The 57,671-nt window shown below is 74.2% G+C and carries 49 protein-coding genes and 1 pseudogene (1 of these 50 running past the window's edge); 34 read left to right on the top strand and 16 right to left on the bottom strand.

Annotation, left to right across the window (positions count from 1 at the left end; genetic code table 11):
• Positions 1 to 815 precede the first annotated feature (815 nt).
• The 4 genes from LG634_RS26775 (at position 816) to LG634_RS26790 (ending at position 6,926) form a co-directional block, all read left to right on the top strand.
• Entirely contained in the window at positions 816 to 2,342 is a 1,527-nt protein-coding gene (locus tag LG634_RS26775; RefSeq protein ID WP_226737162.1) for a xanthine dehydrogenase small subunit, read from the top strand.
• A complete protein-coding gene (xdhB, locus tag LG634_RS26780) occupies positions 2,339 to 4,717 on the top strand; it encodes a xanthine dehydrogenase molybdopterin binding subunit (protein WP_226737164.1) in 2,379 nt (792 codons plus the stop codon). The genes LG634_RS26775 and xdhB overlap by 4 nt, the downstream gene beginning before the upstream one ends.
• A 1-nt stretch (position 4,718) precedes the next feature.
• On the top strand, positions 4,719 to 5,528 hold the full coding sequence (gene xdhC, locus LG634_RS26785) for a xanthine dehydrogenase accessory protein XdhC (protein ID WP_226737248.1): 810 nt from the start codon (positions 4,719 to 4,721) through the stop codon (positions 5,526 to 5,528).
• A 171-nt stretch (positions 5,529 to 5,699) separates the two neighbouring features.
• The gene (locus LG634_RS26790) at positions 5,700 to 6,926 is read left to right on the top strand and encodes an FAD-dependent monooxygenase (RefSeq protein ID WP_226737166.1); all 1,227 of its coding nucleotides are present in this window, start codon (positions 5,700 to 5,702) and stop codon (positions 6,924 to 6,926) included.
• A 66-nt stretch (positions 6,927 to 6,992) separates the two neighbouring features.
• Here LG634_RS26790 and LG634_RS26795 read toward each other — a convergent pair whose 3' ends face one another.
• A complete protein-coding gene (locus LG634_RS26795; RefSeq protein ID WP_226737168.1) occupies positions 6,993 to 8,141 on the bottom strand; it encodes a CinY protein in 1,149 nt (382 codons plus the stop codon).
• A gap of 69 nt (positions 8,142 to 8,210) precedes the next feature.
• Complete coding sequence (locus LG634_RS26800; protein WP_226737170.1) at positions 8,211 to 8,690, bottom strand: GNAT family N-acetyltransferase; 480 nt, start codon at positions 8,688 to 8,690, stop codon at positions 8,211 to 8,213.
• A gap of 308 nt (positions 8,691 to 8,998) precedes the next feature.
• Between LG634_RS26800 and LG634_RS26805 the strand changes: the two genes are divergently transcribed.
• From LG634_RS26805 to LG634_RS26840, 8 genes and pseudogenes are all read left to right on the top strand, one after another.
• Entirely contained in the window at positions 8,999 to 9,787 is a 789-nt protein-coding gene (locus LG634_RS26805; RefSeq protein ID WP_226737172.1) for an alpha/beta fold hydrolase, read from the top strand.
• A 53-nt stretch (positions 9,788 to 9,840) separates the two neighbouring features.
• Positions 9,841 to 11,130 (top strand): outer membrane protein assembly factor BamB family protein, encoded by a 1,290-nt coding sequence (locus LG634_RS26810; protein WP_226737174.1) that lies wholly within the window; start codon positions 9,841 to 9,843, stop codon positions 11,128 to 11,130.
• A gap of 113 nt (positions 11,131 to 11,243) precedes the next feature.
• A complete protein-coding gene (locus LG634_RS26815; RefSeq protein WP_226737176.1) occupies positions 11,244 to 11,759 on the top strand; it encodes a hypothetical protein in 516 nt (171 codons plus the stop codon).
• A gap of 149 nt (positions 11,760 to 11,908) precedes the next feature.
• Complete coding sequence (locus LG634_RS26820) at positions 11,909 to 13,573, top strand: hypothetical protein (RefSeq protein WP_226737178.1); 1,665 nt, start codon at positions 11,909 to 11,911, stop codon at positions 13,571 to 13,573.
• A gap of 553 nt (positions 13,574 to 14,126) precedes the next feature.
• Entirely contained in the window at positions 14,127 to 15,065 is a 939-nt protein-coding gene (hemC, locus tag LG634_RS26825; protein ID WP_226737180.1) for a hydroxymethylbilane synthase, read from the top strand.
• A 302-nt stretch (positions 15,066 to 15,367) separates the two neighbouring features.
• Positions 15,368 to 15,645 (top strand): annotated as a pseudogene (locus tag LG634_RS26830) (VOC family protein); the annotation flags it as partial.
• A 106-nt stretch (positions 15,646 to 15,751) separates the two neighbouring features.
• A complete protein-coding gene (locus LG634_RS26835; RefSeq protein WP_226737182.1) occupies positions 15,752 to 16,114 on the top strand; it encodes a 5-carboxymethyl-2-hydroxymuconate Delta-isomerase in 363 nt (120 codons plus the stop codon).
• A gap of 101 nt (positions 16,115 to 16,215) precedes the next feature.
• The gene (locus tag LG634_RS26840) at positions 16,216 to 16,548 is read left to right on the top strand and encodes an SCO0607 family lipoprotein (protein ID WP_226737184.1); all 333 of its coding nucleotides are present in this window, start codon (positions 16,216 to 16,218) and stop codon (positions 16,546 to 16,548) included.
• 8 nt (positions 16,549 to 16,556) lie between these two features.
• Here the strand turns inward: LG634_RS26840 and LG634_RS26845 are convergent, their stop codons facing one another.
• The 7 genes from LG634_RS26845 to LG634_RS26875 form a co-directional block, all read right to left on the bottom strand.
• Positions 16,557 to 16,991, bottom strand: coding sequence for an OsmC family protein (locus LG634_RS26845; protein WP_226737186.1), 435 nt, complete (start codon positions 16,989 to 16,991; stop codon positions 16,557 to 16,559).
• A 47-nt stretch (positions 16,992 to 17,038) separates the two neighbouring features.
• Positions 17,039 to 17,311, bottom strand: a complete 273-nt coding sequence (locus LG634_RS26850) for an SH3 domain-containing protein (protein WP_226737188.1) — start codon at positions 17,309 to 17,311, stop codon at positions 17,039 to 17,041.
• Between the two features lie 335 nt (positions 17,312 to 17,646).
• The gene (locus tag LG634_RS26855) at positions 17,647 to 18,624 is read right to left on the bottom strand and encodes a tellurite resistance/C4-dicarboxylate transporter family protein (protein ID WP_226737190.1); all 978 of its coding nucleotides are present in this window, start codon (positions 18,622 to 18,624) and stop codon (positions 17,647 to 17,649) included.
• Positions 18,624 to 20,537 carry a galactose oxidase early set domain-containing protein gene (locus tag LG634_RS26860; protein WP_226737192.1) on the bottom strand — a complete coding sequence of 638 codons (1,914 nt, stop codon included), beginning with the start codon at positions 20,535 to 20,537 and terminating at the stop codon, positions 18,624 to 18,626. Before LG634_RS26860 ends, LG634_RS26855 begins: the two co-directional genes overlap by 1 nt.
• Positions 20,538 to 20,594: 57 nt before the next feature.
• Entirely contained in the window at positions 20,595 to 21,854 is a 1,260-nt protein-coding gene (locus LG634_RS26865) for an MFS transporter (protein WP_226737194.1), read from the bottom strand.
• Positions 21,855 to 22,066: 212 nt separating this feature from the next.
• Positions 22,067 to 22,561 (bottom strand): anthrone oxygenase family protein, encoded by a 495-nt coding sequence (locus LG634_RS26870; RefSeq protein ID WP_226737196.1) that lies wholly within the window; start codon positions 22,559 to 22,561, stop codon positions 22,067 to 22,069.
• A 39-nt stretch (positions 22,562 to 22,600) separates the two neighbouring features.
• On the bottom strand, positions 22,601 to 23,893 hold the full coding sequence (locus LG634_RS26875) for an MFS transporter (protein ID WP_226737198.1): 1,293 nt from the start codon (positions 23,891 to 23,893) through the stop codon (positions 22,601 to 22,603).
• A 149-nt stretch (positions 23,894 to 24,042) separates the two neighbouring features.
• On the opposite strand from LG634_RS26875, the gene LG634_RS26880 reads away from it, so the two are divergent.
• The 7 genes from LG634_RS26880 to LG634_RS38320 all read left to right on the top strand — a co-directional run bounded on the left by LG634_RS26880 (position 24,043) and on the right by LG634_RS38320 (position 31,288).
• Positions 24,043 to 24,927 carry an ArsR/SmtB family transcription factor gene (locus tag LG634_RS26880; protein ID WP_226737200.1) on the top strand — a complete coding sequence of 295 codons (885 nt, stop codon included), beginning with the start codon at positions 24,043 to 24,045 and terminating at the stop codon, positions 24,925 to 24,927.
• A gap of 78 nt (positions 24,928 to 25,005) precedes the next feature.
• On the top strand, positions 25,006 to 25,689 hold the full coding sequence (locus LG634_RS26885) for an alpha/beta fold hydrolase (protein WP_226737202.1): 684 nt from the start codon (positions 25,006 to 25,008) through the stop codon (positions 25,687 to 25,689).
• A 60-nt stretch (positions 25,690 to 25,749) separates the two neighbouring features.
• Positions 25,750 to 26,157, top strand: a complete 408-nt coding sequence (locus LG634_RS26890) for a GPI anchored serine-threonine rich family protein (RefSeq protein WP_226737204.1) — start codon at positions 25,750 to 25,752, stop codon at positions 26,155 to 26,157.
• Positions 26,158 to 26,225: 68 nt separating this feature from the next.
• On the top strand, positions 26,226 to 26,879 hold the full coding sequence (locus tag LG634_RS26895) for a lipoprotein (RefSeq protein ID WP_308072674.1): 654 nt from the start codon (positions 26,226 to 26,228) through the stop codon (positions 26,877 to 26,879).
• Positions 26,880 to 26,955: 76 nt separating this feature from the next.
• A complete protein-coding gene (locus LG634_RS26900) occupies positions 26,956 to 27,771 on the top strand; it encodes a DUF1206 domain-containing protein (RefSeq protein WP_226737206.1) in 816 nt (271 codons plus the stop codon).
• A gap of 111 nt (positions 27,772 to 27,882) precedes the next feature.
• Complete coding sequence (locus LG634_RS26905; RefSeq protein ID WP_226737208.1) at positions 27,883 to 28,935, top strand: mechanosensitive ion channel family protein; 1,053 nt, start codon at positions 27,883 to 27,885, stop codon at positions 28,933 to 28,935.
• Positions 28,936 to 29,197: 262 nt separating this feature from the next.
• Positions 29,198 to 31,288: a thioester reductase domain-containing protein gene (locus LG634_RS38320; protein WP_308072676.1), complete on the top strand. Its 2,091-nt coding sequence runs from the start codon at positions 29,198 to 29,200 to the stop codon at positions 31,286 to 31,288.
• A 19-nt stretch (positions 31,289 to 31,307) separates the two neighbouring features.
• Here LG634_RS38320 and LG634_RS26920 read toward each other — a convergent pair whose 3' ends face one another.
• Entirely contained in the window at positions 31,308 to 31,922 is a 615-nt protein-coding gene (locus LG634_RS26920) for a TetR/AcrR family transcriptional regulator (RefSeq protein WP_226737210.1), read from the bottom strand.
• 194 nt (positions 31,923 to 32,116) lie between these two features.
• Here LG634_RS26920 and LG634_RS26925 point away from each other — a divergent pair, with 194 nt between their 5' ends.
• The 3 genes from LG634_RS26925 (at position 32,117) to LG634_RS26935 (ending at position 36,318) form a co-directional block, all read left to right on the top strand.
• The gene (locus LG634_RS26925; RefSeq protein ID WP_226737253.1) at positions 32,117 to 33,112 is read left to right on the top strand and encodes a saccharopine dehydrogenase NADP-binding domain-containing protein; all 996 of its coding nucleotides are present in this window, start codon (positions 32,117 to 32,119) and stop codon (positions 33,110 to 33,112) included.
• 113 nt (positions 33,113 to 33,225) lie between these two features.
• Positions 33,226 to 35,901 carry a SpoIIE family protein phosphatase gene (locus LG634_RS26930; protein WP_226737212.1) on the top strand — a complete coding sequence of 892 codons (2,676 nt, stop codon included), beginning with the start codon at positions 33,226 to 33,228 and terminating at the stop codon, positions 35,899 to 35,901.
• Positions 35,902 to 35,952: 51 nt separating this feature from the next.
• Positions 35,953 to 36,318: a hypothetical protein gene (locus LG634_RS26935; RefSeq protein ID WP_226737214.1), complete on the top strand. Its 366-nt coding sequence runs from the start codon at positions 35,953 to 35,955 to the stop codon at positions 36,316 to 36,318.
• A gap of 16 nt (positions 36,319 to 36,334) precedes the next feature.
• Here the strand turns inward: LG634_RS26935 and LG634_RS26940 are convergent, their stop codons facing one another.
• Entirely contained in the window at positions 36,335 to 36,760 is a 426-nt protein-coding gene (locus LG634_RS26940) for a hypothetical protein (protein WP_226737216.1), read from the bottom strand.
• 250 nt (positions 36,761 to 37,010) lie between these two features.
• Positions 37,011 to 38,324, bottom strand: a complete 1,314-nt coding sequence (locus LG634_RS26945; protein ID WP_308072679.1) for a diacylglycerol/lipid kinase family protein — start codon at positions 38,322 to 38,324, stop codon at positions 37,011 to 37,013.
• 175 nt (positions 38,325 to 38,499) lie between these two features.
• Between LG634_RS26945 and LG634_RS26950 the strand changes: the two genes are divergently transcribed.
• The 8 genes from LG634_RS26950 (at position 38,500) to LG634_RS26985 (ending at position 48,884) form a co-directional block, all read left to right on the top strand.
• The gene (locus LG634_RS26950) at positions 38,500 to 38,871 is read left to right on the top strand and encodes a hypothetical protein (protein WP_226737218.1); all 372 of its coding nucleotides are present in this window, start codon (positions 38,500 to 38,502) and stop codon (positions 38,869 to 38,871) included.
• A gap of 88 nt (positions 38,872 to 38,959) precedes the next feature.
• The gene (locus LG634_RS26955) at positions 38,960 to 39,340 is read left to right on the top strand and encodes a hypothetical protein (RefSeq protein ID WP_226737220.1); all 381 of its coding nucleotides are present in this window, start codon (positions 38,960 to 38,962) and stop codon (positions 39,338 to 39,340) included.
• Positions 39,340 to 40,284, top strand: a complete 945-nt coding sequence (locus tag LG634_RS26960; RefSeq protein WP_226737222.1) for a hypothetical protein — start codon at positions 39,340 to 39,342, stop codon at positions 40,282 to 40,284. Before LG634_RS26955 ends, LG634_RS26960 begins: the two co-directional genes overlap by 1 nt.
• A gap of 36 nt (positions 40,285 to 40,320) precedes the next feature.
• Entirely contained in the window at positions 40,321 to 44,217 is a 3,897-nt protein-coding gene (locus LG634_RS38325; RefSeq protein ID WP_226737224.1) for a CHAT domain-containing protein, read from the top strand.
• Positions 44,218 to 44,380: 163 nt separating this feature from the next.
• Positions 44,381 to 47,005: a rifamycin-inactivating phosphotransferase gene (gene rph / locus LG634_RS26970; protein ID WP_226737226.1), complete on the top strand. Its 2,625-nt coding sequence runs from the start codon at positions 44,381 to 44,383 to the stop codon at positions 47,003 to 47,005.
• A gap of 124 nt (positions 47,006 to 47,129) precedes the next feature.
• Positions 47,130 to 47,363, top strand: coding sequence for a hypothetical protein (locus LG634_RS26975; RefSeq protein ID WP_226737228.1), 234 nt, complete (start codon positions 47,130 to 47,132; stop codon positions 47,361 to 47,363).
• Between the two features lie 194 nt (positions 47,364 to 47,557).
• The gene (locus LG634_RS26980; protein WP_226737230.1) at positions 47,558 to 48,484 is read left to right on the top strand and encodes a virginiamycin B lyase family protein; all 927 of its coding nucleotides are present in this window, start codon (positions 47,558 to 47,560) and stop codon (positions 48,482 to 48,484) included.
• A gap of 79 nt (positions 48,485 to 48,563) precedes the next feature.
• The gene (locus tag LG634_RS26985) at positions 48,564 to 48,884 is read left to right on the top strand and encodes a hypothetical protein (protein ID WP_226737231.1); all 321 of its coding nucleotides are present in this window, start codon (positions 48,564 to 48,566) and stop codon (positions 48,882 to 48,884) included.
• Positions 48,885 to 48,899: 15 nt separating this feature from the next.
• Here LG634_RS26985 and LG634_RS26990 read toward each other — a convergent pair whose 3' ends face one another.
• A complete protein-coding gene (locus LG634_RS26990; protein WP_226737233.1) occupies positions 48,900 to 49,847 on the bottom strand; it encodes a DMT family transporter in 948 nt (315 codons plus the stop codon).
• A gap of 94 nt (positions 49,848 to 49,941) precedes the next feature.
• On the opposite strand from LG634_RS26990, the gene LG634_RS26995 reads away from it, so the two are divergent.
• Complete coding sequence (locus LG634_RS26995; protein ID WP_226737235.1) at positions 49,942 to 50,841, top strand: LysR family transcriptional regulator; 900 nt, start codon at positions 49,942 to 49,944, stop codon at positions 50,839 to 50,841.
• A gap of 57 nt (positions 50,842 to 50,898) precedes the next feature.
• Here the strand turns inward: LG634_RS26995 and LG634_RS27000 are convergent, their stop codons facing one another.
• The 3 genes from LG634_RS27000 to LG634_RS27010 all read right to left on the bottom strand — a co-directional run bounded on the left by LG634_RS27000 (position 50,899) and on the right by LG634_RS27010 (position 53,635).
• The gene (locus LG634_RS27000) at positions 50,899 to 51,639 is read right to left on the bottom strand and encodes a class I SAM-dependent methyltransferase (protein ID WP_226737237.1); all 741 of its coding nucleotides are present in this window, start codon (positions 51,637 to 51,639) and stop codon (positions 50,899 to 50,901) included.
• A 180-nt stretch (positions 51,640 to 51,819) separates the two neighbouring features.
• Positions 51,820 to 52,269, bottom strand: coding sequence for a hypothetical protein (locus LG634_RS27005; protein WP_226737238.1), 450 nt, complete (start codon positions 52,267 to 52,269; stop codon positions 51,820 to 51,822).
• An 82-nt stretch (positions 52,270 to 52,351) separates the two neighbouring features.
• Positions 52,352 to 53,635 carry a phage baseplate protein gene (locus tag LG634_RS27010; protein WP_226737240.1) on the bottom strand — a complete coding sequence of 428 codons (1,284 nt, stop codon included), beginning with the start codon at positions 53,633 to 53,635 and terminating at the stop codon, positions 52,352 to 52,354.
• A gap of 243 nt (positions 53,636 to 53,878) precedes the next feature.
• On the opposite strand from LG634_RS27010, the gene LG634_RS27015 reads away from it, so the two are divergent.
• The 3 genes from LG634_RS27015 to LG634_RS27025 all read left to right on the top strand — a co-directional run.
• Positions 53,879 to 55,363: a tetratricopeptide repeat protein gene (locus LG634_RS27015; protein WP_226737241.1), complete on the top strand. Its 1,485-nt coding sequence runs from the start codon at positions 53,879 to 53,881 to the stop codon at positions 55,361 to 55,363.
• Positions 55,364 to 55,480: 117 nt separating this feature from the next.
• Entirely contained in the window at positions 55,481 to 55,636 is a 156-nt protein-coding gene (locus LG634_RS27020) for a DUF6131 family protein (protein ID WP_226737244.1), read from the top strand.
• Positions 55,637 to 55,795: 159 nt separating this feature from the next.
• On the top strand, positions 55,796 to 57,671 hold the 5' portion of the coding sequence (locus LG634_RS27025) for a Pls/PosA family non-ribosomal peptide synthetase (protein ID WP_226737246.1). It continues 2,159 nt past the right edge of the window; 1,876 of the gene's 4,035 nt are visible here — the first part of the coding sequence; its start codon is at positions 55,796 to 55,798; the stop codon falls past the right edge of the window.

Raw genomic sequence — 57,671 nt, forward strand, 5'->3', positions numbered from 1 at the left:
GCGCAGCCGCCCCAAGCGGGGTGGAGGTGCCCCGCCCGGCGCGCAGCCGCCCCAAGCGGGGTGGAGGTGCCCCGCCCGGCGCGCAGCCGCCCCAAGCGGGGTGGAGGTGCCCCGCCCGGCGCGCAGCCGCCCCAAGCGGGGTGGAGGTGCCGCGCCCGGCGGGCAGCCGCCCCAAGCGGGGTGGAGGTGCCTCGCCCGGCGGGCAACCGCCCCAAGCAGGGTGGAGGTGCCGTGCCCGGCGGGCGGCTGAACAAGCGGGGCGATTTGGCCCCGCCCCGGTGGCCGGCTGCGCCAGGCAGGGGAGGTGCCGCGCCCGGCCGGCGGGCGACAGGAGCGAGGGGATGCCGCGCCCAGGGGCAGTCGGCGCGGTGGCCGGCCCGCCCTGGCTGACGGTCAGAACCGGCGCGGGCGAATTCCAGCCCCGCCGGCGATTGAGGCGCGGGTCCGGGTGGCGCCCGGGTTGCCTCCTCGGGGCGGAGCACGGGACGCGGCGGCGCCCGGGGCGGGCCGGTGCTTGACCGATCAGGCCGGCGCCCCATAACGTCGGCCGGACCGACTCGCACGGCAAGAGAAGGAGGCGAGACCGGATGTCCACGCACTCCGCTTCGTCCCGCCTCGCCCACCAGCTCGCCTGGGCCCCGGGCCGCGTCGCGCACGGCTGCTGACCAGCCGAGCCCCCCTTCACCGGCGTGCCCCGCAACATGCGCACCGCCGCCGGCCCCTCTCCCTTTCAGCATCGCCCGCGGCACCCCGCCATCCCGGCCGGCGTCCCGCGGCAACCGCGACCCCGCGGCACCGAAACGGAAAGCTCTCCCATGGCGACGACGTCACCCGGCTCCACCCGCCCCACCACACCTGCACGCATCACCGTCAACGGCACGGAAACCCCCCTCGCCCCGACGGCCCCCCACACCACCGTCCTCGACTTCCTGCGCGCCCGCGGCCTCACCGGCACCAAGGAAGGCTGCGCCGAAGGCGAGTGCGGTGCGTGTTCCGTCCTCGTGGCCCGCCCCGGCGTCGACAAGCCCACCGACTGGGTGGCCGTGAACGCCTGCCTCGTCCCGGTCGCCGCACTCGACGGCCAGGAGGTCGTCACCTCCGAGGGCCTCGCCACCGCCGGCGCCCCCGGCACGCCGCCCGCCCTGCACCCCGTACAGCAGGAGATGGCGGTCCGCGGCGGTTCCCAATGCGGCTACTGCACACCGGGGTTCGTGTGCAGCATGGCCGCCGAGTACTACCGCCCCGACCGCTGCGCCCCCACCGCGCCGGCCGGCCCCGAGAGCGACCCGGGACACGACCCCGAGCACGGCCCCAACGGCTTCGACCTGCACGCCCTGAGCGGCAACCTCTGCCGCTGCACCGGCTACCGCCCCATCCGCGACGCCGCGTTCGCCGTCGGCGCGCCCGCCGGGGACGACGTACTGGCGCAGCGCCGCGAGCTGGCGCCGCCCGAGCCGGCCGCCACCGCCTACACGCAGGACGGCAGCTCGTTCCACCGCCCGGAGGACCTCGCCGGCGCACTGCGCCTGCTGGACGAACGGCCCGACGCGGTCGTCGTCGCCGGCAGCACCGACTGGGGCGTGGAAGTGAACATCCGCTCCCGCCGAGCCCCCTGCGTGATCGCCGTCGACCGGCTCCCCGAACTCCGCGCTCTGCGCGCCGAGCCGGATTCCGAAGACAGCCCCATCGAGATCGGCGCCGCCCTCACCCTCACCGAGATCGAGCGCCGCCTCGACGGCCAAGTACCGCTGCTGGCACAGTTGTTCCCGCAGTTCGCGTCCCGACTGATCCGCAACGGCGCGACCCTCGGCGGCAATCTCGGCACCGGCTCGCCCATCGGCGACAGCCCGCCGGTCCTGCTCGCACTGGAGGCGTCGGTCCTGCTCGCCGCCCCCGACGGCGAGCGCGAGGTCCCGCTGGCCGACTACTTCACCGGCTACCGGCAGAGCGTGCGCCGCTCCGGCGAGCTGATCCGCGCGATCCGCATCCCGCGCCCGCTGGCCCCGGTCACCGCCTTCCACAAGATCGCGAAACGCCGTTTCGACGACATCTCCAGCGTCGCCGTCGCCTACGCCCTCGACATCCGCGGCGGCACCGTCCGCAAGGCCCGCATCGGACTGGGCGGCGTGGCCGCCACCCCGATCCGCGCCCTCGCCGCCGAGGCCGCCCTCGAAGGCCGCCCCTGGTCACCGGAGACCGCCGAGAACGCCGCCCGGGTGCTGCGCACCGAGGGCACCCCGATGACCGACCACCGCGCCAGCGCCGAGTACCGCTCCGCGATGCTCGGCCAGAGCCTGCTGAAGCTGTACGCACAGACCACCTCCGAGGCGATGCCGTCATGAGCCACCTGTCCCAGCGCCCCGAGCAGCCCGCCGTCGGCCTCCCGATCCCGCACGAGAGCGCCCGCCAGCACGTCACCGGCACCGCGCTCTACACCGGCGACCTCGTCCACCGCACCAAGGACGCCCTGCACGCCCACCCGGTGCAGGTCATGAAGGCCCGCGGCCGGATCACCGCCCTGCGCACCGCACCCGCCCTCGCCGTCCCCGGAGTCGTCCGCGTCCTGACCGCCGCCGACGTGCCCGGCGTCAACGACGCCGGCATGAAGCACGACGAACCGCTCTTCCCCGACGAGGTCATGTTCCACGGCCACGCGGTGGCCTGGGTGCTCGGAGAAACACTGGAAGCCGCCCGGCTCGGAGCTGCCGCCGTCGAGGTCGAACTCGACGAACTGCCCTCCGTCGTCACCCTCCGGGAGGCCATCGCCGCCGGCAGCTTCCACGGCGCCAGGCCCGAGATGGTCACCGGCGACGTCGAGGCAGGTTTCGCCGACTCCGCCCACGTGTTCACCGGCGAGTTCCAGTTCTCCGACCAGGAGCACTTCTACCTCGAAACGCACGCCGCGCTCGCCCACATCGACGAGGCCGAGCAGGTCTTCGTCCAGAGCAGCACCCAACACCCCAGCGAAACACAGGAGATCGTCGCCCACGTCCTCGGCCTGCACAGCCACGAGGTGACCGTGCAATGCCTGCGCATGGGCGGCGGATTCGGCGGCAAGGAGATGCAGCCGCACGGCTTCGCCGCCGTCGCCGCCCTCGGAGCCAAGCTCACCGGCCGCCCCGTACGGCTCCGGCTCACCCGCACCCAGGACCTGACGATGTCCGGCAAGCGCCACGGCTTCCACGCCGACTGGCGGATCGGCTTCGACGACCAGGGCCGCATCCAGGCTCTGGAAGCCACCCTGACCGCGGACGGCGGCTGGAGCCTGGACCTGTCCGAACCGGTCGTCGCCCGCGCCCTGTGCCACATCGACAACACCTACTGGATCCCCAACGCCCGTGTCACCGGACGCATCGCCAAGACCAACAAGGTCTCCAACACCGCCTTCCGCGGCTTCGGCGGCCCCCAGGGCATGCTGGTGATCGAGGACATCATGGGCCGCTGCGCCCCGCTCCTCGGCCTGGACCCGATGGAGCTGCGCGAGCGCAACTTCTACCGCCCGGGCCAGGCCACGCCGTACGGGCAGCCCGTCCGGCATCCCGAACGGATCTCCACCGTCTGGGAGCAGGTGAAGGCCGACGCCGCCCTCGCCGACCGCACGCGCGAGATCGCCGCGTTCAACTCCGCGCACCCGCACACCAAAAGGGCCCTCGCGGTCACCGGCATCAAGTTCGGCATCTCGTTCAACCTCACCGCCTTCAACCAGGGCGGCGCGCTGGTCCTGATCTACAAGGACGGCTCGGTGCTCATCAACCACGGCGGCACCGAGATGGGCCAGGGCCTGCACACCAAGATGCTCCAGGTGGCCGCGACCACCCTCGGCATCCCCCTGCCCAAGGTGCGGCTCGCCCCGACGCGCACCGACAAGGTCCCCAACACCTCGGCCACCGCCGCCAGCGCCGGCGCCGACCTCAACGGCGCCGCCGTCAAGAACGCCTGCGAGCAGCTGCGCGAACGCCTGCTCCAGGTCGCCGCCACCCGACTGGGCGCCGCCGCCGCGGACGTACGCATCACCGACGGCACCGCCCGCGTCCTGGGCAGCGACGCCGAACTGCCCTGGGACGACCTGGTACGCACCGCCTACCTCCAGCGCGTCCAGCTGTCGGCCGCCGGCTTCTACCGGACCGAGGGCCTGCACTGGGACGCGAAGGGTTTCCGGGGCTCCCCGTTCAAGTACTTCTCGTACGGGGCCGCCGCGGCCGAGGTCGAGGTGGACGGATTCACCGGCGCCTACCGCATCCGGCGCGTCGACATCGTCCACGACGTCGGAGACAGCCTCTCCCCGCTGATCGACATCGGCCAGGTCGAGGGCGGTTTCGTGCAAGGCGCCGGCTGGCTGACCCTGGAGGACATGCGCTGGGACGCCGGCGACGGCCCGCACCGCGGCCGGCTGCTGACCCAGGCGGCGAGCACGTACAAACTGCCCAGCTTCTCCGAGATGCCGGAGGAGTTCCACGTCCGGCTGCTGCAGAACGCCACCGAGGAAGGCGCCGTGTACGGCTCCAAGGCGGTCGGCGAGCCCCCGCTGATGCTGGCGTTCTCCGTACGGGAAGCCCTGCGGCAGGCGGCGGCGGCCTTCGGACCGGCCGGAGTGAGCATCCACCTCGCCTCCCCGGCGACCCCGGAGGCCGTGTACTGGGCCGTCGAGGCGGCACGCAACGGGGGAGCGGCGACACCGGCCGAAGGCTCGCACCCTGCCGTGCCGAGCCGTGTCTGACATGAGCTGGGTCGCCGCCGTCGCACGGTTGCGGGCCCGCCGGGAAGCCGGCGTGCTCGCGACCGTCGCGACCGTCCGCGGCCACGCGCCCCGCAAGGCCGGTGCCAAACTCGTCGTCGGCCGCACCGGGACCTGGGGCTCGATCGGCGGCGGCAACATCGAGGCCGTCGCGATCGACCGGGCCCGCGAGCTCATCGAAACCCCCGCAGCCGAACCCGAGTTGATGGACTTCGCGCTCAACGACAAGGTCGCCGGACGGCACGGCGTGCAGTGCTGTGGCGGAGCCGTCGGCGTCCTGCTCGAACCACTGCCCGTGGTCCCGGCCGTCGCCGTCTTCGGCGTCGGACACGTCGGCCTGGAACTGGCCCGCATCCTGGCCCGCCAGGACCTCGACCTCCACCTCGTCGACACCCGTCCCGACCAGCTCACCCCCGAACGGCTCGCCGTGCTCGCCGACGCCGTCGCACAGGTCCACGTCCACCACACCCCGCTGCTCCCCGAGGAGGTCCTCGCCGGCCTGGCCCCCGGCACCCACGTCCTGATCATGACCCACGACCACGCCGAGGACGCGGCCCTGTGCGACGCCGCCCTGCGCACCCCCGGCCTCGGCACGATCGGCCTGATCGGCTCGGCGGCCAAATGGGCCCGGTTCCGCCACCGTCTCACCACCGAAGGCGGCCACGACCCCGCCACCGTCGACCGCATCACCACCCCCATCGGCCTGACCGGACTCACCGGCAAGGAACCCGCCACCATCGCCGTCGGCGTCGCCGCCGACCTCCTGCGGACCTTCGAACGGCAACGGGGGTGAATTCCGCCCGGTCCGTGTGTTGTTGACCCGGCTCGGGACGGGTCCGGCAGGATGGCGGCGGGACCGTACGGCGGAACGTACGGCGGAGCGCACGGCGGGTACGCAGGGCCCCGGGCAGGGCAGGGCAGGGCGGGGCCCTGGCCCGGCGGCGGCAGGGCAGAGGGAGCGCGGATGCGGAGCGGCGGTTCGGTTGCGGTGGTCGGCGGGAGCATCGCCGGCTGTGCGTTCGCCACGGTGGCGGCACGGGCGGGGGCGGACCGCGTCGTGGTCCTCGAACGCACCGCCGGCCGCCTCGCGGACCGGGGCTTCGGCCTGTGCATCCACAACGACCGGGCCGCCGAACTCGCGGCCGCCGCCACCCTGCCCCCGGGCATCGCCGCCCACCGGCTCACCCGCCGCCAGTGGGTCGTGCGCGACGGCGCCTCCGCCACCGGGACGCTGTTCTGGGAGCAGCCGTTCCCCTTCCACTCCTACCACTGGGGCCTGCTCTGGCAGGGCCTGCGCGACGCGACGCCGGACACCGTCGAATACCGGCAGGGCGCGGCCGTCACCGGCGTCACCGGCTCGGCGGACCCCGCCGAGCGCCCCGAGGTACGGCTCGCCGACGGCACCGCCGAGCGCCCCGACCTCGTCATCGGCTCCGACGGCTACCGCTCCGTCGTCCGCGAAGCCGTCAGCACCGGCTCCCGCCCCCAGTACGCGGGATACGTCTGCTGGCGCGGCCACTTCGACGCCCGGCTCCTCGACGCCCTCGGCGCTGGCCCCTGGCCCGCCGACGCGGTCACCACCGTCTGCTTCCCCGGCGGCAGTTGCGTCGTCTACCGCATCCCCGGCCCGGCCGGCACCCGCGTCAACTGGGTCCTGTACGCGCCACCCCCGGCGGACGGCACGCTGCGCCTGGACGATCCCACCAGCTTCCCGCCCGGCCGCCTCACCCCGGCCCTCGCCACCGGCCTCGCCGGACTCCTCGACCGCGAGTTCCCGCCGTACTGGGGCCGCCTGCTCGCCCTCACCGCCCCCGAGGACACCGTCGTCCAGCCCATCTACGACCTGCAGACCCCCCGGACGGCCGCCGGCCGCGTCCTCCTCGCGGGCGACGCCGCCACCGTCGTGCGCCCCCACAACACGAGCGGCGTCGCCAAGGCGCTCCAGGACGCCACCGCCTTCGGCGCGGCCTGGCGCACCGCCCCCACCTGGGACGGCCTGACCACGGCCTACCACACCACCCGGACGCCCGCCGGCCATGCCCTGGTCTCGCTGGCCCGCCGCCTGGGCCGAGCCCAGGTGGAGCGGACCCCCGACTGGTCCACGCTCACCCCCGCCCGCGCCGAATCCTGGTGGCGCGACGTCCTGGCCGGGGTCCCGGACATCGGCGGCCAGACCCTGCCGGCGCCGTAGCCGGCAGGGTGCGGAGCAGGGGGCGGCGGAGACCGCCGCCCCCGGCCCGGTGCGGCACCTCAGGGACTACCGGCAGGCGACGGCCGGGTTGTCGTGGGTCATGGCGCAGGCCATGCGCTGGCCGCGGGTGGTGCCGTAGCGGGTGATCAGGGAGGTGCGGAAGCCGGCCCACTGGGCGCGGGTGTCCGCGATGGCAGCCTGGACGGCGGCGCTGAAGTTGGCCTCGATCTGGCCGCGGGGCGTGGTCGGGGCGGTGGCCTCACCGGTGAGCGGGTCGATGATCCCGTTGTCCTTGTTCAGGACGCTGTGGGTGATCCGCTTGCCGCAGCCCCACGGGTTGAGGCTGAAGCAGCCCGTCGAGAGGTCGGCCGGGATGTCGGCGGCCGCCGGTGCGGGGGCGGCCAGCCGGAGGAACGGCGCCGCTCCGGTACGGGCCAGGCCCGGCGGGTTGGCGATGCCGATGGCGGACCGGCTGTCCGCCCGGTCGGCCCAGTTGCTGTGCGAGTAGAAGTCCTCGGTGCCGTGCAGCGCCCGGCCGAAGCCCTCGATGGCGTTGCACTTGCCGCGGCCCGTCACGCCGAGCACGAACGTGCAGTCGGAGGACAGGTCGGTGGCGGCGGTGCTGACCGCGCCCGCGGCGTCCACCAGCGCGTCGGCCCGCTCCACACCACGGTTGAACTCGCCCTTGAGGTGCGCAATGCACGCCAGCAGTACGGAAGTGGCCTGCGCGCGGGTACGGGGGTAGCCGGCCGCGTTCAGGTAGTCGGCCCCGTCGCAGTGCGCGGCCTCGGTGAGGACCTGGTCCACGTCCGGTGCGCCGATGGCACCCATCGTGCCCTTGGCGCCCGCCAGTTGGCGGATGGAGCCGGGCTCGAAGCAGGTGCCTTCCGCACCCGGCGTGACACCGGGCGCACAGGCCAGCGCCGCACGCGTGATCCGCTCGTGCTCGGCGTTCTGCCCGAAGGTGTTGATGGTGCCGAAGTACTGCACGGGCGGGATGTCACGCCCGGGCTTCTTCGCCTTGGCCACGGACCCGGCGAACCTGGACGTGCCCTTGGCCGCCGTCCCCGTCTTCGAGGCGGCCGTCACCCCCGCCCGGGCCGGATCCGGCAGCGGCGCAGCCGCCGCCGACGTGGCGAGCCCCAGAAGCAGCGCGGTCGCCGCCACTCCCGCCGAGAACGTCGAGAGCACTGGCCTGCCCCGACGAAATGTCATCGTCATCCTGAATTTCCCCTGGTAGAGACCCAGGTACCCCCCTCGGGCACCGGGCCGGTCAAAATATAACTACCCTTCGGTAGCAAGTTGGGGTGGGGCAAGCTCCAGCACGTAGAAGCAGCTGTCCCCGGTCGTGCGCACGCGTGCGAAACCGTTCTTCTCCAGGACGCGTCGCGAGCCGGTGTTGTCCAGGTCGGTCTCGGCGTCGATCGCGGTGACGCCGCCGTGCGCACGGCAGATCTCCACGAGTCCGGCCACCGCCTGCGCTCCGTACCCCCGCCCCCACTCGGCGCGGACCATTCCGTACCCGATGGTCACGCGGCCGGAGGCGTCCGGCGGCCGGTGGAAGCCGATCGTGCCGACGGTCAGCCCGTGGGAGCGCGGCACGATCCGGTACACGCCGAAGGGGGCCGGCGCCGCCGCAGCCGCGGTCAGCCGGTCGCCGGCCGGCGCGGAGTCGTCCTCGCGGGGGAAACCCGCGGCCCAGCGGTCCTGTGGCCCCGGCCGGTCGCACGCGACCCTCGACGCCTCGTCACCATCCATGGGCATCAACACGATGGCCCCGTCACCGCCCGGGCGCTCTCCGTTCGCAAGTGTCACGTGGCCGGATTCAAGCACCCGCCCGGACGGGCCGACAAACGGGATTCCCCGGCTCCGCCACTGCGCGGCCCGCTCCTCACGGCCCGTCGTGGACGAACGGGACCCAGACGATCGGGTCGGTGAGGTGCTCGTCGCGGAGTTCGGCGACGGCGTGGTGGAGGGTACGTGACCCTGCAAGCCCGGTCACCGGCGAATTCCGGCCGCGCTCCGTGCTGCCAGCGGCGGCGGAGGCTGTGGAGCGGGGCTAGCCTGAAGGCATGGCAACGGTGGACGTCGGTGGTGTGGAGGTGGCGTACACGCGGGCGGGCCGGGGGCCGGTGCTGGTCCTCGTGCACGGCGCCGGTGTCGACGGCCGGATGTGGCAGCCGCAACTCGCCGACCTGGCCAACGAGTTCACCGTCGTGGCCTGGGACGAGCCGGGCGCCGGACGGTCCGGCGACGTGCCGCCCGACTTCCGGCTCGCGGACTTCGCGGACTGCCTCGCGGCCGTGATCGAGGACATCGGGCCGGGCCCCGCCCACGTGGCCGGGCTCTCCTGGGGCGGGACGGTCGTACTGGAGCTGTACCGGCGCCGCCCCGACCTGGTCAGGACGCTGCTGCTGGTCGACACGTACGCCGGCTGGAAGGGGTCGCTGCCGCCGGAGGAGGTCGCCGCCCGCGTGGCGGGGGTCGAGCGGATGCTCGCCGCGCCCCCCGAGGAATTCGACCCGACAATGCCCGGCCTGTTCGCAGGCGAGCCGCCCCCTCGGTACGTGCCCCTGCTCGACGCCATGGCCCACGACGTCCGGCCGGACACCCTGCGGGTGCAGCTCGCCCTGATGGCCGAGACGGACCAGCGCGACCTGCTGCCCCGGATCGGGGTCCCGACCCTGCTGCTGTGGGGCGAGCAGGACGCCCGCTCGCCGCTGTACGTCGCCCGCGCGTTCCAGGACGCCATCCCGGAATCCGAGCTGGTGCTGATCCCGGGCGCGGGGCACGTCTCCAACCTGGAGGCACCCGAAGCCTTCCGGCGCGCGGTACGCGCCTTCTGCGGAGCCCACGCCTGAGTGGTTCGCGTACCGTCCACTCCCCCGTCAACTCCCCTGGAAACACTGGGCGGATGCGACGGATGCGATGGTGGGTGGCCGGAGCGGCCGTGATGGCGGCGGCCCTGGTGGCGGTTCTGCTCGTCACGCTCGGCGGCGAAGACGGAGGCGGCGCCGAGGCGCCCCGCGTGACCGGCCCGTTCACCGCGCATCGCCCACCCCTGCACTTCCAGCCGGAAGGGGAGCTGGCGGATGCCGTCGGGGTGAGGTCGGCCGCCCTCGACGGTGCGCGGGCGTACGTGCACGCGTACGGCCGGCTGAAGGCGGTCGACCTGGCCACCCGGCGCACGCTGTGGTCGGTGCGGCAGTCCGGGCCGCTGCCGAGGGTCAACCCCGGAGATCCGCCGCCCCACGGCACCCCCGTCCGGGTCCGGTACGGCGGTCGCGATCTCGTCTTGGTCGCGTTCGCCAATACCGGCGTACGGGCGGAACTGGTCGCCGTGGACACCGCCACCGGGACCGAGGCCTGGCGGGCCCCCTGGCGCACCATGGAAGGGCGCTCTGCGGTGCGGTGCGCCGTGTCCGCCACAACAACGCTCAGGGGCGGGGGAGTTGCCGCCGTCGCCTGCGAGGAGTCCAACAGGTACGTCACGTACGGCATCGCATTCGACGGTGCCCGCCGGCTCCTCTGGCAACGTCCCGACGTCGAGGCCCGCTTCCCGCTGGCCGGAGCCCGGGTCGCGGCCATGGCCTGGCAGGACACCGACCGCGACGGCCGGATCGACTCCGCGCCGATGGACACCGGCCGCGCCGCCGCCCTGGACGTGCGCACCGGCCGCACCCTGTGGACCGGCGGCCGCCACCTGTCCCTGGGGCCGGGCAGGGAACTGCTGCCCTTCTCCCCGCACTTCGTCCTCGCCGGCGCGGACCTCCTCGACGTCCGGACGGGCCGCCGTGAGGTGCCGGCCGGCTTCGCGGCGGGACACGAGCCCGTCGTCTCCTGCTCGTACGACCAACGGGCCCACACCTACTGCTCGTTCTACGGCGGCGAGCTGGCCGCCTACGAAGCGGCCGGGGCCCGCCTGATCTGGCGGCGGGGCGGCGACCACGAGGCGGCGGTCTCCCCTTCCCCCTCCCTGCCCCGGTCGGTCACCGCCGCCTGGTACGGCCTGGTGTACGGCCTCACGCAGGACGGCGAGGGCGTGGTGATGGACGGCCTGACCGGAAGGATCCTGGAGGACGATTCGGGTGCTGCTCCCGATCTGGTCAACGAGTTCGCCGCCCTGGAGGCCGCGGCCGACCGGGCGTGGAACTCCCCGGTCGCAGTCCACCGCACGGTTCCCCGCCCGGCACCCGCCCGTTGACCCCGTTCCGCCGAGTCGGACGTCCCCGATACGGCGGTGCCCAGGTCCGGTGTCGCGCGGTAGGGTCCGCGTATTCGAACAAGGGGCCAGGTCAGGAGTACGGGGAGGGCGTCGTGGGTGGTACGGGGCCGGCGGACGGCGGCTGGGAGCCGAGCGACGAGGAGGGCGGCGCGCTCTCGGGCCGGTGGTGGCGGTGGGCCGATTCCGCGCCCGCGGACCGCTGCCCGGTCCGCGACAAGACCGGTGAGCACGCCGGCTGGAACCAGCCGGCCGACGTCTGGTTCCTGGCCGGCACCTACGGCGGCCATGTCGTGCGGCGCTGCACGGTCCCCTCGGACCGCCCGGTCTTCTTCCCCGTGCTCAACCTCCAGCACAACCGCTTCCACGCACGGACCCCGCAGCGGATGGCCGTCGTGGAGGCGATGGCCGCGCTCAACGGCGTGCCGCTGCCGCTGCGCGAGTTCGCGGCGTCGTTCCGCACCAAGTGGCTGACCCGCCGGTTCACCTGGGGCGTGTGGACGGGCCTCGCGCCTCTGGTGCCGGGCGAGTACGTGCTGGAGATCAAGGCGCTCGCCGACGACGGCTTCTGGGTCGACACCACGTACCATCTGGCGGCGGCGACCGTCTGACCTGCGCTTTCGCAGGGCTCCGGGCCGAGACGGCGCCACCGGACGGGTGGCGTCCGGGAGCGGCCGAAATCATGGCTTGGCGTGTGCATGCCATTCGGGCAGGGTCGATCCCCGTCCGCACACCGGCAACCCCTCACGCCTGGAGTGTCATGAGATCCGCATTCCTCCCGCGACGGAGACACCTCGTCACCGGCTGCCTCGCCGCCGCCCTCGCCGTCTGCGCCACGGCCGGCCCCGGCGCGGCGGCCCCCCGGCCCGCGCAGGCCGAAGCCCCCGCCGCGGCCGAGTCCACGACGGCGCAGTCGGCCATCGACCTCCCGAACTGGATGGCCCAGCGCCGCACCCAGCTCCACGACCGCCCGCTCAACGCCATCGCCATGCCCGGCAGCCACGACGCCGCCAGCTGGAGCATCCGCCCCGGCAGCGGCCTGTGCACCTCCGGCGACGCCTACGACGTGGCCCGGGTCTACCCGGCCGTCGCCGCCAGCATGGCCCGCACCCAGAGCGGTAGCCTCACCGCCCAGCTCGACGGCGGCGCCCGCGTCCTCGACCTGCGGCTCTGCAAGCAGGACGGCCGCTGGTACGCGTACCACGGCTCGCCGCTCGGCAACCTGTTCTTCGACGCCGACGGGCGCACCGGCGAAGTGGCCGGCCTGGCCGACTGGATCCGCCGCCATCCCGCGGAACTCGTGATCCTGCGGCTGTCCGTCACCGCCCCCGCCGCCGAACTGACCACCGCCCGCGGCGCCGCGATGGACCTCCTCATGGACGCCGTCGGCCGCGACCGGATCGCCCCCAGGTCCACGTACGGCCCGCAGAGCCCGTACGGCACCTTCGTCGACGCCGGACGCCACGTCGTCGTCATGGGCGACGGCCGCGAGGACCAGCGCGGCGTGCTGTGGCCGACCTCCGACTCCGACAGCCGCGGTAGCTACGCCTACGCCTCACTGGCCTGGTACGACTACCTGGGCGCGCTCTTCGACAGCGCCGGCGCGGCGGAACGCACGTACGCCTCCGCCCTCACCCTCGACGACCGCGCCCTCACCTGGCCCCAAGCCGCCCGCCCCGACGGGCTGTTCTCGCTCAGCGGCCTGATCACCCCGGACATCACCGTCCCCGGTGCCGCACTCGCCCAGATGGGTGCGGCGCTCGGCCTCGTGCCCCGCGAGGTGGCCGACGCGTACATGCTCCACCTCGCCCGCGGCTTCAACGCACGGCTGCTCGGCATGCTGAACGGGCCGTGGCAACAGCACCCGGCCGTCGATCAGTTCAACGTCGTGATGACCGACGACGTCAACCAGAACGGCCAGGGCGTCCCCGCCGGCGCCCTGCAGCGGGCCGTGATCGCCCTCAACGACGTCGCCCGGCAGAACGCCTGCGGAGACCCCGAAGGCACCCCCGCCCAGCCCGGCCGCACCCTGCGCTACCAGGCCCACCTGCAGAACATCGGCTGGCAGCCCGGCACCGCAGCCGACGGCGCCGGCGTCGGCACCACCGGCCAGAGCCGGCCCGTAGAGGCCCTGCGCCTGTCCGCCACCGGCACCGGCGGCCTGTGGGCCCGCGCCCACGTGCAGAACATCGGCTGGCAGCCCTGGGTCCGTATCCCCGACGGCGGCACCGCCGAAGTCGGCACCACCGGACGGGCCCTGCGACTGGAAGCCCTCGAACTCCGAACCGACCGGGGCACGTTGGCCGGCCGGGCGCACGTGCAGAACGTCGGCTGGCAGCCCAGGACCCGCGGCCAGGCGATCACCCTCGGCACCACCGGCCGTTCCCTCGCCATCGAGGCGCTGTCCCTGACCGCCTGCGACTGACCCGACCCGCAAACCCCGTGGCCGCGCCCGTGCCCCCTCCCCGGCATCCCGCCCCGGAGGGGACCCGGGCGCGCGCACGCACCGGGGCAACTCGCCTCCGTAAGGTCCTCGTCGGGGCAAGCCGCTGACGACACGCCATTGCCCCCCGGCCCGCCCTGCCCTACTGTTCGTTCGAACCACTCGTTCGTTCGAACGACTTGGACCGGAGGGCGTCACGCCTGCCCGCCTCGCACCCGTACGCCTCCCCTGCCACGCCAGCGAAACAGAGAGCCCGGCCGTGCTGAGCGAGCACCCCCCGACCCCCGCCGCCCTCGTCCCGGTGCCCCCCGCCCCCGCCGCGACCACCGGCCAGGGCACCGGAACGGTGACCGCCACCTACAGGGCTGCTCACCCCAGGGCGTCGACCAGTGGGCGTCCGTGCCCTTCGACGTCCCGCCCGGCGTCCGGCGGACACGGCGGGCCGCCCGCATGGTGACAAGGTGTCGGAATCCGTGGTGTTCCGGGGTGCATAGGATGCACGTCAACCCGCTGTCACCTAAGAGGAGTTGACTCGATGAGCGGCGCCGTGGTCACGATCGGTTCCCGGGCGAGCAAGCTGGCGCGTGCGCAGGTCGCGGAGTGGCTGGGGGCGCTGGGACCGCGGTACCCGGGAGTCCAGTTCCGGCGGGAGACGATCCTGGAGGGCGGAGACCAGGACCGCATCACACCGACGCTCGCCGAGGTGGCGAAGACGGCCGGCGGCTCGGCCTTCTCCACCAACCAGGAGGCCGCCCTGGTGGCAGGCCGGGTCGACGTCGTCGTCCACTCCCTCAAGGACCTCCCGACCGCCGTCCGCGAAGGCACCACCCTCCTCACCACACCCGGCCCCCGCGAAGACGTACGCGACGTCCTGTGCGGCGAGACCCTGGACGGCCTGCCCCCCGGCGCCCGCGTCGGCACCGGCGCCCCCCGCCGCGTCGCCCAGCTCCTCGCCCTGCGCCCGGACCTCGACGTCGTCCCGATCCGCGGCAACGTCCCCGGCCGCCTGGCCCGGCTCAGGGGCCGTGACCGCCTGGACGCCGTCGTCCTGGCGGCCGCCGGCCTCAACCGCCTGGACATGCTGCCCGACGTCCACCAGGTACTCGACCCGGCCCTCTTCCCGCCGTCCCCCGGCCAGGGTGCCCTCGGCATCCAGGTCCGCAGCGGCTCCGCCGCCGCCCGCCTCCTCGCCGGCACCGGTGACCCCGAGACCGACGCCTGCGTCCGCGCCGAACGGGCCCTGCTCGCCGAACTCCACGGCGGCTGCTCCGTCCCCGTCGGCGCCTGGGGCCGGATCGAGGCCGACGGCCTCCTCCACCTGTCGGCGGCCGTCACCGCCCTGGACGGCTCGCGCCAGATCACCGGCGCCGCCGCCGGCCCGGCCGACGCCCCCGAAAAGCTCGGCGCCTACCTCGCCACCGACCTCGTCACCCAAGGCGCCGCCGACATCCTGACCGCGATCCGCACTCCCTGAACCCGCGCGCTCACCGCTCGCCCACGACCAGCAGGAACGGCGGAACACCCCGCTCCGCCGCCCGGCGCGCCACCTTTTCCAGGCCCGCACCCCTGGTCCAGCAGCACCCGTACGTCGGCCTGCGCCAGGCGCAGCTGCTCGAACACCGCCGAATACCCCAGCAGCCACCCCACGGCATCGTCCCAGGCCACGAACTCGCCGGCGATCTCGTCCGTGTCCCAGTCCGTCGGCCCGTGCGACGCTTCCACACCCACCAGTCAAACAGACCCCACACCGCCCAGTGGCGCTCGAAGAAGAGCGCCCCGGGCACGCACGACCTCCTGATGGTCGGTCCGCCCGGCGGTGCCTGGCACTTCGAGCTGACGCTCGACCCCGACGATCCGCTGGAGCCGACGCCGACGGTCGACGACCTGTTCGTCGTCTACCTCGGCGAACCGCCGGACGACCGCCTCGTCGATCGCCTGGTGGCAGCCGGCGGCACCAGGGTCCGCTCGCACAACCCCTACTGGGACGAGCACGCGTGACGGTCGAGGACCCGGACGGCTACCGCCTCGTCCTCTGCGCCCGCACCTGGGGCTGACCGAAGTCGCCACCGGGTCCGCCCGGGCCGGGTGACACTGTCTGCGCAGCAAGGTCCGTACACCCCGCCCGCCCGCCTCGCCCAACCCGCCCACAAGGAGAGCCCGATGCCGCACATCACCGTCGACCATTCCTCGTCGCTGTACGACGTCCTCGACCGCCGCGGCCTCGGGCTCGCCCTGCACACGCTCACCGCCGACCTCGTCAACGCCCCAGTGGCCGCGTGCAAGACGCGCTTCCGCACCGCGGACGAGACGTTCGTCGCCGACGGATCTCCGGAACACGCCGTCGTCCACGTCGAGATCGCCCTCCTGGCGGGCCGCACCCAGGAGACCAAGGACAAGCTGAGCGAGGCCGTCCTGGACCTCCTGCGCACCCACACCACGGGCGCCACCGGCCAGACCGTCCACCACTCGGTGGACGTCACGGAGCTCACCCCGGCCTACCGCCAGGACACCACGGCCCACTGACCGGTTGAGCATCCGCACACCCTCCGGCTGAGTACGCGCACTCAGTCCCGTTCGGTCGTCCCCCGCCAGAGTGGGGGGCGACCGAACGACAGGAGAAGAAGATGCCCACCGCCGCCCCCCGCCGCACCGCCCCCCGCCGCACCGCCCTCCGGGCCGCCACCTTCGTACTCGCCGGCGCGGCCGCAGTCCTGGCGCTGACGGGCTGCAACCTGGACTTCCAGGAGGACGTCTGCAACACCGGCGAATACCCCGTCCTCGCCGTCGGCGGCTCCGGCTCGGCCTGCATGCCGAACGGCGAAGAGCCCGCGCAGGGCTACGCCCGCTACCCGGAGGGCAAGGTGCCCCGGCAGCTCGACGACAAGTGGGACGTCTACTGGCGCACCCACACCCTCGACAAGGACGGCAACGTCATCGACGCACCTGACGCCCCGTAAGAGCGTGCTCAGCCTGCGTCAACGACCGTGGTCCGCACCGGACTTCCGGCCTCGACCGTCCGGCTGACCGTGCAGAGCCGGTCGTGGGAGGTCTTCACGGCCCGCGGCAGGATCGCCCGCGCCCGGTCGCCTGTCTCCCCTTCGGGGAAGGCGACGGTGAAGGCGACCGCCAGGTCCGTCAGCACGTTCCCGCCGCCCTCGTCCTTGACCTTGTGCCCGCTGACGTCGAGCGAGAAGACGGCCGGCTCCGTGTGCCGGGTCGTCGCCACGTCCACATCGGCCGCGGAGCATCCGCCGATCGCCGCCAGCAGCAGCTCCACCGGCGTGAACCCGGCGGCGTCCCCGGTGCTGAAGGTCAGCGTGTCCCCCCGGGAGTTCGTCGCGGTGAACACTCCGGGGCCGGTCCGCTCGACGGTGACGGAACGCAAAGAATCAGAAGTCATACCCAGACGGTAACCGCAGGCCCCGGCCGGCCCCCGACCGGCACGCCTCACCCCTGCGGCGGCCCCGACTCCGTGTCCTTCGACAGCGGCACCTCGCCCGTGTTGTCGACGTTCCGCGCCGCCACCCACGCGTCCTCGTCCCGCAGCAGGTACCAGATCCCGTTGCCGTCGATGATCTGCGCGTGCACCTTGCTGTGGAGCCCGATCTCGGTGCCGTGGCTCAGGCTGCCGAGAATGGCGGAGTCCGTGCTCGGGTACCGGCGCAGGTTGACGCCGTTGGCGCTGACGACGGTGCCGAACGGCTTGGCGGGGCTGGGCATCGTGACCTCCAGGTGGACCGCAGGGCAGCAGGCCCGTCCGGATCCGGGCGGGCCTCTAGGGGGTGTTGCGAAAATCCCGCACGGCGCCCGCGGCGCCCGGCACGCACTCTCGCCGCACCGGCCGAAGCCCCGAGTACGCCCAGTACGAGGGCCTTCGCCCGGCACGCTGAGAGCACGCACCGGACACCGCGGGCACCACACAGGACTTTCGCAACACCCCTGGCACCGTAAGGCCGATCGCCGGCCACGGCCCGAAGGCGTGCGGGAGGTCCCACGTCCGGCGCACGCCCGCGTCATCCCGATGGTTCCGCCCCCGCCGCACCCGGCCCCGCCCGCTACACCGCCCCCGCCGACCGCTCCCGTACCAGCGACAGCACCAGCGCCCCCGCCGTCACCAGCCACAGCCCGAGCGCGATCCACAGCAGCACCAGCCCCGTGGAGTGCAGCCAGTCGAGCCCGGTCGCCGCCGCCGTCGACAGGCACGCCACGCCGCTCATGCCCAGCGGGAACACCGTCGCCCACCGCCGGATGTCGTATGCGGGCCGTGGCCAGCGGGTCTCGGCCGTGAGCAGGACCACGCACCAGGCGAGATCGAGGACGTTCAGCGTCACCGTGAGGCCCCGCAGCAGGTCGTGCCCGGCACCCGTCCACTGCGGCAGCGCGTACAGCCGGGCCGCCGCCAGCGCCGAAATGGCCAGCGCCCCGCCCGCGATCCAGTGGTCCCCGCCGCCCTCCCGCAGCTGCCGGAAATCGAAGCGGACCAGCGCCTCGACGTAGAGCAGCAGTCCGAGGCAGAACGCACCGAGCGCAGCGTCCCCGAGCCAGTGCGCCCCCACCGCCGGCGCGAGGGCCGCGGCGAGCACCGCCAGTCCCTGCGTCGCCACGCACACCAGGAACGCCGAACCGGGCATCCGGCGGTGCCAGTGCGCGACCACCGTGACGATCAGCACCGGCCACACGAGCGCGGCCACCACGAGCAGCGCGGACGCGAGCCCCGTCCACCCGCTCTGCACACAGCGCATCCCCACCACGGTGGTGGCGGCCACGGCCGTCAGGGCCGGCGGCGTGTCGGCCTCGGCGTGCCAGCGCGCGTGGCTGCCGAAGAGCCGTACCAGGAACTCCCCGGCCAGCAGCACCCACCCCAGGCCCGCCAGCGCGAAGAACACCAGCGACGGAACGCCGTACCCGATCAGGTGCAGCCCGATCGACAGGATGCAGGTGGCCATGACCGCGGCCCCCGCGGCCGGCGGCAGCTCCGCCCACCACGGACCGCGCGCCGCACCCGCATCCGCACCCGCGAGCCCGTCGTGCATCACCGCACCCCCAGCTTCACCCACCTCGCCGCACTGGGCACCCCCTCGGCATCGAGCAGGAACAGCATGTAGTACCCCGGCGGTGCATCGGCCGCGCTCGGTGGCGTCCGCAGCCCGACCGTCGTGCCGTGGACCTCCGTGCGCCGGAGCTCCAGATGCCGCTGGCTGGTGTTCACCGAATGCGTCACCGTCGAAGGCGCCAGCAGCACGGCCCGCGCCACGTCCTCCGCAGTGGAGCTCGACACCGAGAACGCCGTGTCGTACGCGAGGTCGCCGCCCGGCACCCGGTCGAGGGCCGGGCGTGTGCCCCGGTGCAGGTAGGCCGGCTCGTACAGCTCGATGCTGCCGTCCATCCCGTCCTCGATGTCGGGGTCGTTGGCGATCTGCTGGAGCTCGTCCCCGGTGACCAGCATCCTTCCGTCCGGCAGCACCAGTGCGTTGGAGTGGTAGCCGCGCGGCAGCCGCTGCGCCGGCCCGAGCCGCCAGCGGCCCTGCGCGTCGCGCAGCTCGACGTGCCGGTACTTCGGATCGGCGGTCGGGTTGAACGGCCCGTTCCCGTAGTCCCGGCTGTCGGGCGAACCGTTGACCGTGAGCAGGCTGCCGTCCGGCAGGATCAGCGTGTTGTCCTGCGTACGCCCGAACGCCCGCGGCTGCTCGGTGCTCCAGCGCCCGCCGGACAGCCGGTACGTGAGCGGGTCCCGCGCGTCCCCGCCCAGCACGAGCACGGAGTCCGGACCGCGGAACCCGCCCGGCAGCGGCACGGCCGAGCCGTACCCGCGGAAGTCGGCCGGCCGCCGCGGCAGGTCCGTCCGCACCTCCTTGACCGGGTCGAACCGCCACTGCTGGTCGGCGTCCCGGCCGAGCCCGTAGATCATGCCGTCGCGTAGCGAGAAGAGGTGCGGATAGTCGTTCCGGAACGGGGCGTCCACGCGCAGCCGCTGCGCATCGAGCCCGACGGGGATGTCGTACGTGCGCCACGGGACGGCCAGGCCGAGGGCGGGGAAGCGCTCGACGACCGGGGTGGGCGTGCCGGTGCCGCGTTCCGACTGGCCGGACATGATGATCTGGCGGCCGTCCGGGCCGGTCACGGCCGACGGGTACCAGCGGCCGACCGCCATGTCCCGGTTGCGGTACCAGCGCTCGGTCCACGGGTCGAACACGAACGACAGCCTGGCGCCGCTGCCGCCCTTCCCGCCGACGTTGCCGCCGAAGACGCCGACCATCCCGTTGGGGAGGTAGGCGTGCCCGGAGCAGAAGAACGGCGCGGGCCGCGGCGCGTAGCGGCCGTCAGGCATCAGCACCACCGGCGGCGGTACGTTCGCGAAGGCCCGCGGGCCGGTGCCGCGGGCGGGGTCCCACAGGTAGGCGCGGCCGGCGTTGGTCACACCGACCGTGTTGGTGGGCCCGGTCTCCTTGGTGGGGTCGGCCTCGACGCGTTCGAACGAGAACAGCAGCACCTTGCCGGTCGGCAGCAGGGCCGTGTGGACGCCGAAGTCCGGCGACGGGAAGTACTCCGTGAACCGCCCGAACCGCGCGGCGGCGAACGCGGCGTTCGTGGTGCGCTGGGACTCCCCGAGTGCCGCCAGGCTCGCGGTGCGCTTCGCCTGCGGATATCCCTGCGTACCCCGGGCCGCCTCGCGGAGCTGCGCGTGCACACGGGCGTGCCGGGGGCCGATGACGCCCGCCTCGTCGGCCGCGGTTCCGGGGCCGGGGCCGCCGACGGGGTCGGCATGACGGCCCGCGTGCGGGGCGGCCCCGGCGCGCGCGGCCGGGGCCGGACCCGTCGCGGCGAGGGCCACGGCGGCGGCGAGCACCCACCCCGAGGCGACGGCGACGGCGACGGCGACGGACCGGGACCGGGACCGGGACGGCCGGGTGGCGCGGGGCAGGCGCGGCGTCAGAGGACTCCTCATGGCGTCAATCTATGAGGTATCTCCTGAATTGCTCCGATATGCCACGACGCGCGCGCCCTAGGCGCCGCCCGCCCCGGCCGGTTCCTCCGGATGCGCCCGGGGCCCCGCCCCGGCCGGCTCCCCGGAGCGCCCCGCCCCGGGCCCGCCCCCCGCAGCCGCGTCCCGCGGCATCCGGGCGGCCCCGACCGTGATCAACAGCGCCACGCCGACCGCCGTGGCGATCCCGGTCCGCAGCGACGTCGCCTCCGCGACGAAGCCGATGAGCACGGGTCCGGCCAGCAGCCCCGCGTACCCGATCGCCGACACCTGCGCGACGGCGGCGTCCGACCGGCCCGGCACGGCGGCCCCGGCCAGCGACATGCACAGCGGCACCACGACGCACACGGCGAGCCCCGTCAGGGCGAAGCCGGCGACGGCCCAGGCGGCGGAGCCGGCCAGCACCACCAGCAGTACCCCGGCCGCGGTCGCCACGCCGGCCGTGGCGAGCAGCGCCCGGCCGCCGAACCGCAGGCGCAGCCCGTCGCCGCAGAGCCGCCCGGTGAACGTGGCCACCTCGAACAGCGGGTAGGCGAGTGCGGCGACGGCCTCCGTGGTGTGCAGTTCCCGGGCCAGCAGCAGGCCGCTCCAGTCCGCGACCAGCCCCTCGACGAGGAGGGCCATGAAGGCCACGGCACCGATCAGGTAGACGACGGGCGGCAGGTTGCGCCGCTGCTCGGTCTCGTCAGCGTCCGCGTTCGCGTCCTCGTCCGGTTCGGCGAGGTACGTCCGGCCCACCGCCAGGGCGAGCGGGAGGGAGACGGCGGCGACCCCCAACACCGAGGCGGTGTACGGGACGTCGAGTGCGGCCAGCAGCACGGCGAGGAGTCCGCCGGCCACGGCACCGGCGCTCCAGCCGGCGTGGAACCCGTTCATCAGCGGCCGCCCGGACCGCCGTTCGACCAGACTGCCCTGCGCGTTCATCATCGCCTCGGCGACCCCCGAGGCCACGCCGAAACAGGACGCGGCGCCGAGCAGCACCGGGAACGACGGGCTGAGGCCGATGAGTCCGACGCAGACCGTGACCAGCGGCGTGCCCACGCGCAGCAACACCCGGTTCCCCAGGGCCGCGACGAGCCAGCGCATGCACTGCATCGTCAGGGTGGCGGCCACACCCCAGGAGAGGATCACCAGCCCCACATCGCCCGTGTCCAGGCCGAGTTTGGCGGCCAGCCCCGGCAGTCGCGCCGCCAGGAGCCCGTTCACCACGCCGACGAGGGCGAACGTGGCGACGACACCTCTGTGGGCCCGCCGCAGGGCGCCGGCCGGGGGAGTCTGCATGATCGCGGGCATTCCTTCGTGAACGACGGGCATTCCTTCTTGATCAGAAGTGTGCCGGAAGGCGCTCGTGGACCGGTCCGCCCGCCGACGCCCGCGCCCCACACAACTCGGCTCCCACCGCACCCGTTTCAAAACCCGGTTTTGAAAGCACGGGTCCGCGGCCGCCGTTCCGGCCGCCTCACCCTGGCCGGAGGGTCACCCCGTCCCGGGGGTCACCCCGACCGTCGGGCCACCAGTGCCATGATGAAGAACGCCGACGACGCCAGCGAGGCCACGGTGCGGACGTGGTTCCCGGCTGTCCACACGCGTACGTAGTCCAGCCACGGCTGGACGCTGCCCGCTGCTGCCGGATCGAGCGCCGCGAGGGCGTCGTTGCGCGGGATGTGGAATGCGATGGTCCAGACGAAGGAGCCCAGCAGGTACGCCAGCGCCCCCGCGAGCATCCAGCCCCACCCCGGTGACGAGCGGTGCCCGACCGCGTAGATGCCGGCCGCGAGCGCGAGCCCGGCGGCACCCATGAACGCGCCGAGGAACAGCGGGTTGATCACCGCGACGTTGATCGACTGCATCGCCGCGATCCCCTCCCGCGGCTTCAGCGCCGCGAGGGCGCGCATCACGCCCGTGGAGAAGGCGTAGAAGACACCGGCAACGACCCCGCTCGCCAGCGCGGACGCCAGCACGAGCGAAAACCAGACCTTGTTTTCCATGCCCCCATCCCACACGCCCCCGCGGCCGGAAGACATGCTTCAGACACTCACGGCCGTATCCGTCCGTCTCCCCGCCCCGGTTCCTGCCCACCGGCGCGCGAGGAGCAGGGGGAGCATGGCGCACAGTTCGGCGGCGGCTCCGGTCCACAGGGCGGTACGGGCGCCGAAGTGCTCGCCGAGCAGGCCGCCGACGAGTGCGCCCACCGGCATCGTGCCCCACACCACGAACCGGACGGTCGCAGTCACCCGCCCCAGCAGCTCCGGCGGGCACAGCCGCTGCCGCAGTACCACGGCAGTGATCTTGAACGGCATGAACGCGACCCACCCGAGCCCCTGGCAGGCCACGGCGACCGCGAACCGCCAGTCGGCCTGGAAGAACGGCACCGCAGCCAGCCACAGCAGCCCACTGAGCAGAACGGCTCCGCACATCGCGGGCCCCTCGCCGTACCGCGCGGCCACCCGTGCCGTCAGCAGCCCGCCGATCAGCCCGCCGACCGCCTCGGCCGTGAACACCAGGCCGCACCACAGCGGCGACAGGCCCAGCTCGCCCGCGAGCAGCACCATCAGCGCGGCCGCCCCGATCGTGCCGCACAGGTTGGAGACCGCGGCGGCCAGGGTGACCGCCCGCAGCACCCGATGCCCGAACACGCACCGCAGACCCTCCGCGATCTCCGCCCGCAGCGCCGGAGCGGCCGGACCCACGGGAGCCGGCGCCCCGACCGCGGCACCACCACGGACACGGGAGAGCAGCAGCGCGGAAGCGAGGTGGCTGAGCGCGTCCAGGGCCAGGGCGAAGGGCGCCGCCACCACGGCCAGCAGCGCTCCACCCGCACCGGGACCGCCGGCCGCGACGACGTTGCGGGTGGTCTCCAGCCGGACGTTCGCCGACACCAGGTGCTCGCCGTCGACGAGCTGAGGGAGCGCGCTCTGGGCGGCCACGTCGAAGAACACCGCGCAGAACGACAGGCCGAAGGCCACGGCGTACAACTGGGGCAGCGTCAGGACGTCCAGCAGGGCCGCCACCGGGACCGAGGCGAGCAGCACGGCCCGGCCGAGATCGGACGCGATCATCACGCGGCGGCGGTGCGCCCGGTCCACCCAGGCACCGGCGGGCAGCCCGACGAGCAGGAAGGCGAGGTACTCGCAGGCCATCAGCAGACCGGCCTGGAACGGGGTGGCGTCGAGCGCGCCGATCGCCACGAAGGGGAGGGCCAGCAGGGTCACCGCGGTACCGGTCTGGCTCACGGTGTCGGCGGCCCACAGGCGGCGGAAGTCGGCCGAAGCAGTGGTTCGCCCCGTGTCGGTGACGGGGCGCAGGTGAGAGAGCGTCATGATCCGGGAGATCACCATCCTCCGAGGTCTCGGGCCATTGTTTTAGGCTGGGCTAAAACCTGCGCGCACAGGGCCGTAAGCACGCAGGGCCGTAAGCGCACAGGGCCGTAAGCACGCATGGCCGTACGGGGAGAGGCGGGGCGGGGCGAATGGGAGCGGTGCGCTTCGGGGTGGACGACCTGGCGAACCTGAGGTTCGCGATCTCACCCCTCTGGGAGGCGGTGGCGGGCCTCGAAGCGGTGGCCGATCCCGGCCGGCACGCGGTGCACCTGCCGTGGATCAAGCAGGTCCTCGCCTCCGGCAGCCCGCTGCCCGCACCGGGCTTCGGCATGGGGCTCCGTCCGGAGACCGTGCCCCCGCCGCGCTGCCCCCTGGCCGGGATCGAAGAGGAGCTGGCCGCCGTCGCGGACCCCCGGGCCCCGGCCGCCGGTCCCGTCCTCGCGTGGTGGCGGACGGCCGTCCGGCCGCACTGGCCGCGCATGCGGGCCGTACTCGAAGCCGACATCGCCCACCGGACCCGCCGACTGGCCGAAGACGGCATCGCGGACGTGTTCACACACCTCCACCCCGCCCTGGCCTGGACCGGGGACCGGCTGGTCTCGGCCGACCTCCCGACGGGCGAACTCGCCCTGTCCGGCACCGGGGTGACCCTGGTCCCCAGCGCCTTCGCCCACCGCTGCCGCCTGGTGCCGGCCCGGGGCCCGGTGCCCCCGTCCGTGATCTACCCGGCCCGCGGCACCGGCACGCTGTGGGAGCGGGGGAACAGCCCCGGCGACGCCCTGCCCCGGCTGCTGGGCCGCAGCCGGGCCGGGCTCCTCGCCGAGGTCGTCGCGCCGTCCACGACCACGCAACTGGCCGCCCGCACCGGTCTGACACCGGGCGCGGTCTCGCAGCACCTGACCCTGCTGCGGAACGCGGGCCTGGTCACGGCGCACCGCCACGGCCGGGAGGTCCACTACGTCGCGGGCGACCTCGGCCGTGCCCTCCTCGGCGACCCCGCCGCGCCCGTCCGGCCCGGTCCCGGCAGTGCGTGACGTACCCGTTTGCGGTGGCCTGGTTCCTGGTGTGGACTCGGAGGGCGACGAGGGGGAGCCACCGAGAGGAACGCGCCGATGTCCCCGAGCAAGCCGAGCATCGTCTTCGCCCACGGCCTGTGGGCCGACGGGTCCTGCTACAGCAAGCTGATCCCCGCCCTCCAGGCCGAGGGCCACGAGGTGGTGTCCGCGCAGAACCCGCTGGACACCCTGGAAGGCGACGTGGACGCCGTACGCCGGGCCCTCGCGCGGGTCAGCGCCCCGGCCGTCCTGGTCGGGCACTCGTGGGGCGGCTTCGTGATCACGGCCGCGGGCACCGACGACCGGGTCGCCGGACTCGTCTACATCGCGGCCCTGGCCCCGGACGCGGGGGAGACGCCCCAGGACCTGATCGGCAAGTTCGACCCGCCGCCGCTGTTCGCCCACCTCGACGCGGAGGACGGGCGGCTGTGGATCGCCCGCGACGGCATCTCCGACTTCTGCGGCGACCTGCCGGAGGCCGAACAGCAGCTCGTGTGGGCGACGCAGGGCTCGGCGGCGGAGGCCGTCCTCGGCGCCTCGACGGACGCCCCGGCCTGGCGGACGAAGCCCAGCTGGTTCTGCGTGACCCGGCAGGACCGCGCGGTGATGCCGGAGCTCCAGCGGTTCGAGGTGGAGCGCATGGGCGCGACGGCCGTCGAGGTCGACTCCTCGCACGTGCCGATGCTGTCGCAGCCGGAGGCCGTACTGGACCTGATCCGGGCCGCGGCGGCGGGGGTGTAGCGCACCAGTCCGACCGTCCGCGCCGTGACCGGCACCGGGGCGTGCGCGTTGAGGCAGGGTATGCAGAACTCCCTTCCCGCCGGAGCCCCGCTGGGCCGGCGCAGCCTCCTCGCGGCGCCGCTGCTCGCGCTCGGGTACACGGGGGCGACCGGTCTCGTGGGCCCCCAGAGCGCGGCGGCGGCCGCACGGTTCTCCCAGCCCGTCGCCGACGTCGTCTGGGACGCGGGCACCTCGCAGGCGATCATCTGGAGCGGCGCCGCACCCGGCCCCCAGCCGCTGCGGCTGATGCGGGGCGACGCCACGGCCCTTCAGCACGTGCTGGAGATCGCGACGGTCGACGGCGCGGCCGGTTTCCACGCGTGGCAGGTACCCGCAGACCTCCCCGCCGACAGCACGTACGCAATCGCCCTCGGCCACGCGCCGGACATCGGCCTCACCGGTCGTTTCACGATCCGAAGCACCCCGTGACCTGCTAGGTTGGCCGTTCTTTTGATCTACGGGGGGTACGGACGATGCGGCGCGGCGTGATACGGACGGTGACGGGAGTCCTGATGGCGGGGGCGGTGCTGCCGGGCCTGACGGCCTGCGGGCCGGCGCAGCCGGAGTCGGCCGCGTCCAGCGGGGGCCCGCTGGATCCGAAGCCGTCCGCCACGGCCGGCGCCGAGGGCGCGAAGCCCGCCGGCAGCGCGAAGTCCGTCGGCGGCGCCGGCTCCCCGTGCCGCCTCCCCGTCACCTTCACGCTGGCGCAGGACTGGAAGCCCAAGGCGATCACGTACGACAAGGACGACCGGTTCGCCTCCCTCTTCGAACAGGGCGGGACCACGCTGGCCTGCGAGATCGACGCCAAACCGGCCGGGAACATCGGCTTCCTCCGGGTCTGGGTCGCCGACCGGCCCGCCGCCTCCGGGGACGCCCGTACGGTCCTCCGGTCCTTCATGGCCGACGAGAAGCCCACCGGAAAACCCCCCGTCTACACCACCGTGCAGGCCGGCCCCGCCGGCCTGCACGCCGCAGAGGTCGGCTACACGACCTCCCCCCTCGACGAACCCAAGCAGGAACGTGCCTTCGCCGTGGTCACCCCCCGCGGCGAGGCCGTCGTCGTCCACCTCGGCGGCCTCGACACCGAGGAACACCAGGACATGCTCCCCGCCTACCGGCTGGCCCTGCAGTCCCTCAAGCCCGCCGGGTAGCCGGGCCCGCCCGGGCGCGCATGACACGGCTCGCCCCGGGCATCAGCGGCTGCGAAGCCCAGCGGAGGGAGCAGCCGTGCCCACGTCCGTCGATGCACGCCCGGACCGCGGTACGCAGCGGGCGGTGACCGCGGCCGCCCGGTGCGGACTGGCCACGCGCGGGCTGCTGTACGTCCTGGTGGCCCTGCTGGCCCTGCAGATCGCGTTCGGCGACAGCGGAGAGGTGGCCGACAGCAGCGGGGCCCTGCACGAACTCGCCGGCCGGCCCTTCGGCCGGGTCCTGGTCTGGGCCGTCGGCCTCGGGCTGGCGGCCATGGCACTGTGGCGGCTCTCGGAGGCAGTGTTCGGTGCCACCGGCCCGGACGGCCGGAAGGCCACCCACCGCGCGGCGGCGGCCGGACGTGCCGTGTTCTACGCCGTGGTGTCGTTCTCCACCCTCGCCTTCGCCGCCGGCCGGGGCGCCCGCCGGTCCAGCGACGAACAGTCGCGCGACGCGACGGCGACCCTGCTGGACGCCCCCGCCGGGCCGTGGCTGGTGGCGGCGGTGGGGGCCGGCATCGCCGTCGGCGGCATCGTGATCGTCGTGGGCGCCGTCCGGCTGTCCTTCCGCGACCGCCTGGACACCGCACGGCTGCCCGAGTGGGGGCGCCGGGCCGTCGACGTGCTCGGCGCGGTCGGCGGCACCGCGCGCGGCGCGGTGTTCACGGCCGCCGGCGGGTTCCTCGTCTACGCCGCCGTGTCCTACGACCCGGCGAAGGCGAAGGGGGTCGACGACACGCTCCGCAGCTTCTCCCAGACGCCCGCCGGGCCCTGGCTGCTGGTCGCCGTGGCGCTCGGCCTGCTGCTGTTCGGGCTCTTCTCCTGGGCGATGGCCGCCCTCATCCGCGCCTGACCCTCGCGAACAGGGGCCCGCGGCAGCGGGTTTGCCGACGGCGGGCGCGGGCACGCGCGGCCAAGTCCTGCCCGTTCCCGTCCTGCCCGTTCCCGTCCTGCCTGAGGAGTCATGAACAGCGCCCTGCACCTGCTCGCCGTCATCGGCGGCGCCGTCCTGCTCACCCTGGCCGCCGGCCGGCTCGCCGACCACCTCCTGCGGCGTGCCGACGCTCGCCATCCCGAGACCCCGTTGTGGAACCTGCTGCGTCGGTGCCGTGTCCCCGTACGCCTTTTCCTGCTGGCCGCCCTGCTGCGCGCCGCCTGGCCGCAGATCACCTGGACACCCCTCCAGGAGCACCGGACGTCGGCCGGCCGGATGCTGTCGCTCGTGCTGATCGGCGCCGGCGCCTGGTGCGTCGTACGCATCGCGGCCGCGGTGGTCGAGTCCTCCTACGCCCGGTACGCCACCGGCACGCACGACCCGTCGCGGGTGCGCCGCGTCCGCACGCAGGTGACGCTCGTCATGCGGATCGTCGCCGCCGTCGTCGCGGTGGTCGCCGCGGCCGCGATGCTGCTGACCTTCCCCGACCTGCGGGCGGTGGGCACGTCCGTACTCGCCTCGGCGGGCATCATCGGCATCGTCGCCGGCGTGGCCGCGCAGTCCACCCTCGGCAACCTGTTCGCCGGGTTCCAGATCGCCTTCGGCGACATGGTGCGCATCGGCGACACCGTGGTGGTGGACGGGGAGTGGGGGGTGGTCGAGGAGGTCACGCTCACCTACCTCGCCGTACGCACCTGGGACGAGCGCCTGATCACCATGCCCGTCTCGTACTTCACCGGCAAGCCGTTCGAGAACTGGTCCCGCGGCGGCATCCAGATGACAGGGACCGTGTTCGTGCACTGCGACCACAGCGCCCCCGTCGCCCTGATCCGCGAGCGGCTGAAGGAGATCCTCGACGACTGCGGGGCGTGGGACGGCCGCGGCTGGGACCTGGCGGTCACCGACACCACCCCCAGCACCGTCGTCCTCCGCGCCGTCGTCACTGCGAAGAACCCCGACGACCTGTGGACCGTACGCTGCACCGTCCGCGAACACCTGATCGCCTGGCTCGCCGAGAAGCACCCCTACGCCCTGCCCCGCATCACCACCTTCCCGGCCGCTCCGCCTCCGTCCGCCACCTGAACGCGGTTGCCGCCCGGAACGACCGGCCGCATCTGCCGCACCCCACGCCGTGTCCCGCTGCCGGGACAGGGCCGCATGTCGGCGCAATGCCGGGTTTGGGTGATTTCTGGCCACGGGCGTCTGTGCCTGGACACGTGGTGGCCGCGGTTCGTTAACTGGTGGTGGGGACGGCGCCGTTCGCCGCCCCCGACAGGCACGCGGCGGGCGGCCCGCACCGGCACCCGGCACCCGGCGCCCACCCCACCCCACAGGAGATGGTCCCGTGACGTCCTCAGGCGTTCCCACCGTGCAGCAGGCGGAGTCCTTACCCGCGCCCGTGCGTGCCGGCGTGCCCATCGGCGCCCCGCTGGCGGCCACCCGGGCGTATGTGCTCGGGCCCTGGCTGAACCTCGTACCCAGGGGCGTGGTGGGGGAGTTGTACGTCGCCGGGCAGGTGGCGCGGGGGTACCTGGGGCGGGCGGAGCTGACGGCGGAGCGGTTCGTCGCCGACCCGTTCGGGCCGCCCGGGTCCCGGATGTACCGGACCGGGGACCTCGTCCGCTGGAACGCCGACGGACAGCTCGACTACGCGGGACGGGCCGACACGCAGGTCAAGATCCGCGGGTTCCGCGTCGAACCCGGCGAGGTGGAGGCGGCGCTCGCCGCCCACCCCGACGTCGCCCAAGTGGCCGTCACCGTAAGGGAGACGGCGGCCGGCCGGCAACTGGTGGCCTACCTGGCGGGGGCCGCGCTCGACACCGGGGAGCTGCGGACGTTCACGGCCGCGCGGCTGCCCGCCTACATGGTGCCGTCGGCCTTCGTCGTCGTCGAACGGATCCCCCTGGCCCCCAACGGGAAGCTGGACCGGGCCGCCCTCCCCGACCCCGTCCCGGTCGCGACCGGGACGCACCGCGCCCCGCGCACCCCGGCCGAGGAGACCCTGTGCGGCCTGTTCGCCGAGGTGCTCGGCCTCGAACGGGTGGGCCCGGACGACGACTTCTTCGCCCTCGGCGGACATTCCCTGCTGACCGTACGTCTGTTGGCCCGCGTGGACGCCGTACTCGGCGCACGCATCCCCGTACGGGACTTCCTCACCGCACCCCGCCCGGCCGACCTCGCCGGGCTGCTCGCGGCAGGGACGGCGGGCCGGACGGCCAACCGACCCGCCTTCGTGCCGCGGTCGCAGGCGCGCCTCGCGCCCGGCCTGCGGTTCCCGGACGCGGCCGGCTTCGCCGCACCGCCCCGGCACGTGTTCCTCACCGGCGCCACCGGATTCGTCGGCGCCTTCCTCCTCCGCGAACTCCTCGCCCGCACCGACGCGGAGGTCCACTGCCTGGTCCGCGCCGACACCGAACAGGACGGCCGGGCCCGCCTGCAGACGGTCCGTGAGTCGTACGGCATCGAGACCCCGCACCCCGGCCGCGTCCACATCGTGCCCGGCGACCTCGCGTCCGAAGGCCTCGGAGTGGCCGGACCCCGGTGGCGCAGGCTCCGCGACGAGGTGGACACGATCGTGCACGCAGGTGCGTACGTCCACCACCTGTCGGCGTACGAGCGGCTGAAGGCGGCCAATGTCGAGGGCACCCGCGCCCTGCTGGCACTCGCCGCCGAGGGCCGCCCCAAGCGCTTCCACCACGTCTCCACCCTCGGCATCTACGGCACCGCCGCCGCGCCGCGGCTGCTCACCGAGGAGTCCCCCGTCGACGGCGCCCGGCACACCGCCGCCGACGGCTATGTCGCGAGCAAGTGGGTGGCCGACATGATGGTCACCGAGGCCGCCGCCCGCGGCGCGTCCGCCCGTGTGTACCGCCTCGGCCGGATCTGGGCGGAGTCGCAGGGCGGCGCCGTCAACCCCGACGACATGTTCTGCCGCGTGCTCGTCACCAGCGCCGGCCTCGGCTGCCACCCGGCCGGGGGCGCGCTCGGCGCGGACCTGCTGCCCGCGGACGTCGCGGCCCGCGCCCTGGTCGCCCTGGCGCTGGCCGCCGACGGCCCCGCCTCGGGACCGGTCCACCACCTGCACCACCCCCGCCAGACCGGCACGGAACCGTTCCTGCGGGTCCTCGACGGACTGCGCGGCACCCGCTCCGAACCGGTCCCGCTGGCCGAGTGGCTGCGCCGTCTCCGGCAGGCCGCCGAGGCGGGCCGCACCCTGCCGTTCCTGCCGTACCTGGACGTCTTCCAGCAGGCGGTCGACCAGGCGGAGCAGCGGGCGCACGCGGCGGGGGCCGCCGAGCAGCCCACCGCCGACACCTACCGCAACGACCACACCCTGCGCGCCCTCGCCCGGCAGGGCGTCACCCTGCCCGACGTCGACGAGCCGATGATCCGCGCCTTCTGGCAGCGCCTCCGCGCCACCGGCGAACTCGACTGACGGCCGTGGGCGTTGGCACTCAGAGCAGCTGCCTGGCCAGCGAGTCCGCGGCCCACGCCTCCCACCGCTCCGGCGTCCAGCCCCGGTGCGTGACCAGCAGCCCGTAGCTCTCCGGCCCGAGGACCGCCAGCGCGATGTCCGCCGCCGACTCGCTGTCGTGGCCGCCGCGCAGTGCCCCCTTGGCGGCCAGCGCCCGGGCGAACTGCAGCTGGACCGCGTGCCGTTGCCCGACGTTCGCACGCCACAGCTCGGCGATCTCCGGATCGGCGGTGGCGGCGCGCACGACGTCCAGGACGGCCGCGGACCGCTCCAGGATCCGCCGGGCGCCGGCGGCCTGGAGGGCGAGCTGGGCGGCCGGGTCGGGTGCGCCGAGGACCTCGCGGGCCCAGGGCCGGTCCAGGGTGGCCACCGGGTCGAGGTCGCCGGCGACGGTGTTGTCCAGCAGCTCCTTGAGCAGCTTCCGCTTGGTGCCGAAGGTGAAGTACACGGTCTGCACGCCGACTTCGGCGGCACGCGCGATCTCCTCGACGGTCGTCGCCGTCCAGCCCTTCTCGGTGAACAGGCGGGCGGCGGCGTCGAGCATCCGCTGCCGCGTCCGGCGGGCCTTCTCGGCGCGGGGCAGGCCTGTGGCCACCGGCACTCCTCGTCCCCGGGGCGTGCCCCGGTCATTGACTGTAGTGAGACTACAGTGTAGTTCACTGGAGTATGACTACAGCGAAATCGGCGGGATCGGCGGGATCAGGGGAAACCGGGGAGCCCGGGCGGCAGCGACGGGCCGGGCGGCCGGGACACCACACGGAGCCGGCGGACTCCGGCCGCGTCCTCGTCATCGGCGGATACGGCGCCGTGGGCGCGACCGTCACCGCGACCCTCGCCGGCTGGTTCCCGCACCGCGTCCTGGCCGGCGGCCGCAACCCGGACCGGGCCCGCGGGCCCGCCGGGGTCCACGCCGCCGGCGTCCGCATCGACGTCACCGACCCCGACCACCTGCGCCGCACCCTGACCGGGCTGCGCGACGTGGCCGCCGTCGTCCTGTGCGTCGAACCCCCCGACGACTCCGTCGCCCGCGTCTGCTTCGAGCAGGGCGTGCACCTCGTCGACGTCGGCGCCACCCCCCGGCTGCTCGACGCCACGGCCGCCCTCGCTCCCGTCGCGACCGCCACCGGAGCCACCGGGGTGCTCAGCGTCGGAGTCGCCCCCGGACTCACCAACCTGCTCGCCCGCCGGGCCCACGAAGACGTCGGCGGCGCCGAGCGCATCGACCTCACCGTCCTGCTCGGCGCCGGCGAAGCCCATGGCGCCGACGCCGTCCGCTGGACCGTCGAAAACCTCCCGCACCCCACCACTGCCGCCCCGCTCCGCGTCACCCTGCCCGGCCACGGCACCCGCACCGCGCACCCGTTCCCCTTCTCCGACCAGCACACCCTTCCGCACACCCTGGGTGCCGGACTCGTCACCACCCGCCTGTGCCTGGACTCCGCACCCCTGACCGCCACCCTCTTCGGGCTCCGTCGCGCCGCCCGCAGCCCCCTCGTCCGGCGGGCCCTGACCGCCTCCTTCCGCCGCATCCACCTCGGCGCCGACGGCTTCGCCCTCCGTGCCGACGCCCACCGCGGCGGCCGGCACGCCGCGTACGCCCTCACCGGCCGGGCCCAGGGCCGCGTCACCGCCCTGGTCGCCGCCCACGTCACCCGCGAGCTGCTCACCGGCTCCCTCCCCGCCGGCGTCCACCACATCGAGCAGCTGCCCGCCCTCGCCGGCCTGCCCGAGCGCCTCGCCGACCACGGAGTCGTCCTCCACGACCGGCTCCCCGGGCCGGTCTGAGCGACCCCGCCGCGTGACGGACCGTACGCGCGACGCGCCCAGCACCGTCCCGGCGCTCGAAAGTGCTACAACTGGTGCGTGATCCCTCATCGCCACCCGGGCCGGGTCCGTCGGTGCGGACACCCCTGAGCAGCAGATCCCACAGCGTCGCCCGACAGGTATTCGTCCTCCAGGTGGCGATCGTGGTCCTGCTCGCGGGCGGCGCCCTGCTGGCCCTGCTGCTCCAGTCGCGCTACGACGTCCAGCGGGAAGCACGCAACCGGTCGGTGGCCGTGGCCCAGACCTTCGCGCACGCCCCGGGCCTCCGGGCGGCCCTGAAGACGTCCGACCCGTCCGCCGTCCTCCAGCCCCTCGCCGAAGCCACGCGCAAAGCCGCCGGCGTCGACTTCATCGTGGTCATGGACACCCGGGGCATCCGCTACACCCACCCCCAGCCGGACCGCATCGGCAAGCGGTTCGTCGGCACCATCGGCCCCTCCCTCGCCGGCCGGACGTACACCGAGAGCGTCGACGGCCCCCTCGGTCAGGAGATCCAGGCCGTGGTCCCCGTCACCGACCCCGACGGCCGGGTCGTCGCCCTGGTCTCGGCCGGCCTCACCGTCGCGAACGTGTCCGGCACCCTGAACCGCCAGCTCCCCGTGATCCTCCTGGCAACCGCCACCGGCCTCGCCCTCGCCACCACCGGCACCGCCCTCATCAGCCGCCGCCTGCTCCGCCAGACCCACGGCCTCGGCCCGCAGGAGATGACCCGGATGTACGAGCACCACGACGCGGTGCTCCACGCCGTACGCGAAGGCGTCGTCATCACCGACCGCGAAGGCCGCCTGCTGCTGGCGAACGACGAGGCCAAACGGCTCCTCGGCCTGCCCGAGGACGCCGACGGGCGGCACATCGCCGACGTACCCGGCCTCGACCGCCGGATGGCGGACCTCATGCTGTCCCGCCGGACCGCCACCGACGAGGTGCTGGAGACCGGCGACCGGCTGCTCGTCGTCAACCAGCGCCCCACCGAGCCCGGCGGCAGCGCCGTCACCATCCGCGACTCCACCGAGATGCAGCTCCTCAGCAGCCGTGCCGACGCCGCCCGCCGACGCCTCAAACTGCTCTACGACGCCGGCGGCGACGTCGGCACCACCCTCGACGTGGTGCGGACCGCCGAAGAACTCGCCGACGTCGCCGTCCCCCGCTTCGCCGACTTCGTCACCGTCGACCTGGCCCACCCCGTCCTCGACGGCGAGGAACCCGGCCCCGGCACCGACATGCGCCGCACCGCCGTCAGCGGCATCCGCTCCGACCACCCGCTCTACCCCCGCGGCAGCGTCATCGACTTCCTGCCCTCCACCCCCCAGGCCCGCGGCTACGGCACCGGCGAAGCGGAACTCGTCCCCGACCTGGCCGCCGCACCGGGGTGGCGCGCGCAGGACCCGGCGCGCGCCCAGGCCATCATCGAGTACGGCATCCACTCGCTCATCGCAGCGCCGCTCACCGCCCGCGGCGTGGTCCTCGGCATCGTCAACTTCTGGCGGTCCGGCAAACCCGAGCCGTTCGACGAGGACGACGTGTCCCTGGCCGTCGAACTCGTCACCCGCGCCGCCGTCAGCATGGACAACGCCCGCCGCTACACCCGCGAACACGCCCTCGCCGTCACCCTCCAGCGCAGCCTGCTGCCGCGCGCCCTGCCCGAGCAGAGCGCCGTGGACGTGGCGCACTTCTACCTGCCCGCCCAGTCCGGAGTGGGCGGTGACTGGTTCGACGTGATCCCGCTGTCCGGCAGCCGGGTGGCACTCGTCGTCGGCGACGTCGTCGGACACGGCCTGCACGCCGCCGCCACCATGGGCCGACTGCGCACCGCCCTGCACAGCTTCGCCTCGCTCGACCTCGCGCCCGACGAGATCCTCGCCCGCCTCGACGACCTCGTCCAGCGCATCGACCACGGCGGCGACGACGCCGAAACCGACGACGTGGTGCTCGGCGCGACCTGCCTGTACGCCGTCTACGACCCGGTGTCGCAGACCTGCACGATGGCGCGGGCCGGGCACCTGCCGCCGCTGCTGGTCGCCCCCGACGGCACCACGGAGATCGTGGAACTGCCCGCCGGACCCCCGCTCGGCCTCGGCGGCATGCCCTTCGACACCGCGGAGTTCCAGCTGGCCGAGGGCAGCCTGCTCGTCCTCTACACGGACGGCCTGGTCGAGGAGCGGACCCGGGACATCGGCGAAGGGCTGGAGCTGCTGCGCGCGGCCCTCAGCCACCCCGACCGGGACCCCGGCGAGACCTGCCGGGCCGTCCTCGACCAGCTCTTGCCGACCCCGCCCGCCGACGACGTGGCCCTCCTCATCGCCCGCACCCGCACCCTCGGCCCGGACCGGGTCGCCCAGTGGGACGTACCGTTCGAACCGAGCGCGGTCGGCGAGATCCGCTCCGCCGCGGCCCGCAAGCTCGACGAGTGGGACCTGACGGAACTCGCCTTCGCCGCCGAGCTGATCCTCAGCGAACTCATCACCAACGCCCTCCGGCACGGCAGCGCTCCGGTCCGCGTCCGCCTGCTCCACGACCACGGCCTGACCTGCGAGGTCTGGGACGGCAGCAGTACCGCCCCGCACCTGCGGTACGCCGCCACCACCGACGAAGGCGGCCGCGGCCTCTTCCTGGTCGCCCACCTCAGCAGCCACTGGGGCACCCGCTACACCCCCGACGGCAAGGTCATCTGGGCCCAGCTCGCCCCGCCGGGCAGCCCGGCCGCCCCGGACCCGGACCCGTCGGCATTCTTCGACGTGGATCCGCTGTGAGCGCGTAAACCCGGTGGCAGCGGCGCCGGGCGGCTTGCCACCATGCCGTGCATGGAACGCAGAACCCCGCAGGACAAGAAGCGGCTGAGCTACCTCAAGGACCGCCGCAACGCGTACGGCGAGAACGACAAGGCCTCGCGCAGGAACATCCCGCGCTCCCGCCGGGCCCGCCGGCACGCGCTGCGCCGGGCCGAGCAGCCGGCCCTGCACCAGGTGACCGCGTTCGGCGGGTCGTGGGACGAGTCGGAGGTCCGTTTCGCCCGACCCGGCACGGGCCGCTGGCGCAAGTGGCCCGACGGGCGGCTCGCGGAGAGCGTGGTGCGCAGGCTGGAGCGGCGGGCGGAGCAGGGCGGGGCCGAGGGGGCACAGGCCGAGGAGCGGATCCGGCGGGTACGGCGGTCCGCGGGGCTCCGCTGACCGCCGGCGGCCGGGGTCAGGGCACGAGCAGGCGGAAGCGGCCGTCGACGCGGTTCCAGTTGCGGTCGTACGTCGTGACGTGGAAGGTGTCGGTCGCGTTGCCGCACAGCGGGGAGGGCAGCGTGTTCACGCGGGCGTGACCGGTGGCCCAGTACCGGTTGACGATCGGGATCGTGCCGCGGATGTCGAGGTTCGCCTCGCGGGTGGCCTTCACGCAGTACTCGCCGACGCCCTTGCGGACGACCCGCTCCACGTGCCGCTGGCGCACGATCCTGCCGTCCGCCCCGGAATCGACCGCGAGTTGCGCGTACGGCGCCTCGCCTCTGTTGAGACTGCTGCCTGCGTCGGCGGCGGCGAATCCCGCACCGGCCAGGGCGGCCAGGCCGACGACGGTCACCGCTGCGGCCGCTCTGGCGCCTCGGGTACGGAGGAATCGGGTCACGGGGATCTCCCAGGGGCATCGCTGTCGGTCGAACGACCGGGGCGCGGGGACGGGTGCCGCGCGCTGCGGGGCACGCCCGCGGAAGGCATCCGACGCGAGCCCCGGGCATCACGGGGTCACCACCGATGCTGCGGCGGGGGGTGGGAGCGCCGGATTCCGACATGCGGGAACTGCCCGTTCGGTGGCAGAAGATCACACAGTCGGATCAGTCGGATCAGTCGGATCAGTCGGATCAGTCGGATCAGTCGGATCAGTCGGATTGATGGGGCCGGGGGGTCGCCGTACGCCGCATTCCCAGGGCCAGCCGGCGTACCTCGGGCCAGTCCATCGGCACGCCCGCCCGGTTCCCCGGCCGGCGCCGGGGGAGCAGCACCCGCAAGGCCCGGGGCTCCACCCGGCAGTGCACCGGCGCGGGCAGGGTCAGCGACTCGCCGTCCACTCCGACCGGGACGAACGCCGCGTCCGACTCCACCACCACCTCCCGGCACCGCAGCGACGTCAGGCCGCGGGCGTTCCCCTTCCGCAGGATCCCGACCGCCTGCGCCGCGTTGTTCACCTGCACGCTCAGCACCCCGAGCAACCCGGAGTCCAGCCGGGTACGCCGCCCCAGCCCCGCCGCGTCACCGGGGACGTACGGGTTGTTGCTCACCAGCACCGCCTGCGGGTCCTCGACCGACGCGCCGTCCGCCCGCACCCGCAGCCGCGGGCCGGTGTGCCGCACCAGCAGGTCCGGCAGCATCGCCAGGATCGTCCGGATCTTGTCGTCGCGGTACGCCGGGCTCTGCACCACCTCCGCGTACGTCCCGAACGACGCGCTGTTCACGAAGACCCGGTCCCCGATCCTGCCCAGGTCCACCCGCACCTCCACCCCGTCGGTGAGCGCGTCCAGGCAGCTCCGCGGGTCCTTGCGGTCGAGCCCCAGGTCCATCGCGAAGTGGTTGCGGGTCCCCGCCGCGACGACCAGGAACGGCACGCCCCGTTCCGCCGCCACCCCGGCGGCCAGTGCCTGCGTACCGTCGCCGCCGGCCACGCCGATCAGGTCGGCGCCCCGGTCCACCGCCCGGCGGGCCAGCTCGGCGACGTCCTGCGGGTGGTCGGCGTCGAGGAGTGCCACCTCGGCACCCAGCGCCTCGGCCCGCTCCCGCAGCCCGAACGCGCCGACCTTCCCGCCACCGGACCGCGGATTCATGATCAGGAACGGCCGTCTCGGCGGCACCGCCCGCACCTCGGGCATCCGGTGCCGGCCCGACTCGGCCAGCGCCGCCCGCCCGGCCGCCACGGCCAGGGCCCACAGCACGCCGGCGCACAGCACCACCGACAGCAGCCCGGCCCGCGCGTACCAGACCACCACGGCCACCGGCACGGCCGCGCACACGCCCAGCGCCAGCCAGCGCACCGGTCCCCGGTGGGCCAGCACCAGCCATCCGGCGGCGGCCGTCACGCACACCCCCGCCACCCCCACGACCAGCAGCGCGAGACTGCGCAAACCGGCGAACGCCAGCATGACCAGGAGCGCAGCGCCGCCCGACACCAGCGCCAGGCGGGCCTTGGAGTGGCTGCTCACGGGACCTCCGCTCGACCGGTCCTGCCGTCCGGTGCGCCGGCCCTCGGCTCCGGTCCGGGGCCGGTACCGGCCATCGTCCGTCCCGTACCCGTCCGCATCCCGCACGACCCGCGGGCCCCGGGGGTGATGTGGCGGGCGGGCTACGCTGGTGGCAGGAGCGTTCCGGGAGGCTGACATGCCGGGCCACCACCGATACCACTTGGACCAGGACGGCCACTCCATCACCGTGCTGCACGACGCCCGCCGGCACCGCGCCGAGGTCTGGGTCGACGGGAAGACCGTCGCGGCGACCCCCACCGCGGCGCACGACGCGACCGTCCTGCACGCCGAGCTCCCCACCGACCCGCCCCGGCAGCTGACCGTCCGCATCGCCCACCCGGCCGCACCCGACGACGCCCCGCTGTGCGTGCTGGAGACCGGGACGGACCGGTACCTGATGCCCGCCGCCGCCCTGACGAACGAAGAACGCGCCGCGCCCGACCGCACGCCCCCCGCCCGCACACCCGGTGAACTCCTCGCCCGGTGGCGGGCACGACACCGCACGTGAGGGCCGTGCGCACATTCCGGCCAGGGCCTGACCCTAGCCGGGAAGCGTGCCTATGATGCCGCCCATCGGGGGAACGGGGGAGGACGCGGTGAATCCTGCAAACGGGCTCGACGTGGTGAAGCTGGCCGATGACGTGTCGTGGGTGTGCGGCGACCCGGACGGCGTGCGCGACGTACTCGACGACCCGGACAAGCCGCTCGTGACGCACGCCCTCACGGTCATCGAGGGCGGCGAACTCGCCGCGATCCGAGCTGTGTTGGACGACCTGTTCGCCGCATTGCGCAGAGCCGGCATCTCCTTCCAGCCGGTCCGCTCGCACTCGGTGTCCGGCGCAACCCGGCCCCGCCCTGCGGGCAGTGTCTTCCTGTGCCCCCAACGCCTGTGCAGCACCGCGCAGTTCCCCGGCCCGGGGGAAGGCGTGCCCGTCTGCGCCGCCACCGGAGCCGCCCTGCGTGAGAAGCGCTTCTGATGGTCGCCGGGTTCCTGACCGAACTCGGCAAGAAGTTCGCCGAGCGCTGGATCACGCTGCTCGTGCTCCCCGGACTGCTGTACACGGGCCTGCTCCTGGTCGCCCACACCGCCGGCTGGGCCCACGCACTGGACATCCGGTGGCTGGTGCGGGCGGCCGAGCGCTGGACCGACGGGCCGCGCCCCCGCACCGAGGGCTTCCTCGTGATCGCCGCGGTGGCCGCCGTGCTGGCCGGCGCCGCCGCCGGGCTGGCCGCCCAGACCCTGGGCGGCCTACTCGTACGGGCCTGGCTGGCCGAGGACTGGCAGGCCTGGCCCCGGCCCCTGCGCGACGCCGCCCACCGCCGTACGCAGTCCCGCCGCACGGCCTGGCGCACCGCTTCGGCGAGGTACGAGGCGGCCCGGCTCGCCTGGGGCCGGGCGGTGGCCCTCGCCGAGGCCGGCCACGCCCCGGCCGGACCCGGCCCGGCCGACGCCGTGACCGCCGCGCACCGCGCGATGCGGGACATCGCCCTGGAGGAACCCGCCCGCCCCACCTGGCAGGGCGACAGGATCGCCGCCGTTGGCACCACCCTGTACCGCCGCTACGAACTGGACCTCGCCACGATCTGGCCGGCCCTGTGGCTGACCCTCCCGGAAAACGGCCTGCGGGAGATCACCGGATCGCGCGACGCGTTCCAGCGCGCCGGCGTCCTGGCCGGCTGGGGCGTGCTCTGCCTGGTGCCGGGCGCGCTGTGGTGGCCGGGCCTGCCGATCGCCGCCGTCCTGTGGGTGACGGGAGTACGCCGCGCCCGCGAAGCCGTCGACACGTATGCCGCGTTCGTCACGGCCGCCGTCGAACTCCACGCCGCCGACCTGGCCCGCACCCTCGGTCTCGACGTCCCCGGCGAACTCGACAAACCCACCGGCCGAGACCTCACCACCCACCTCCGCAGCCACGACTGACCACCGGCCGGCCCCGACCGGAACATGGAGGAGAACGTGTCCGGACCTTCGCGCGACGAACTCCTGAGCGGCATCCGCCTGCGCCTGCACCACTACGAGCAGTGGAAGGTCCCCGAGGACATCCTCGACCCGGACCTCGCGGCCACCTGCCGGCGCCTGCTGGTCCTCCTCGGCTCACCGACCGCCGACGTGGAAGCCGTGGATGCGGTCGCGCACGTCCACTGGTACCGGGCCCTGCTCCAGCCGGACCCGCCCGCCTCCCCGGACGCCCGCCAGGCCGGAGTCCTGTTCGCCGCGCTGCTCCGGGTCGCACCCGAGCGCCTGCCCGACGAACTGCGGGCCGCAGCCGAGCGCGGGAGGCAAGTCGTCCTCACGCCGGACGAGGCGCTCGCCGGGGCCTACCAGGCCGTGGAAGCGGCCGTACGGGAGGCGGATGCCGAGCGGCTCGTCCCCTGGACCGAGGTCCTGGAACGGTCCGCAGCCGACCCGGACACGGACCCCGTCCACCGCTACTCGTTCGCAGCGGCCCTCTGCGTGATCCACCACACCCGGTACGACCTGACCGGGAACCCCGGCTCCCTGGACCGCGCGGTCTCCTGGGGCCGGTCGGCAGAGCACTCGGCACCCGACGCCGACCCGCGCCTCGCCGGCAACCGCCTCATGCTGGTCCATGCCCTGGTCAAGCGCCACGAGCGGACCGGGTCCGAGAGCGACCTGACGGAAGCCATCCACCACACACGTCTCTCCCTGGACGCAGTGGAAGCGGAAGAGCAGGACCCGCAAAAGCAGTTGAAGATGCTGGGCGATCTTCTGCTCCGTGCGCACCGGCTCCGCCCCGACGCGGCCGCCGTGGCGGAGGCGGTGGACATCCGGCGCCGGCTCCACCGCCGGTCCCCCACGGCCCAGACCCTCGGCGCCCTGCGCGACGCCCTGCTGCACTCACCGGCATCTGACAGCGAACTCGCCTCCGTCGTGCTGGAGTTGCTGGATCTCACCCCGCCGGGCGCTCCCGGCGAGCGCAACCGCCTCCTGGACGCAGCCCTCCTGTTCGCCCCCTCCGCCCGCCGCACCCCGCCTCCCGGCTTCCACCAGCGCCTGGAGGAACGGATCACTGCTGCCCTGCATGCCAGCCCCGTTGCGGGGCAGCGCGCCGAACTCCGCTTCATCCTGGCGCTGGTCCTCGTCCACCGCTTCGTGGAGACAGGCACCGAACGGCACTTGACCGAGGCCAGGGAGCTGGTACGCGACCTCCCCGAGCCGGTCACCGACGCCGGCCCGCTCCTCGCCGCCCTGGCCGGCCTGCGCGTGGTCCTGCACGCCTGGGCGCAGACCGACGGGGCCGGCGACGGGATGGCCGACTGCGCCGACGGTCTCCTGGCCCGCTTCGAGCTCACCGGCCGGCCGGAACACCTCGACGCCGCACTCGCCACCCTGGCCCGGCTGGAGCGCTGTGACCTGCGGGGCGAGACCCGCACGCGACACCTGCGTTCCCGGAGCCGCGCCCTGGAATCGCGGTACCGGCTCCGGAACGACCCGGCAGACCTCGCGGAGGCCATCGCCCTGGCCGAAACGTGCGTCGCGGAACTCCCCGGCCCGGATCACACGGAGGCCGCCGTGCTCCTGCAGCACCTTGCCCGCCTCCTCCTGCTCCGGCACGGACGCACCGACGACCCTTCCGATGCCACGCGGGCCGTCTCCTGCATGCGGGCCGCCCTGGCCCACGCCGCGCCCGGCGTCCGCCCGAAGGCGGTGGGCGGGCTGGCCCGCGCCCTGCTCGCAGCGGCACCGTCCGCGGGGGACGAGCACCTGGCGGAGGCGATCGGGCTCCTGGAAGAGGAGGTGGCCGATCGCCCGGCATCCGCCGCCACCGACCACGTCCACACACTCGCCCTAGCCCTTCTGCTGCGCCACGAGCGCACCGGCAGCGCCCAGGACGTCTTCCGCCTGGTGTCCCTCCTGGAACGCCACCGCGCCCGCTCCACCGCCGAGGGGCCCGACCTCCTCCTCCAGCACGCCCGCCTCCTCGCCACCCGCCTGCTGAACCGGATGGCGCCGGGCGAGGCAGATCCGACCCGATCCGAGACGTCCACGGCGGCGGCACCGCCCGCGCCCCTGCCCGAAGACGAATCCGGCGCCGCCGTCCAAGCCGCAGGCCTCCGCTGCCAGTTGCGCTACCAGGAGACGAAGGACCCCGCCGACCTCGAACGGGCCATCGCCCACAGCCGGTCCGCCGCCACGGACCCTTCGGGCCGGCGCGAAGCGCTGCTGTGCCTCGCGTGCCAACTGGTGCTCCTGTCCGAGGCCGAGCAGGTCGGGCCCGACCACCGGTCCGCGGCCGCCGAGGAGGCCGTGGCGGTCCTGAGGAGCCTGCGGCCGCAGCCGCCCGGCGACCACCCCGTCCCGGACGATCTGACGATCCACCTCGCCCACGCCCTCGCCGCGCACCACCGGGCCGCCGCGAGCACGGCATCGCGGGACGAGGCCGCCACGCTCTTCGCGGAACTCGCCCGCGACACCGCGTACACCCCGAACGAGCGCGTGCCCTGGGCGCGGCGCGCCGGCCTGCTGCTCGCCGCCGCCGGAGCGTGGCCGGCGGCCGCGGACCTCCTCGAACTCGCCGTCGACCTCCGCCTACGGGCGGTCGCCGCCCTCGCCGGCATCGACGACCGGCAGATCGAACTTGCCGAGGACGCCGCCGTGATCGGCGAAGCCGCCGCCTGCGCGCTCGAACTCCAGGACGTGGAAAGAGCCTTGGCCATCCTGGAACGGGGCCGGCATCCCCTGATGACAACCTCCGACGGCACCCCGGCCGACCTGTCGGCCGTCGCCGCCGACGGCCCGGTCGTGGTACTCACGGTGAGCAGGTTCCGCTGCGACGCCATCCTCCTCACCCGGACCGGGCCCAACGTCCTGCCCCTGCCGGACGTCGACGTCGGCACCCTGGCGGGCTGGGTGGCCGTCACCCACCTGACGCCGCCCGGCGACTCCATCGGTTCCGCCTCCCTCGGCACCCGGCAACAGCTCCAACGGGCGACGACGGACGCCCTCGCCGACCTGTGGGACAAGGTCACCCGCCCGGTCCTCGACGCCCTCGGCCTGGGCGAGCCCCCGGCCGACCGCCTGCCACCCCGGCTGTGGTGGATACCGACGTCCCGGTTCACCTGGCTCCCGCTGCACGCGGCAGGCCGCCACCCGGCGGGACCTTCCGTCCTCGACCGCTGCGTGTCCTCGTACGCGCCCAGCCTGCACGCCCTGCAACGGGCGCGTCGCCAGGACCCGGCCCGCCGGTCCCGTTCCGAGGGCCTCCTCGTCGTGGCCATGCCCGAAACCCCGGGCAGTCCCGCCCCGGACCTCCCCGAGGCCGGCCGGGAAGCCGAGCACCTGCGGCGCCGTTTCCCCCACGCCCGGCTCCTCGGCACCTGCACGGGCTCCCACGGCCCGGCGACACCCGCCACCGTCCTGGCCGGCCTGAACACGCACGACGTGGTCCACTTCGCCTGTCACACCCAGGACGACCGGCTCTTCCCGCTGCGCACCCGGCTGCTGGTCGAGCCGTCCCCGGCCGGCGGTGAACCCGTCGCGCTGACCGTGGCCGACATCGCAGCCCTGCGCCCTGACAGCGGCCGCCTGGCGTTCCTTTCGGCCTGCTCCACGGCCCGCCCGTCCCACACCGCCCTCACCGACGAAGGCCTCGACCTGGCCGCAGCCTTCCAGTACGCCGGCTTCCCCCACGTCATCGCCACCCTCTGGCGCGTCGGCGACACCCAGGCGGCGGACTTCACCGCCCACGCCTACGCCACCCTGGCCCCGCCCCCCGGCGCCCTCGCCCCGTCCCTGGCCCCCTACGCCGTCCACCGGGCCACCCACGCCTTGCGCGCCGCCCACCCCACGGCACCGCTCAGCTGGGCGGCGCACATCCACGTGGGCCCGTGATGAAGCAGCGCCGCAAGGGCAAAAGAAAAGGCAAGGAGAGCCGTCTCCTTGCCGCTCTCAACTTATAGCGCAGTGGGGGGCTTGCCGCAAGGGCCCGGGGGTGGCGGAGAATCCTCGGGCCAGGTGATGGAGCGAGGGCCGGTCGGCCCCGGAGGGATGTGCGGTGACTGAGCGGTACGTGGTGGATCTTCGTGAGGCCGGGACGGCGGGGGTTGCGGAAGTCGGGGGCAAGGGTGCGCAGTTGGGCGGGCTGGCCGGGATCGACGGGGTCCGGGTGCCGGGGGGTTTCTGTGTGACCACGGGGGCGTTCCGGCGGGTCGTGGCGCAGGCGCCGGAGGTCGGCGTGCGGCTCGGCGAGCTGGCGCGGGTTGCCGCTGACGACCGGGAGGGGATCCGTACGGCCAGTGCGCGGGTCCGGGAAGCCGTCGAAGGGATCGCCGTCCCCGGCGACCTCGCGGCGGAGATCACCGCCGCGGTCGCCCGGCACGGCGAGGACGTCGCCTACGCCGTCCGGTCCAGCGCGACCGCCGAGGACCTGCCCACGGCCTCGTTCGCCGGGCAGCAGGACACGTACCTCAACGTCATCGGGCCGGCGGAGGTGCTCCGGCACGTCAGCCGCTGCTGGGCCTCACTGTTCACCGAGCGGGCGGTGACCTACCGCCGCCGCAACGGCATCGACGACCGGGCGGTCCACATGGCCGTGGTCGTGCAGGAGATGGTGTTCCCGCACGCGTCGGGCATCCTGTTCACCGCCGACCCCGTCACCGGAAACCGCCGGACCGCCACCGTGGACGCCGGCTTCGGTCTCGGCGAGGCCCTGGTCTCCGGGCTGGTGAACCCCGACGTGTTCGCCGTCCGGGACGGCGAGGTCGTCGCCCGGACGATCGCCGCCAAGCAGCGGGCCGTGGAGGCACTGCCGGAGGGCGGCACGCGCGAGGTCGCGATCGCCGAGGGGCGGCAGGAGCAGCCGGCACTGACGGACGAACAGGCCGTACAGCTGGTGCAGTTGGGGCGGACCGTCGAGGCGCACTTCGGGCGCCCGCAGGACATCGAATGGTGCCTGTCCGACGACGGCTTCCGGATCGTCCAGAGCCGGCCGATCACGACGCTCTTCCCGGTCCCCGAGGCCCCCGACCGGGAGAACCGCGTCTACGTCTCCGTCGGGCACGGCCAGATGATGACCGACGCCATGAAGCCGCTCGGCTGTTCGATGTGGCAGCAGACGGCCATGGTGCCGATGCAGGAGGCCGGCGGGCGGCTGTTCGTGGACGTCACTCCGCGGCTGGCCTCGCCCGTGACCCGCGAGGGCATGCTCGACGCGCTGGGGAAGGGCGATCCGCTGATCAGGGACGCGCTGGAGACCGTCCTCGACCGCGGGGACTTCCTGCAGCTGCTCCCCGAGGCCGGTCCCGCGGCCACGGCCGGTCCCGCCGCTCCGCAGCCCGGGGCCGCGGCACCCGCGCCCGCCCCCCTGGCGACCGACCCCGCGATCGTCACCGGGCTGATCGAGCGCAGCCGTGCCTCCGTCGCCGCCCTGGAACGGGACATCCGTACGAAGTCCGGACCCGCACTGTTCGACTTCCTGCGGGAGGCCTTCGCGGAGCACAAGCGGGTCCTCGGCGATCCGCTCAGCATGCAGGCGATCATGGCCGGGATGGACGCCACCTGGTGGCTCAACGAGCAACTCCTCGCGTGGCTCGGCGAGAAGAACGCGGCCGACACGCTCACCCTGTCCGCCCCCGACAACATCACCTCGGAGATGGGCCTGGCGCTGCTCGACGTCGCGGACGTGATCCGCCGCCACCCGGACGTGGTCGCGTTCCTGGAAGGTGCCGGGGACGACGACTTCCTCGACGCGCTGCCGAAGTTCCCCGGCGGCACCGAGGCGCGCGACGCCATCGAGGCCTACCTCGACCGGTACGGCATCCGCTGCGTCGGCGAGATCGACATCACCAGGCCCCGCTGGCGCGAGCGCCCCGGCACCCTCGTGCCGGTCATCCTCGACAACGTACGGAACTTCGAACCGGGCGCTGCAGCACGGCGGTTCGAGCAGGGGCGGCAGAAGGCCGAGCAGAAGGAGCGGGACGTCCTGGCGCGGCTGCGCGCCCTGCCGGACGGGGAGCGGAAGGCCGACGAGACCAAGCGGATGATCGACCGGGTCCGCACCTTCATCGGGTACCGCGAGTACCCCAAGTACGGCATCATCGCCCGCTACTTCGCCTACCGGCAGGCCCTGCTGGCGGAGGCCGAACGCCTGGTGCAGGCCGGCGTGCTGCGCGAGCGGGAGGACGCCTTCTACCTCACGTTCGACGAGCTGGACGAGGCCGTGCGCGAGCAGCGGGTGGACGACGGGCTGATCGAGGGGCGCAAGGAGGCGTTCCGGTCGTACGAGTCGCTCACCCCGCCGCGCGTCCTCACCTCGGACGGCGAGGTGCTCAACGGGGCGTACCGGCGCGACGACGTGCCGGCCGGCGCCCTGGTCGGCCTGCCGGTCTCCGCGGGGACCGTCGAAGGGCGGGCGCGCGTCATCCTCGACATGGCGGACGCCGACCTGGAGGACGGCGACATCCTGGTCACCGCCTTCACCGACCCCAGCTGGTCGCCGTTGTTCGTCGGCATCGCGGGCCTGGTGACCGAGGTCGGCGGCCTGATGACGCACGGCGCGGTGATCGCCCGCGAGTACGGCCTCCCGGCGGTCGTCGGCGTGGACGGCGCCACCCGCCGGATCCGCGACGGACAGCGGATCCGGATCCACGGGACCGACGGGTACGTCGAACTGCTGTCCTGACGGCGGCGGGTGGTGGGCCGCGGGCGGCGGGAGCGGGGGCGGTGCGGTTTCCGCGACCGCTCCCGCCGTCCGGGCGGCGGCGATACCGTGGGAGGACACGCCCGTCCTGCCCCCGGAGCCCTCGATGAGCGCACAGCCGGCCCCCGCCGCCACCGCCCGGCACCAGCTGGACCCCGCCGCCGCCGACGGCCTGCGTGCGTTCGCGGCCAAGACCCGGGCCGACGCGGACCGCTTCGCCGCCGTCCTGGAGGACATCGCCGCCAACGGCCTCCCGCCCGCCGAGGACTGCACCCCCTGGGAGGTCCTCCGCGAATCCCACCTGACCCGCCTCGTCGCCGACCGCCCCACCCCCGCCTGAGTCCGTCCCCTCCCGCCGGGCGGAGCGGAGATCCGCGGACCGCGCCGGCGCCGGCGGAGCCGACCGGCATCGGAGTGGCCCGTGGCCGCCTCACGGGCGTGGCTCGCGCGGCGTCCGGGACCGCTGCCTAGGGTCTGCGGGGAGCAGACCGGCACGACGGGTGGCCGGCGCCGCGCGGAAGAGGCGGGTGGATCGTGGAACGCCGGACGAGCGGACCGTCACGACGGCGCGAGCCGCGCCTGAAGCACCGCCGCTTCGGGGCCTTCGCTGCGCTGCTGCTCCTCTGCGCGGTCACCGCGCCCGCCGTGGACGCCGCCGAGCGGGACGACGTACGCCCGCCGGCGCGCGCGTCCGTGCTCTACGTGTCCGACTACGGCAACAACCGCGTCGTGACCCTGCCGCTGGGCCGCGGCTCCCAGGGCCTGCTGCCCGCAGACGGCCTGGTGCGCCCGACCGGACTGGCATGGGACCGGGCGGGGCGGCTCTACGTCGCCGACACCGGCAACAACCGCGTGGTACGGCTGCGCCCGGACGGGAGCGGGCAGAGCACGGTCGCGACCGACGGGCTGTCGCGCCCCCTCGGCCTCGCCGTGGACGCCGCCGGGAACCTCTACGTCGCCGACAGCTTCAACGACCGCGTCGTGAAGGTCGCCGCCGACGGGAGCGGGCAGACCACCGTCCCGACCGCCGGGCTGCTGCACCCCTGGGGCCTGGCCCTGGCGCCCGGCGGGGACCTCTACGTGTCCGACTTCGTCAACGACCGCGTCGTCAGGGTGCCGGCCGACGGCGGCGGGCAGACCACCGTCCCCCTCACCGGTCTCTCCCAGCCGACCGGGCTGGCCCTGAGCGCCGCCGGCGACCTCTACGTGTCCGACAGCGGCAACGACCGCGTCGTGCGGATCGCCGCCCGGACCGGCCGCCAGAGCACCGTCCCCTTCACGGGCCTGAGCAGTCCCCTCGGCCTCGCCCTCGACCAGTACGGCACGCTCTTCGTCGCCGACGCCTTCAACAACCGGGTCCTGCGCCTCCCGCCGGGCGCACCCCAGTCCACCGTGGACTCCACCGGCCTCAACACCCCCACCGGCCTCACCCTCCCGCCCCGCACCGCCCGGGTCGCGTAGCCCCGTCGGTGTCGGCCCGGTGCCCGAGTGGGCCGGGCCGGGCGCCAACTGCGCGGGCGGGGCTGCGAGGATGGGCACGGTGAAGACTTCCGAAGACACCTCCGAGAACACCCCGCCCCCGCCCCCGGCACCGGACGCCGCCGAGAAGCCCGGATGGGACGTGGTCCTCGGCCTGTTCGGAGCAGCGTGCGCCGTGCTCCGCTATGGGAGTGCCTGGTCGTGGTGGGCCCTGCTGTGGGTGCCGCTGATGGCCGTCGGCGTCGGCGCCACCGTGTACGAGTGGCGGCTGCTGGCCCGTGGCCGCCGGCGGATGGGCGGGCCCGTTGCCTGGCTGCTCCTGGTCCTCGCGCACGCCGGGCTCGCCGTGGCCGTCATACGCCTCTGGCAGGCGGAGGCGTGACACCCGCCGGCCGGGTCAGGCGGGCGTGCCCGTCAACCGCTTCGGAGGGCGGCCGCCGGCCGGTTCCCTCACGGAGCCGGCCGTCCGGTGGGCGCGTTCGATGGCCTGGCCCCAGTACGTGCCGGCGACCATCAGGGCGGCGCCCAGGGCGGCCGCGAGGGTGAGGTGTTCGCCGGCCAGGCCGATGCCGATGGCCGCCGCCCAGACCGGCTCGGTGCCCAGGAGGAGGCTGGCGCGTCCGGGGGAGGTGCGCTGGATGGCCCAGGTCTGGGCGAGGAACGCGAACACGCTGCAGAACAGGGCCAGATAGACCAGTTGGCCCCATGTGCCGGCCGACGCGTGGGCCAGCGTCGGCAGGCCGCCGGCGGCGGGCACCGCGCACAGCACCGCCCCGACGGCCATCTGCACCGACGTCAGCTGCAGCGCCCGCAGCGAACGGCCCGCGGTGAGCCGTCCCACGAGCACCACGTGCCCGGCCCGGACCACGGCCGCCGCCAGGATCAGCGCATCGCCCGTTCCCGGCGCCCGCAGCCCGTGGCCGGCGGTCAGCAGGGCGACCGCCGCGACGCACATCCCCGCGGCGAGGTAGAAGCGCGGCGGTACCCCGCCCCGGCCGCCCGTCCGGTCCAGCAGCGGAGTGATCACCAGGGTCAGGCTGATCAGCAGCCCCGCGTTCGCCGCGCTGGTCCGTGCCACGCCGTACGTCTCCAGCACCAGCACCGCGGCCTGGGTCACGCCCAGCACCGACCCGACCCGCACCTCCTCCCGCGTCCACCGCTCGCGCCCCCGCCGGGCCGCCGCCAGCACCGGCGGGACCATCGCCAGCGCGGAGATCAGGTAGCGGGCGAAGAGCACCACCAGTACGGGAAGAGCGTCGGTGGCGGACTTCGCCGTGAGGTAGCTGGAACCCCAGACGAGGGCGACGAGCAGCAGCACCAGATCGGTGCGACGAGTATCGGGCATGCGGTCCACCGTGCCGGACCAGCACATTGAAGCCAAGAACCAACTTCTCAAAGGATCTTTTAGCAGCGCTACAACATACGCCTATACTGCGCCGATGGACGAGAGGCAGCTGAGGGTCCTGCGGGAGCTGGGCGAACTGGGCAGCGTCACGGCGGCCGCCGAGGCGCTGCGGGTCACCCCCTCGGCGATCTCCCAGCAGCTGCGCCTGCTGCAGCGCGCCATCCCCGTGCCGCTGACCGAGCGCGACGGCCGGCGGCTGGTGCTCACCCCGGCGGGGCGGGCGCTCGCCGGGGCCGCGGTCGAGGTCGAGACCGCACTGGCCCGGGCCCGCCGCAGCATCGACGAGTTCCTCGGCGAGAGCGGCGGCCCGGTCTCGGTGGCCGCCTTCCACAGCGCCGCCGCGACCTTCGGCCCCCGCCTGCTGACCGCGCTCACCGGACCCGGCGCACCCCGCCTCGCACTCGCCGACGAGGACGTCGCCCAGGCCGACTTCCCGCGCCTGACCCGCTCGTACGACATCGTCCTCGCGCACCGGCTCGACCACGCGCCGCCCTGGCCTCCGTCCGTGACGGTGACGCCCCTACTGTACGAGCCCCTGGACGTCGCCCTGCCCGCCGGGCACCCCCTGGCCGCCACGGCGGAACTGACGGCAGCCGACGTCGCCGACGAGCCGTGGATCACCACCCACGACGGGTTCCCGCTGATGGCGACCATCGAGGCGATCGCCGCCACGGCCGGCCGGCGCCTGCGACTGGCGCACCGCATCAACGAGTTCACGGTCGCCGCCGAACTCGTCGCCGCCGGCGGCGGGATCGCACTGATGCCCCGCTGGACCGCCCGCCGCCACCCCCACGTGGTGCTGCGGCCCCTGACCGGCGTGCACGCGCGGCGCCACATCGACGCGCTCCACCGGCCCGAACGCACCGCCCGCACGGCCGTGCAGACCGTCCTCACCCGCCTCCAGAGCGCCGCCGCGGAGATCAGGAGCCCGTAGTGAGCCACTAGTGCCCGCCCCGCCCCAACGGGCAAGGCGGGCACCGGAGTCCGCACCTCAGGCGGTACAGCGGATCATGGTCAGCGGACGGTTCGCCGCATAGTCCGCCCAGTACTCCGCGCCGAACTCCTGCACACCGGCGTCCGACACGTCCAGCCGGACCCATTCGACCGCCGAGAACCCGGCCGCCGTCAGCGTCTTCTCGTACGTCTCCCTCGACGGCACGGTGGCCTCGAAGGAAACCGGCGGATCCAGCAGGGCGGTGAGCCGGATCCCCCGGCCTATCTCGTTGTCCTTGCCGGTCGACTCGCACAGGAACCCGTACTTGGACAGCGACGGGCCGGTGAAGTCGAAGTCCGGGCTCTGCACGAAGAGGCAGAACGAGCCGCCCGGCTTGAGGCTGCGCCGGATGTTGTGCATCATCCGCTCGATCTCGGCCACGTCGTTCGCGTAGTTGAACGCCTGGACCGCCACCGCGACGTCGAACGGCTCGTCGAAGGTGCGCAGCGTGGCGGTGTCGGCGACCTCGTAGTCGATGCCGAGCGGCTCCGCCTGCTCCAGGGCGGCGGCCGCGTCGACCATCGCGCCGGAGATGTCGAAACCGAGCACGCGGGACGCGCCGCGGCGCTTCAACTCGCGGCTGTAGAAGCCGGTTCCGCATGCGATGTCCAGCACTGACCTGCCCGTGACGTCGCCGACCAGGGCGAGGAAGCCCGGCACCTCGGCGTAGCGGATGACGGGCAGGGTCTTGAAGCCTTCGAAAGCTTCACCGATGCCGTCGTACAACTGACCACTCATCGTGGTGTTTCCCCTCGATTCGTGGCGTCGGCTCCCGGAATGAGCCGCGGCCCCTGCCTCGAAGTCTCATCCGGTGGCGAGCGGACTTCGTACTGGCGGAAGATCCGAAAAGCGGCACCCCTCGATGTACGGAGATCCCCACGAACGGCCGCCCCGGTTCGCCGGGGCGGCCGGCCGGCATCAGCGCCAGATCGTCTGGACGGAGTCGAACTGGACCCAGGTGATCGGGTTTCCGGAGTTGCCGCCGTAAACGGTCAGCGATCCGGCGGTGTTCATCTCGACCCGGCAGGCGTTGATGCTCTGGCTGTTGTTGCGCGGGGCGGTGGCGCGGACCAGACCGGTGGGGCGCAGGCCGGGCGGCAGGGTGGCGATCTTCGTGTCGGCGGCCAGGCTGCAGGTCACCGAGCCGCGGGCCTGGAGGAACACCGTGTCGGCGATGGTGATCAGCCTGACCTGCGGGGTCGCCCCCGGCTGCGCGGTGACGCCGGGCTCCAGCACCAGGTCGGCCCAGGGCTGGGCCTCGATTCCGCCGGCGGCGACGGCGGGGGCGGCGGCCACCACCTGGGCGGCGGTCAGCGTGGCGGGCAGCGCGAGCACCGCACCCAGGATGCGGCGGCGGTCGGTGGACATGGGTCTCGGTCTCCTTGACGGCGTACGGAACGGAAGAAGAAGGCAAGCGGAAGGGAAGCGGAGCAGCCGGAGCGGTATCCGCTCAGCGCCACACCACGCTGAAGTTGTCCAGCTGGGCCCACGTGACCGGATTCGTCGTGCGCCCGCCGTAAAGCCACAGCTCCCGGGCGGAGTTGGCCTCGGCGCGCGCGGTGCACACCCCGGCACTGTTGTTGCGCGGCACGCTGCCCTGGGCCGCCATGCTCGGCGCGAGCGCGTCGGGCAGCGTGCCGAGCCGGACGTCGGAGTCGAAGGTCCCCTTCACCCCGCCGCTGAGCTGGAGCACCGTAGTGCCCGCGATGCTGACGAGCCGGCCCTGCGGGGCGCGGACGTCGGCGGCCACCCCGCTCGCGAGCGGGATCGGCTGCCAGTCGGCCAGCACCTTCACCCCGTCGACCTCCGGTGCCCCGGACAGCGACAGGACGGTGCAGGTCCGCGGGCCCGGCTCCTCGCCGGCGAACCCGAAGTGGACGTGCGGCACCCCGCTGCGCACCGACACGGCCATCCCCTCGGGCTCGCGCAGCTCCAGTCCCGGCGCCGCCGAGACGAACTGCTGGTCGAGGACGGCGCCGGTGGCCCAGTCGACGGCCGTCAGCCAGGTGTTCCCGGGCGGTGCGACCGTCGCCGAGTACGCCTGGCCGGCCAGCATGTAGAGGACGCCGCCGAGCGAGGCGTACCCCTGGAAGACGCCGTGCGCGTCGGGCTGGGTGATCCGGGCCAGCGGCACCCAGTCGCCGGCCCGGGCCCGGTCCAGGTCGTACGACTCGAACGTCATGCTGCCGCTCTTGAAGCGGACGATCACCCGGTTCGTGGTGGGGTCGATCGTGCAGGTCACGTTGGTCGCCCCGGCCACCGGCCGGTACGGCGCGGCCAGCAGCGCCGAACCCCGGTCGACGACGGTGCCGTTGCGGAACTCGAAGTGGGTGACGGCCGTGCCGTAGCCCTCCTTCTCCTCCTCCGGAACACCGGATCCCATCGGCAGGGAGTCCGTCTCCGTCCACAGCCGGGACACCCCGTCGTGGTGTTCCACGCCCATCGACACGCCGTGCCCGAAGCCCCGCAGGTACATGTGCCCGGTGATCGCACCCGCCGCACTGAGCCGGGTCACGCACAGGTCGCCCGCGTACCGCCGCTGCGCGCCGGTCGGGGCGGTGGACTCGCCCGCCAGCCGGAGGCCGCCCTCCACGACCTGGAGGACGAATACCTCACCGGTCACGGGGTCGATGCCGAAGGACTGCATCACCGTGGTGTTCTGCAGCGGCCGCCGGTGGAGGAGTTTGCCCACCGGTCCGGCGATGTCGATCTGCCCGTCGACGGCGACGGCCATCCGTGCCCCCTCGTACCCGTTCCGTTCGCCGCCCCGCCGGCATCCGCCGGCCGTACCGGCCCTGACCGGGGCCAGTGTGGCAGCCGCTTCCGGAAGCTCTCCCTCCGGGGTCGTCGTCCACGGGGAACCGCTGCCACCCGGAGTGGGGATGGCGCGCCGGCCCACGGCGATGGCTTCATGGGGGAGCGGTGCCGCCGCGCGCGCCGCCACGTCCCGTACGCACGCGCACCGAGGTGATCTCAGATGGTCGAGGACCGGTACGGCAACCCGATGCACGAGTGCAGCCGGGAGACGGCTGCCCACCTGGACCGCGCCGTCGAGGCGCTGCTCCACTTCGACCCCGCGATGGAACGGGCCGTAGGCGACGCCCTGCTCAGCGGCCCGGCCTCGCCGCTCGCCCAGTCCTTCGCCGCCTACCTGGGCGTCCTGGGCACCGAGCCCGGCGAGGCCGCCGCGGCCAGGCAACGGTTCGAGCGGTACACCGCCGGCGTGGACGCCGCCTCCCTGCCCGCACGCGAGCGCATCCACCTCGCGGCCGCCGGCGCCTGGCTGGCAGGGGACCTGAAGGGAGCCGCCGACCTGCTGGAGGAGCTGTCCCTGACGCATCCGAGGGATGCCCTCGCCCTCGCCGTCGGCCACCAGCTGGACTTCTTCACCGGTGACGCCGTACGCCTGCGCGACCGCATCGGCGGCGCCCTCTCCGCCTGGGACACCGCCGACCCGCACCGCAGCCTGCTGCTCGGCATGTACGCCTTCGGGCTGGAGGAGTCGGGGCACTACCGCCAGTCCGAGGAAGCCGGGCTCGCCGCGGTCGAGCAGAACCCGCGCGACGTCTGGGCCATCCACGCCGTGGTCCACACGTACGAGATGCAGGGACGGGTGGCCGAAGGCATCCGCTACCTCGACGCCCGGCGGCCCTCCTGGGCCCAGGACAACTACCTCGACGTGCACACCTGGTGGCACTACGCCCTGTACGCCCTGGAAGCCGACGACACCGACACCGCGCTCGCCGTCTACGACGCCTCCCTGCACCACGGGGGATCGGCCGGGCTCGCGATGGAACTCCTCGACGCAGCCGCCCTGTTGTGGCGGATCCGGCTCGCCGGAGCGCAGCCGACGGCCCGCTGGGAGGCGCTGGCCGACGCATGGGCCGCGCGCGCGGATCCGCCGTACTACGCGTTCAACGACGTGCACGCCGTCATGTCCTACGCCGGAGCCGGCCGGTTCCGCGAGGCGGAGCGGCTGATCGCCGACCGGCGGCGGTGGCTGTCCGAGCACGGGCCAGCGTCCGGTTCCGAGCCCGGTTCCGAGCCCGGTTCCGGGTCCGGTGCGGTCACCAACCGGGGGATGACCGCCGACATCGGGCTGCCCGCCTGCGAGGCGCTGCTCGCGCACGCCCGTGGCGACCATCCCGCCGTGGTGGCGCTGCTGTGGCCGCTGCGCCGCAGGTTCCACGAGTTCGGCGGCAGCCACGCCCAGCGCGACGCCCTCCAGCGGACGCTGCTGGACTCCGCGCTCGGCTGCCGGCGCCACGACCTGGCGCGGGTCCTGCTCAGCGAGCGGGCCGGGCTCCGCCCCGACAGCTCGTACAACTGGACGGCGCGCGCCCGCCTCGCCGACGCGCTGGGCGACACCGCCGTCGCCGGTACGGCCCGCGAGCACGCCCGGACCGCCGCCGCGGCGGCGGCCGCCGCCCTGCGGCCGGGGGTGACCGGTCCCGGAGCGTAGCCGTGCGGTTCCGCGGCGGATCGGCACGGCTGGAACCGGAAATCCGGGGTACACGCGGTCTGCAGCACGCCGGCGGATCAGCCGTTCCGCCGGCCCGTCGACAGGACCGAGGGCGCAATGATTCTCATCGGACTCATCCTCCTGCTGATCGGATTCCTGACCGGAATCTCCATCCTCTGGACCATCGGAATCGTCCTGCTGGTGGTGGGGGCGGTGCTCTGGATCCTGGGCGCAGTCGGACATGGCGTGGGCGGCCGCAGTCACTACTGGTAGTCGCTGGTGGCTTTTCCGGCCACGCGCACGTCTTTCGCGGAGTGGAGCGGCCCGTCGGCACTATGCTGGCGGGCTGTTCTCCGTCGTATCGGAACAAACCGGGCGTACCCGGTCTCCGTCGGCGGACCGGATCCGTCCGGGAACGAGACGCGAGGGGCGATGGCAGCCACACCTGAGCGCACAGACCCGACCCTGCTCGACGAGCCGGCCAAGGCCGCCCGCTTCTCCGCGGGCCCGGCCGCCCCGCCGCGCACCCTGCTGGACATCCTGGACGCCTCCGTACGCGCGCACCCCGACGAACCGGCCCTCGACGACGGCGCCCGGCGGCTGACCTACCGTGCGCTGGCCGCCGAGGTCGAACGCCGGCGGCGGGCGCTGGCGGCCGCCGGGGTACGGGCCGGCGACCGGGTCGGCGTCCGCGTGCCCTCGGGCACCAACGAGCTGTACGCCTCGATCCTGGCGGTCCTCGCCGCGGGCGCGGCCTACGTACCCGTCGACGCGGAGGACCCGGACGAACGGGCCGACCTGGTCTTCGGCGAGGCGCAGGTACGGGCGGTCCTGGGCGCGGAGCGGCGGATCGAGGTCCGCGACGGCGCGGCCGGAGCCACCCCGGCCACCGCAGCCGCAGCCGCAGCCGCAGCCCCACCCGCAGCCGCACCCGCGGCAGCGACCGAAGCGACCGAAGCGACCGAAGCCGGGCCACGGGCGACGCAGTCGGACGGGCGGCCCGCCACCCGCCCCACCCCGCACCACGACGCGTGGATCATCTTCACCTCCGGTTCCACCGGCACCCCCAAGGGCGTCGCCGTCACCCACCGCAGTGCGGCCGCGTTCGTCGACGCCGAGGCCGCCCTCTTCCTCGCCGACGACCCGATCGGCCCCGGCGACCGGGTGATGGCCGGGCTGTCCGTTGCCTTCGACGCCTCCTGCGAGGAGATGTGGCTGGCCTGGCGGCACGGCGCCTGCCTGGTGCCCGTACCCCGCTCCCTCGTGCGCAGCGGCGCCGACCTCGGGCCGTGGCTGGTGGAGCAGGAGATCACGGTGGTGTCCACCGTGCCGACGCTCGCCGCGCTCTGGGAACAGGAGGCCCTGGACGACGTCCGGCTGCTGATCTTCGGCGGCGAGGCCTGCCCGCCCGAGCTGGCCGGCCGCCTGGTCACCGAGGGCCGCGAGGTCTGGAACACGTACGGCCCCACCGAGGCCACCGTCGTCGCCTGCGCCGCGCTGATGACCGGCACGGACCCGGTCCGCATCGGGCTGCCGCTGAACGGATGGGAGCTGGCCGTCGTCGACGAGTCCGGCGAACCCGTGCCGATGGGCGGCAGCGGCGAGCTGGTCATCGGCGGCGCCGGCCTGGCCCGCTACCTCGACCCGGCGAAGGACGCCGAGAAGTACGCCCCGCTGGACTCCCTCGGCTGGGCGCGCGCCTACCGCAGCGGCGACCTGGTCCGCGCCGAACCCGAAGGGCTGGTGTTCCTCGGCCGCGGAGACGAGCAGATCAAGCTGGGCGGCCGCCGCATCGAACTGGGCGAGGTCGACGCCGCCCTCCAGGCCCTGCCCGGCGTCGCCGGCGCAGCCGCCGCCGTCCGCACCGCCCGCAGCGGCAACCAGCTGCTCGTCGGCTACCTCGTCACCCAGGACGGCTGGGACCGGTCCGCGGCCGTGCAGCGCCTGCGCACCGAGCTGCCGGCCGCCCTCGTGCCGCTGCTCGCCGAGGTCCCCGCCCTGCCGACCCGCACCTCCGGCAAGGTCGACCGCGACGCCCTGCCCTGGCCCCTGCCCGAGCTGGAGTCCACCGGCCCCGCCGAGCAGCTGTACGGCACCGAGGCCTGGCTCGCCGAGCAGTGGCGGGAGACCCTCGGCGTGAGCGTCACCGGCGCCGGCGACGACTTCTTCGCCATCGGCGGCAGCAGCCTCGCCGCCGCCCGCCTCACCACCCGGCTGCGCACCCGCTACCCGAGCGCGGCCGTGCTCGACATCTACCAGCAGCCGACCCTGCGCAAGCTGGCCCGCCACCTGGAGAAGTCCGTCCACG

The sequence above is a fragment of the Streptomyces bambusae genome, from assembly GCF_020532645.1.
Lineage (GTDB): Bacteria > Actinomycetota > Actinomycetes > Streptomycetales > Streptomycetaceae > Streptomyces > Streptomyces bambusae.

Excerpts from the sequence above, each read along its gene's own strand:
- LG634_RS27020 (WP_226737244.1), top strand. The coding sequence starts at position 55,481 with ATGATTCTCATCGGACTCATCCTCCTGCTGATCGGATTCCTGACCGGA.
- LG634_RS26870 (WP_226737196.1), bottom strand. The coding sequence starts at position 22,561 with ATGGAAAACAAGGTCTGGTTTTCGCTCGTGCTGGCGTCCGCGCTGGCG.
- LG634_RS26850 (WP_226737188.1), bottom strand. The coding sequence starts at position 17,311 with ATGCCCAGCCCCGCCAAGCCGTTCGGCACCGTCGTCAGCGCCAACGGC.
- LG634_RS26840 (WP_226737184.1), top strand. The coding sequence starts at position 16,216 with ATGCCCACCGCCGCCCCCCGCCGCACCGCCCCCCGCCGCACCGCCCTC.
- LG634_RS26800 (WP_226737170.1), bottom strand. The coding sequence starts at position 8,690 with ATGCCCATGGATGGTGACGAGGCGTCGAGGGTCGCGTGCGACCGGCCG.
- LG634_RS26990 (WP_226737233.1), bottom strand. The coding sequence starts at position 49,847 with ATGCCCGATACTCGTCGCACCGATCTGGTGCTGCTGCTCGTCGCCCTC.
- xdhC (WP_226737248.1), top strand. The coding sequence starts at position 4,719 with ATGAGCTGGGTCGCCGCCGTCGCACGGTTGCGGGCCCGCCGGGAAGCC.
- LG634_RS27000 (WP_226737237.1), bottom strand. The coding sequence starts at position 51,639 with ATGAGTGGTCAGTTGTACGACGGCATCGGTGAAGCTTTCGAAGGCTTC.
- LG634_RS26790 (WP_226737166.1), top strand. The coding sequence starts at position 5,700 with ATGCGGAGCGGCGGTTCGGTTGCGGTGGTCGGCGGGAGCATCGCCGGC.
- LG634_RS27010 (WP_226737240.1), bottom strand. The coding sequence starts at position 53,635 with ATGGCCGTCGCCGTCGACGGGCAGATCGACATCGCCGGACCGGTGGGC.
- LG634_RS26855 (WP_226737190.1), bottom strand. The coding sequence starts at position 18,624 with ATGCACGACGGGCTCGCGGGTGCGGATGCGGGTGCGGCGCGCGGTCCG.
- LG634_RS26880 (WP_226737200.1), top strand. The coding sequence starts at position 24,043 with ATGGGAGCGGTGCGCTTCGGGGTGGACGACCTGGCGAACCTGAGGTTC.
- LG634_RS27005 (WP_226737238.1), bottom strand. The coding sequence starts at position 52,269 with ATGTCCACCGACCGCCGCCGCATCCTGGGTGCGGTGCTCGCGCTGCCC.
- LG634_RS26845 (WP_226737186.1), bottom strand. The coding sequence starts at position 16,991 with ATGACTTCTGATTCTTTGCGTTCCGTCACCGTCGAGCGGACCGGCCCC.
- LG634_RS26995 (WP_226737235.1), top strand. The coding sequence starts at position 49,942 with ATGGACGAGAGGCAGCTGAGGGTCCTGCGGGAGCTGGGCGAACTGGGC.
- LG634_RS26960 (WP_226737222.1), top strand. The coding sequence starts at position 39,340 with ATGGTCGCCGGGTTCCTGACCGAACTCGGCAAGAAGTTCGCCGAGCGC.
- LG634_RS26810 (WP_226737174.1), top strand. The coding sequence starts at position 9,841 with ATGCGACGGATGCGATGGTGGGTGGCCGGAGCGGCCGTGATGGCGGCG.
- hemC (WP_226737180.1), top strand. The coding sequence starts at position 14,127 with ATGAGCGGCGCCGTGGTCACGATCGGTTCCCGGGCGAGCAAGCTGGCG.
- LG634_RS26975 (WP_226737228.1), top strand. The coding sequence starts at position 47,130 with ATGAGCGCACAGCCGGCCCCCGCCGCCACCGCCCGGCACCAGCTGGAC.
- LG634_RS26905 (WP_226737208.1), top strand. The coding sequence starts at position 27,883 with ATGAACAGCGCCCTGCACCTGCTCGCCGTCATCGGCGGCGCCGTCCTG.
- LG634_RS26885 (WP_226737202.1), top strand. The coding sequence starts at position 25,006 with ATGTCCCCGAGCAAGCCGAGCATCGTCTTCGCCCACGGCCTGTGGGCC.
- LG634_RS26805 (WP_226737172.1), top strand. The coding sequence starts at position 8,999 with ATGGCAACGGTGGACGTCGGTGGTGTGGAGGTGGCGTACACGCGGGCG.
- LG634_RS26865 (WP_226737194.1), bottom strand. The coding sequence starts at position 21,854 with ATGCAGACTCCCCCGGCCGGCGCCCTGCGGCGGGCCCACAGAGGTGTC.
- LG634_RS26860 (WP_226737192.1), bottom strand. The coding sequence starts at position 20,537 with ATGAGGAGTCCTCTGACGCCGCGCCTGCCCCGCGCCACCCGGCCGTCC.
- LG634_RS26935 (WP_226737214.1), top strand. The coding sequence starts at position 35,953 with ATGGAACGCAGAACCCCGCAGGACAAGAAGCGGCTGAGCTACCTCAAG.
- LG634_RS26890 (WP_226737204.1), top strand. The coding sequence starts at position 25,750 with ATGCAGAACTCCCTTCCCGCCGGAGCCCCGCTGGGCCGGCGCAGCCTC.
- LG634_RS26835 (WP_226737182.1), top strand. The coding sequence starts at position 15,752 with ATGCCGCACATCACCGTCGACCATTCCTCGTCGCTGTACGACGTCCTC.
- LG634_RS26775 (WP_226737162.1), top strand. The coding sequence starts at position 816 with ATGGCGACGACGTCACCCGGCTCCACCCGCCCCACCACACCTGCACGC.
- LG634_RS26820 (WP_226737178.1), top strand. The coding sequence starts at position 11,909 with ATGAGATCCGCATTCCTCCCGCGACGGAGACACCTCGTCACCGGCTGC.
- LG634_RS26795 (WP_226737168.1), bottom strand. The coding sequence starts at position 8,141 with ATGACATTTCGTCGGGGCAGGCCAGTGCTCTCGACGTTCTCGGCGGGA.
- LG634_RS26875 (WP_226737198.1), bottom strand. The coding sequence starts at position 23,893 with ATGACGCTCTCTCACCTGCGCCCCGTCACCGACACGGGGCGAACCACT.
- xdhB (WP_226737164.1), top strand. The coding sequence starts at position 2,339 with ATGAGCCACCTGTCCCAGCGCCCCGAGCAGCCCGCCGTCGGCCTCCCG.
- LG634_RS27015 (WP_226737241.1), top strand. The coding sequence starts at position 53,879 with ATGGTCGAGGACCGGTACGGCAACCCGATGCACGAGTGCAGCCGGGAG.
- LG634_RS26950 (WP_226737218.1), top strand. The coding sequence starts at position 38,500 with ATGCCGGGCCACCACCGATACCACTTGGACCAGGACGGCCACTCCATC.